This is a genomic window from Lacticaseibacillus mingshuiensis, assembly GCF_016861785.1.
GTDB lineage: Bacteria > Bacillota > Bacilli > Lactobacillales > Lactobacillaceae > Lacticaseibacillus > Lacticaseibacillus mingshuiensis.
In genome coordinates this window covers 1-57,671 of sequence record NZ_BOLS01000015.1, presented here as the reverse complement: position 1 = coordinate 57,671, position 57,671 = coordinate 1, and the positions used below count along the sequence as shown (strand labels likewise).

General features: G+C 56.8%; 54 protein-coding genes and 1 pseudogene (1 of these 55 running past the window's edge). 44 read left to right on the top strand and 11 right to left on the bottom strand.

From position 1 onward, the window contains the following. The 7 genes from JUE67_RS09860 to JUE67_RS09830 all read left to right on the top strand — a co-directional run. Positions 1-77, top strand: partial view of an SDR family NAD(P)-dependent oxidoreductase gene (locus JUE67_RS09860; protein WP_203626079.1) — the 3' portion only. 676 nt of this gene lie to the left of the window's left edge; only the last 77 of its 753 coding nucleotides appear in the window; its start codon lies off the left edge, out of view; the stop codon is at positions 75-77. Between the two features lie 119 nt (positions 78-196). Then, positions 197-559 (top strand): DUF1827 family protein, encoded by a 363-nt coding sequence (locus JUE67_RS09855; protein ID WP_203626078.1) that lies wholly within the window; start codon positions 197-199, stop codon positions 557-559. Positions 560-753: 194 nt separating this feature from the next. Beyond that, complete coding sequence (gene kimA / locus JUE67_RS09850; protein WP_203626077.1) at positions 754-2,583, top strand: potassium transporter KimA; 1,830 nt, start codon at positions 754-756, stop codon at positions 2,581-2,583. 20 nt (positions 2,584-2,603) lie between these two features. Continuing rightward, positions 2,604-2,813, top strand: a complete 210-nt coding sequence (locus JUE67_RS09845) for a hypothetical protein (RefSeq protein ID WP_203637140.1) — start codon at positions 2,604-2,606, stop codon at positions 2,811-2,813. After that, positions 2,794-5,364, top strand: a complete 2,571-nt coding sequence (gene mutS / locus JUE67_RS09840; protein ID WP_203626076.1) for a DNA mismatch repair protein MutS — start codon at positions 2,794-2,796, stop codon at positions 5,362-5,364. The genes JUE67_RS09845 and mutS overlap by 20 nt, the downstream gene beginning before the upstream one ends. Positions 5,365-5,368: 4 nt before the next feature. Continuing rightward, positions 5,369-7,438 (top strand): DNA mismatch repair endonuclease MutL, encoded by a 2,070-nt coding sequence (gene mutL / locus JUE67_RS09835; protein ID WP_203637139.1) that lies wholly within the window; start codon positions 5,369-5,371, stop codon positions 7,436-7,438. After that, positions 7,435-7,995 (top strand): Maf family protein, encoded by a 561-nt coding sequence (locus JUE67_RS09830; protein ID WP_203626074.1) that lies wholly within the window; start codon positions 7,435-7,437, stop codon positions 7,993-7,995. Before mutL ends, JUE67_RS09830 begins: the two co-directional genes overlap by 4 nt. 83 nt (positions 7,996-8,078) lie before the next feature. Here JUE67_RS09830 and JUE67_RS09825 read toward each other — a convergent pair whose 3' ends face one another. Further along, positions 8,079-8,657 carry a sugar O-acetyltransferase gene (locus JUE67_RS09825; protein ID WP_203626073.1) on the bottom strand — a complete coding sequence of 193 codons (579 nt, stop codon included), beginning with the start codon at positions 8,655-8,657 and terminating at the stop codon, positions 8,079-8,081. A gap of 698 nt (positions 8,658-9,355) precedes the next feature. Further along, positions 9,356-9,952: a TVP38/TMEM64 family protein gene (locus JUE67_RS09820; RefSeq protein WP_203626072.1), complete on the bottom strand. Its 597-nt coding sequence runs from the start codon at positions 9,950-9,952 to the stop codon at positions 9,356-9,358. A gap of 195 nt (positions 9,953-10,147) precedes the next feature. On the opposite strand from JUE67_RS09820, the gene ruvA reads away from it, so the two are divergent. From ruvA to trxA, 22 genes are all read left to right on the top strand, one after another. Beyond that, positions 10,148-10,729, top strand: coding sequence for a Holliday junction branch migration protein RuvA (ruvA, locus tag JUE67_RS09815; RefSeq protein ID WP_203626071.1), 582 nt, complete (start codon positions 10,148-10,150; stop codon positions 10,727-10,729). Positions 10,730-10,746: 17 nt separating this feature from the next. Then, entirely contained in the window at positions 10,747-11,751 is a 1,005-nt protein-coding gene (ruvB, locus tag JUE67_RS09810) for a Holliday junction branch migration DNA helicase RuvB (protein WP_203626070.1), read from the top strand. Between the two features lie 12 nt (positions 11,752-11,763). Further along, on the top strand, positions 11,764-12,801 hold the full coding sequence (queA, locus tag JUE67_RS09805) for a tRNA preQ1(34) S-adenosylmethionine ribosyltransferase-isomerase QueA (protein WP_125696602.1): 1,038 nt from the start codon (positions 11,764-11,766) through the stop codon (positions 12,799-12,801). A gap of 456 nt (positions 12,802-13,257) precedes the next feature. Further along, entirely contained in the window at positions 13,258-14,400 is a 1,143-nt protein-coding gene (gene tgt, locus JUE67_RS09800; protein WP_203637138.1) for a tRNA guanosine(34) transglycosylase Tgt, read from the top strand. A 111-nt stretch (positions 14,401-14,511) separates the two neighbouring features. Next, on the top strand, positions 14,512-14,907 hold the full coding sequence (gene yajC / locus JUE67_RS09795) for a preprotein translocase subunit YajC (protein WP_125696554.1): 396 nt from the start codon (positions 14,512-14,514) through the stop codon (positions 14,905-14,907). Positions 14,908-15,063: 156 nt separating this feature from the next. After that, positions 15,064-15,348 (top strand): hypothetical protein, encoded by a 285-nt coding sequence (locus JUE67_RS09790; RefSeq protein WP_203637137.1) that lies wholly within the window; start codon positions 15,064-15,066, stop codon positions 15,346-15,348. 43 nt (positions 15,349-15,391) lie between these two features. Beyond that, positions 15,392-18,004 (top strand): bifunctional acetaldehyde-CoA/alcohol dehydrogenase, encoded by a 2,613-nt coding sequence (adhE, locus tag JUE67_RS09785; protein ID WP_203626068.1) that lies wholly within the window; start codon positions 15,392-15,394, stop codon positions 18,002-18,004. A 334-nt stretch (positions 18,005-18,338) separates the two neighbouring features. Then, the gene (locus JUE67_RS09780) at positions 18,339-18,989 is read left to right on the top strand and encodes a metal-dependent transcriptional regulator (RefSeq protein ID WP_203626067.1); all 651 of its coding nucleotides are present in this window, start codon (positions 18,339-18,341) and stop codon (positions 18,987-18,989) included. A gap of 12 nt (positions 18,990-19,001) precedes the next feature. Next, complete coding sequence (gene zwf / locus JUE67_RS09775) at positions 19,002-20,483, top strand: glucose-6-phosphate dehydrogenase (RefSeq protein ID WP_203626066.1); 1,482 nt, start codon at positions 19,002-19,004, stop codon at positions 20,481-20,483. 86 nt (positions 20,484-20,569) lie between these two features. Beyond that, positions 20,570-21,673, top strand: a complete 1,104-nt coding sequence (gene dinB, locus JUE67_RS09770) for a DNA polymerase IV (RefSeq protein WP_203626065.1) — start codon at positions 20,570-20,572, stop codon at positions 21,671-21,673. Between the two features lie 208 nt (positions 21,674-21,881). Next, the gene (locus JUE67_RS09765) at positions 21,882-23,207 is read left to right on the top strand and encodes a DRTGG domain-containing protein (RefSeq protein WP_203626064.1); all 1,326 of its coding nucleotides are present in this window, start codon (positions 21,882-21,884) and stop codon (positions 23,205-23,207) included. Continuing rightward, positions 23,204-24,166, top strand: a complete 963-nt coding sequence (locus JUE67_RS09760) for a DHH family phosphoesterase (protein ID WP_203626063.1) — start codon at positions 23,204-23,206, stop codon at positions 24,164-24,166. The genes JUE67_RS09765 and JUE67_RS09760 overlap by 4 nt, the downstream gene beginning before the upstream one ends. Continuing rightward, positions 24,159-25,505, top strand: coding sequence for a DEAD/DEAH box helicase (locus tag JUE67_RS09755; RefSeq protein ID WP_203626062.1), 1,347 nt, complete (start codon positions 24,159-24,161; stop codon positions 25,503-25,505). Before JUE67_RS09760 ends, JUE67_RS09755 begins: the two co-directional genes overlap by 8 nt. A 32-nt stretch (positions 25,506-25,537) precedes the next feature. After that, on the top strand, positions 25,538-26,467 hold the full coding sequence (locus JUE67_RS09750; protein WP_203626061.1) for a hypothetical protein: 930 nt from the start codon (positions 25,538-25,540) through the stop codon (positions 26,465-26,467). Positions 26,468-27,024: 557 nt separating this feature from the next. Then, positions 27,025-29,664, top strand: a complete 2,640-nt coding sequence (gene alaS, locus JUE67_RS09745) for an alanine--tRNA ligase (RefSeq protein ID WP_203626060.1) — start codon at positions 27,025-27,027, stop codon at positions 29,662-29,664. 681 nt (positions 29,665-30,345) lie between these two features. Continuing rightward, positions 30,346-30,606, top strand: coding sequence for an IreB family regulatory phosphoprotein (locus JUE67_RS09740; protein ID WP_125696564.1), 261 nt, complete (start codon positions 30,346-30,348; stop codon positions 30,604-30,606). Next, positions 30,607-31,029 carry a Holliday junction resolvase RuvX gene (gene ruvX / locus JUE67_RS09735; protein WP_125696565.1) on the top strand — a complete coding sequence of 141 codons (423 nt, stop codon included), beginning with the start codon at positions 30,607-30,609 and terminating at the stop codon, positions 31,027-31,029. Between the two features lie 16 nt (positions 31,030-31,045). Then, a complete protein-coding gene (locus tag JUE67_RS09730) occupies positions 31,046-31,387 on the top strand; it encodes a DUF1292 domain-containing protein (RefSeq protein ID WP_125696566.1) in 342 nt (113 codons plus the stop codon). Between the two features lie 76 nt (positions 31,388-31,463). Continuing rightward, the gene (gene zapA / locus JUE67_RS09725) at positions 31,464-31,721 is read left to right on the top strand and encodes a cell division protein ZapA (protein WP_373300947.1); all 258 of its coding nucleotides are present in this window, start codon (positions 31,464-31,466) and stop codon (positions 31,719-31,721) included. A gap of 8 nt (positions 31,722-31,729) precedes the next feature. After that, a complete protein-coding gene (locus JUE67_RS09720) occupies positions 31,730-32,266 on the top strand; it encodes a CvpA family protein (RefSeq protein ID WP_203628516.1) in 537 nt (178 codons plus the stop codon). 210 nt (positions 32,267-32,476) lie between these two features. Continuing rightward, positions 32,477-34,828: an endonuclease MutS2 gene (locus JUE67_RS09715; protein ID WP_203637136.1), complete on the top strand. Its 2,352-nt coding sequence runs from the start codon at positions 32,477-32,479 to the stop codon at positions 34,826-34,828. 101 nt (positions 34,829-34,929) lie between these two features. Further along, a complete protein-coding gene (gene trxA, locus JUE67_RS09710; RefSeq protein WP_203628514.1) occupies positions 34,930-35,247 on the top strand; it encodes a thioredoxin in 318 nt (105 codons plus the stop codon). A gap of 70 nt (positions 35,248-35,317) precedes the next feature. Here the strand turns inward: trxA and JUE67_RS09705 are convergent, their stop codons facing one another. Continuing rightward, positions 35,318-35,791, bottom strand: coding sequence for a DUF2507 domain-containing protein (locus JUE67_RS09705; protein ID WP_203628513.1), 474 nt, complete (start codon positions 35,789-35,791; stop codon positions 35,318-35,320). 140 nt (positions 35,792-35,931) lie between these two features. On the opposite strand from JUE67_RS09705, the gene racE reads away from it, so the two are divergent. Next, positions 35,932-37,377 carry a glutamate racemase gene (gene racE, locus JUE67_RS09700; RefSeq protein WP_203628512.1) on the top strand — a complete coding sequence of 482 codons (1,446 nt, stop codon included), beginning with the start codon at positions 35,932-35,934 and terminating at the stop codon, positions 37,375-37,377. Further along, entirely contained in the window at positions 37,374-37,889 is a 516-nt protein-coding gene (locus tag JUE67_RS09695) for a metallophosphoesterase (RefSeq protein ID WP_203628511.1), read from the top strand. The genes racE and JUE67_RS09695 overlap by 4 nt, the downstream gene beginning before the upstream one ends. 81 nt (positions 37,890-37,970) lie before the next feature. On the opposite strand, the gene JUE67_RS09690 is transcribed toward JUE67_RS09695, so the two are convergent. Beyond that, positions 37,971-38,708 carry an MIP/aquaporin family protein gene (locus tag JUE67_RS09690; RefSeq protein WP_203628510.1) on the bottom strand — a complete coding sequence of 246 codons (738 nt, stop codon included), beginning with the start codon at positions 38,706-38,708 and terminating at the stop codon, positions 37,971-37,973. Between the two features lie 168 nt (positions 38,709-38,876). On the opposite strand from JUE67_RS09690, the gene cbpB reads away from it, so the two are divergent. Further along, positions 38,877-39,365: a cyclic-di-AMP-binding protein CbpB gene (gene cbpB, locus JUE67_RS09685; protein WP_203628509.1), complete on the top strand. Its 489-nt coding sequence runs from the start codon at positions 38,877-38,879 to the stop codon at positions 39,363-39,365. 345 nt (positions 39,366-39,710) lie between these two features. On the opposite strand, the gene JUE67_RS09680 is transcribed toward cbpB, so the two are convergent. Further along, positions 39,711-40,595 (bottom strand): DUF368 domain-containing protein, encoded by an 885-nt coding sequence (locus JUE67_RS09680; protein WP_203637135.1) that lies wholly within the window; start codon positions 40,593-40,595, stop codon positions 39,711-39,713. Between the two features lie 22 nt (positions 40,596-40,617). Then, entirely contained in the window at positions 40,618-41,469 is an 852-nt protein-coding gene (locus JUE67_RS09675) for a mechanosensitive ion channel family protein (RefSeq protein ID WP_225877961.1), read from the bottom strand. Between the two features lie 216 nt (positions 41,470-41,685). On the opposite strand from JUE67_RS09675, the gene JUE67_RS09670 reads away from it, so the two are divergent. Then, positions 41,686-42,132 carry a DUF948 domain-containing protein gene (locus JUE67_RS09670; RefSeq protein WP_125696577.1) on the top strand — a complete coding sequence of 149 codons (447 nt, stop codon included), beginning with the start codon at positions 41,686-41,688 and terminating at the stop codon, positions 42,130-42,132. Next, positions 42,122-42,613, top strand: coding sequence for a YtxH domain-containing protein (locus JUE67_RS09665; protein WP_203628507.1), 492 nt, complete (start codon positions 42,122-42,124; stop codon positions 42,611-42,613). Before JUE67_RS09670 ends, JUE67_RS09665 begins: the two co-directional genes overlap by 11 nt. Before the next feature lie 65 nt (positions 42,614-42,678). On the opposite strand, the gene JUE67_RS09660 is transcribed toward JUE67_RS09665, so the two are convergent. Further along, complete coding sequence (locus JUE67_RS09660) at positions 42,679-43,785, bottom strand: M24 family metallopeptidase (RefSeq protein WP_203628506.1); 1,107 nt, start codon at positions 43,783-43,785, stop codon at positions 42,679-42,681. Between the two features lie 221 nt (positions 43,786-44,006). Here JUE67_RS09660 and ccpA point away from each other — a divergent pair, with 221 nt between their 5' ends. Next, positions 44,007-45,008 carry a catabolite control protein A gene (gene ccpA, locus JUE67_RS09655; RefSeq protein ID WP_203628505.1) on the top strand — a complete coding sequence of 334 codons (1,002 nt, stop codon included), beginning with the start codon at positions 44,007-44,009 and terminating at the stop codon, positions 45,006-45,008. Between the two features lie 154 nt (positions 45,009-45,162). Here ccpA and JUE67_RS09650 read toward each other — a convergent pair whose 3' ends face one another. Continuing rightward, on the bottom strand, positions 45,163-47,862 hold the full coding sequence (locus JUE67_RS09650) for a transglycosylase domain-containing protein (RefSeq protein ID WP_203628504.1): 2,700 nt from the start codon (positions 47,860-47,862) through the stop codon (positions 45,163-45,165). Positions 47,863-48,006: 144 nt separating this feature from the next. On the opposite strand from JUE67_RS09650, the gene JUE67_RS09645 reads away from it, so the two are divergent. Then, positions 48,007-48,687, top strand: a complete 681-nt coding sequence (locus JUE67_RS09645; RefSeq protein ID WP_203628503.1) for a YjjG family noncanonical pyrimidine nucleotidase — start codon at positions 48,007-48,009, stop codon at positions 48,685-48,687. Positions 48,688-49,469: 782 nt separating this feature from the next. On the opposite strand, the gene JUE67_RS09640 is transcribed toward JUE67_RS09645, so the two are convergent. Both JUE67_RS09640 and pepV read right to left on the bottom strand, forming a co-directional pair. Next, positions 49,470-50,222, bottom strand: a complete 753-nt coding sequence (locus JUE67_RS09640; protein ID WP_203628502.1) for a biotin--[acetyl-CoA-carboxylase] ligase — start codon at positions 50,220-50,222, stop codon at positions 49,470-49,472. Positions 50,223-50,306: 84 nt separating this feature from the next. Then, positions 50,307-51,713 (bottom strand): dipeptidase PepV, encoded by a 1,407-nt coding sequence (pepV, locus tag JUE67_RS09635; RefSeq protein ID WP_203628501.1) that lies wholly within the window; start codon positions 51,711-51,713, stop codon positions 50,307-50,309. A 405-nt stretch (positions 51,714-52,118) separates the two neighbouring features. On the opposite strand from pepV, the gene JUE67_RS09630 reads away from it, so the two are divergent. The 8 genes from JUE67_RS09630 to JUE67_RS09595 all read left to right on the top strand — a co-directional run bounded on the left by JUE67_RS09630 (position 52,119) and on the right by JUE67_RS09595 (position 57,414). Next, entirely contained in the window at positions 52,119-52,436 is a 318-nt protein-coding gene (locus JUE67_RS09630; protein ID WP_203628500.1) for a hypothetical protein, read from the top strand. Positions 52,437-52,448: 12 nt separating this feature from the next. Further along, positions 52,449-53,516 (top strand): YibE/F family protein, encoded by a 1,068-nt coding sequence (locus JUE67_RS09625; RefSeq protein WP_203628499.1) that lies wholly within the window; start codon positions 52,449-52,451, stop codon positions 53,514-53,516. Continuing rightward, positions 53,513-54,244 carry a YibE/F family protein gene (locus JUE67_RS09620; RefSeq protein ID WP_203628498.1) on the top strand — a complete coding sequence of 244 codons (732 nt, stop codon included), beginning with the start codon at positions 53,513-53,515 and terminating at the stop codon, positions 54,242-54,244. The genes JUE67_RS09625 and JUE67_RS09620 overlap by 4 nt, the downstream gene beginning before the upstream one ends. Position 54,245: 1 nt before the next feature. Then, positions 54,246-54,854 carry a metallophosphoesterase gene (locus tag JUE67_RS09615; RefSeq protein WP_203628497.1) on the top strand — a complete coding sequence of 203 codons (609 nt, stop codon included), beginning with the start codon at positions 54,246-54,248 and terminating at the stop codon, positions 54,852-54,854. Between the two features lie 58 nt (positions 54,855-54,912). Then, a complete protein-coding gene (locus JUE67_RS09610; protein WP_203628496.1) occupies positions 54,913-55,149 on the top strand; it encodes a hypothetical protein in 237 nt (78 codons plus the stop codon). A 271-nt stretch (positions 55,150-55,420) separates the two neighbouring features. Continuing rightward, positions 55,421-56,005, top strand: a complete 585-nt coding sequence (locus JUE67_RS09605) for a YutD family protein (RefSeq protein WP_203628495.1) — start codon at positions 55,421-55,423, stop codon at positions 56,003-56,005. A 3-nt stretch (positions 56,006-56,008) separates the two neighbouring features. Beyond that, positions 56,009-56,785, top strand: a complete 777-nt coding sequence (locus tag JUE67_RS09600) for a TIGR01457 family HAD-type hydrolase (RefSeq protein WP_203628494.1) — start codon at positions 56,009-56,011, stop codon at positions 56,783-56,785. A gap of 2 nt (positions 56,786-56,787) precedes the next feature. Next, the gene (locus JUE67_RS09595; RefSeq protein ID WP_203628493.1) at positions 56,788-57,414 is read left to right on the top strand and encodes a TIGR01906 family membrane protein; all 627 of its coding nucleotides are present in this window, start codon (positions 56,788-56,790) and stop codon (positions 57,412-57,414) included. A gap of 71 nt (positions 57,415-57,485) precedes the next feature. Here the strand turns inward: JUE67_RS09595 and JUE67_RS09590 are convergent. Further along, a pseudogene (locus JUE67_RS09590) lies at positions 57,486-57,671 on the bottom strand (hypothetical protein); the annotation flags it as partial.

Below are 57,671 nucleotides of genomic sequence, written 5' to 3'. Positions count from 1 at the left end.
AGATCATCAAAATGACGCTGGATGACAGCGGCGCGACAGGGACCTTCACGGAAAACGCCGGGCCGCTGCCGTGGTGAACGCGTCGCCTCGGTGGCCCATCAGTTGGATGGTGGCGCCCGATGCTGGGCAAAATACTTGGCAACCATATATTTTGCCCGGCGCGCTATGATAAAATTAAATAAAGGAGCTGATCATTATGAAATTGGTTGAAAATCCGATTCGACTGAATGCAAGTCTGCATAAAATGCTGCCGTACACCGTGCGTTACCTTTATGGCAAAAGCGCAGTCAAAACTTTTCGGCTCTACACATTAGGGTCGGTCCATGTCCATTACATCGAAGGGTTCAAGTCGATCGATGTGGTGATGACCCACGAGAAGCGGAATATCCGCCAAGATGAGATCGATTTTGTGATCGGCAAATTGTTTTCCGACACTGAGACCGCGCAGCTGACGGTGAACCATGCGGCCAAGGATGAGATCGAGGGGCAGGTCCACCATAAGATCGGGGTGCATGACCTCGTGATCATCAGTCTGCCAGTCGCGCATTCGGCCGCCTGAGCACCTGTTGTAAAACAGCGTCGGCGTTGGCCGCATTTTGAATAGGCATGAAAGGGTCAAATGACAGTCGCAGGACCGCCATTTGGCCCGTTTTTGCGAAGATGTTTGGCTTTTATCACGGGCTGCGCTAGAATATCGTATGTTTGTTTACGAAATCTTAATCAACTCGCACATCGGGGAACGGAGTGTCATATATGTTGCATCTCAAACGATTTTTGGTGGGGAAGCCGCTAAAATCATCTGAAGAAGGCGGGCAAAAGCTCGGCAAATTCAAGGCGCTGGCCATGTTGTCATCAGACGCACTGTCGTCTGTGGCTTACGGCACCGAACAGATCGTCCTGGTCCTGACCACGCTGTCGGCCGCGGCGATCTGGTATTCACTGCCGATCGCGGCGTTTGTGTTGATCTTGCTGCTATCGCTCACATTGTCGTACCGCCAGATCATTCACGCTTATCCAAGCGGCGGCGGGGCGTATGTCGTCGCGAGCCAGAACCTCGGGCAAAATGCGGGGCTGGCGGCTGGCGGGTCGCTGTTGATCGACTACATGCTGACTGTGGCTGTTTCAACGTCGGCCGGCGCGGAGGCGATCACCTCGGCGATTCCGGCGTTGTATGGCCACCAGGTGCTGATCTCACTGGTGATCATCGTGATCTTGACGGCGATGAACCTGCGTGGGATGAGCGAGTCGGCGTCATTTTTGATGATTCCGGTTTACCTATTCGTGATCACCATCACGGCGATGATCGTTTGGGGGCTGATTCAGATCGCCACTGGGGCCATTCCATTCAAGGCAACGGCGGTCGTCGGCTCGGTCGTGCCGGGTATCTCGATGGCCCTGATCTTCCGCGCATTTTCCAGTGGGTCCAGTTCTTTGACTGGGGTCGAGGCGATCTCAAATGCGGTGCCGTTCTTCAAGAAACCGCGCTCGCATAATGCGGCGGCCACGCTGGCCATCATGGCGACGATTCTCGGCTTTTTCTTCGCCGGCATCACGTTCTTGAACTACTGGTACGGCATCGTGCCGGAAGCCAAGGTGACGGTTCTGTCGCAGGTCGCTAAGGTCACATTTGGCGGCACGGGCATCATGTATTATGTGATTCAGTTTGCCACAGCGCTGATTTTGGCCGTCGCCGCGAACACCGGCTTCTCGGCGTTTCCGGTGCTGGCCTTCAACATGGGCAAGGATAAATTCGTGCCGCACATGTTCATGGACCGCGGGGATCGCCTGGGCTATTCCAACGGGATCATGACGCTGGCTGTCGGGTCAGGGCTTTTGATCGCACTGTTCCAGGGCTCGACGGAACGCCTGATTCCGCTGTATGCGGTCGGCGTGTTCATTCCGTTCACGCTGTCGCAAACAGGGATGATTCGCCACTGGTGGCGCGAGCGCGGCAAGGGTTGGATCGGCCGGAGCCTTGCCAACTTTGCCGGGGCATTCATTTCCTTTGCGATTCTGGTGATTCTGTTCGTTTATCGCCTGCCAGACATCTGGCCGTTTTTCATCATCATGCCAGCGCTGGTGTTTGTCTTTTATAAAATTCATGATCATTACACCAAAGTTGCGGCCCAATTGCGGCTGCCAGCGGATACCGAGATTCACGAATACGCCGGCTCGACCGTCATTGTGTTGGTCGGCAATGTAACGCGGGTGACGCGTGGAGCGTTGAATTATGCGCAGACGATCGGCGATTATGTGATCGCGATGCATGTGTCGATGGATGAGAACCCGAACAAGGAACAGGAGACACAGGCGGAATTCAAGCGCGACTTCCCGGATGTCCGCTTCGTCGACGTCCATTCGTCCTACCGTTCCGTCGAACAACCGGTCATTCGCTTTGTCGACATTATTTCGAAAAATGCGGCCAAACGTGATTTCACGACCACGGTCTTGATTCCACAATTCGTGCCGAAGAAGCCTTGGCAAAATATTTTGCATAACCAGACCAATGTGCGGTTGCGGGCGGCGTTTGCCAGTCGCGAAAATGTCATCATCGCGACTTACAGTTACCACCTCAAGCAATAGTTTCAGCGGCCAGCCAAATAATGCGGCTGGCTTTTTTGATTCAGGGTGCGCAGGCCGAAGCCCAACTCGATTTTGCGGCGACTATCCGCCATATGTGCGGCAGGGCGTGTGGCATCCCCGCCATCCGTTTTTCCCCTAACCTGACCGCGCAGGGGGTTGCCATCAATGTTAGAATTGAACCAAAGCAGAATGTAAGGAGCGACGAGGGCGATGCCGCAAAAGACAAGTGAAACGCCGATGATGCAGCAATATCAGGCGATCAAAGATCAATATCCGGACGCGTTTTTGTTTTATCGCATCGGGGATTTCTATGAATTATTCAATGACGACGCGATCAAGGGCTCGCAGCTCCTGGAGCTGACGCTGACGGCGCGGAACAAAAGCGCAGACGACCCGATTCCGATGTGCGGGGTGCCGCATCACGCGGTGCAAAGTTATATCGACGTGCTGATCGACCACGGCTACAAGGTCGCCATTTGTGAGCAAATGGAGGATCCCAAAAAGGCGGTGGGGATGGTCAAGCGCGAGGTGATTCAACTGGTCACCCCGGGCACCACGATGGATGTCAAAGCCGGCGAAGCCAAAAGCAATAACTATCTGGCCGCGGTGGTGCCGGACAAGGGCCAATACGGATTTTCCTATGCAGATCTGTCGACCGGCGAGCTGAAAGTGGCGACGCTGACGTCGAAATTCACCTTGCAAAACGAGCTCGGCGCGTTGGGCAGTAAAGAGGTCGTGGTGCCGGAAGACCTGGCCGAAGACGATGCCAAGTTGCTTGGCGGCGGACGTCTGCTTTCCAAACAGCCCGCCAGCCAGCCGACTGCCGAGGCCAGCTATGTTAGCCAGGATCTGGCGGACCCGCTGGCCAAGGCGACGGCGGTCATGTTGATGCAATACCTGCTGGCGACGCAAAAGCGCAGCCTGGCCCACATTCAAAAGGCCGTTTTCTATCAGCCCGCGAATTATCTGGAAATGGATCAAGACGCCCGCACCAACTTGGACATTTTGAAAAACAGTCGCACGGGTCGCAAAGGCGACACGTTGCTGGCGATTCTTGATGCGACCAAAACGGCGATGGGCGGCCGGCTGCTCAAGCAGTGGCTCGAACGGCCGCTATTGGACCTCGGCCACATCACGGCTCGGCAAGATCAGGTGCAGACGCTTCTGAATCACTTTTTTGAGCGTAGCGAGTTGCAAGACCGGCTGACCAAAGTCTATGACCTGGAGCGGCTGGCCGGGCGGGTCGCGTATGGCAACGTCAATGGGCGCGATCTGATTCAGTTGCAGACGAGTCTGGATCAGGTGCCGGCGCTGCAAGATATTTTAGCGAAGCTGGATGATGGCAGCTTCAAAGACTTGCGGGCGGAATTGGATCCGGTGGCCGATGTGGCAGGGCTCATTCGCCGCGCGGTCGAGCCGGAGCCGCCGATCAGCATCACAGATGGCGGGGTGATCATGCGCGGCTACAATGCCCAGCTGGATCAATACCGCGACGCGATGCAAAACTCCAAGCAGTGGATCGCCGATCTTGAAGCGTCGGAACGCGAGGCAACGGGAATCCACAACCTGCGGATTCGCTACAACAAGGTCTTCGGCTACTATATCGAGGTGACCAATAGCAACCTCGCCAAGGTGCCGACCGACCGCTATGAGCGCAAACAGACGCTGACAAACGCCGAGCGGTTCATCACGCCGGCGCTGAAGGAAAAAGAGACGTTGATTCTGGAGGCGGAGGAAAAATCCACCGCGCTGGAATATGATCTGTTCCAGGAGATCCGCGAGCAGGTCAAGCTGCAGATCGGCCGGCTGCAAAAATTGGCGGCGCAACTGGCGAGCCTGGATGTGCTGCAGAGTTTTGCCGTGGTGGCTGAAGCGGAACATTATGTGCGGCCAGTGATGCATGCCGGCAGCCACACCGTTACGATTCACGGGGGCCGGCATCCGGTCGTCGAGCATGTGCTTGGCGCCCAGCAGTACATCCCCAACGATGTGATCATGGGCGACGACACGGATATGCTGTTGATCACCGGGCCCAACATGTCTGGGAAAAGCACGTACATGCGTCAGCTCGCCTTGATCGTGATCATGGCGCAGGCGGGGTCGTTTGTGCCTGCCGACGACGCGCAGCTACCTGTTTTCGACCAGATCTTCACCCGCATTGGCGCCGCCGATGATCTGGCGGCGGGCCAAAGTACGTTCATGGTCGAAATGATGGAGGCCAATGCCGCACTGGCCCATGCAACGGCGAGTTCGCTGGTGTTGTTCGATGAGATCGGCCGCGGCACCGCCACCTATGATGGGATGGCGCTGGCCCAGGCAATCATCGAGTACCTGCACGACCACGTCCACGCAAAAACACTGTTTTCCACGCATTATCATGAATTGACGGCGCTGTCGGACAGCTTGCCGAAGTTGCGCAATGTGCATGTCGGGGCCGTCGAGCAAAATGGCACCTTGGTGTTTTTGCACAAAATGCTGCCGGGGCCGGCCGACAAGTCGTATGGGATCCATGTCGCGAAGCTGGCGGGGCTTCCGGCGGATCTGTTGAGCCGGGCGGACACGATCTTGACGCATCTGGAAAGCAGCAGTGTCGACAAGGCCGCGCCGGTGCCGGAAACGAAGGAAGCCGAGGCGCAGCTCAGTTTGTTTGAGCCCGAGCCGGTGCGGCCGAAAAACGATCCGGTGATCAAGAAACTGACCGCGTTTGACCTTTTGGCGGCCACGCCGATGGACGCGATGAATTTGATCTATGACCTGCAAAAGCATTTAAAGAAGAAGTGATCTTATGGCCAAGATTCATCAATTATCAGCAACGCTCAGCAATCAGATCGCCGCTGGGGAAGTGATCGAGCGGCCCGCCAGCGTCGTTAAGGAGCTGGCGGAAAACGCGATCGACGCTCAGGCGACGCAGGTGGATATCACCGTCGAAGAGGCGGGATTGAAGCTGATCGAGATTCTGGATAACGGCATCGGCATCGAGGCAGAAGATGTGCCGACCGCCTTTTTGCGCCACGCGACGTCAAAGATCTTGACGACGCGCGACCTGTTCAATGTGCATTCGCTCGGCTTTCGCGGTGAGGCCTTAGCGTCGATCGCCGCGGTTGCCGATGTCACGATGACCACGGCGACGGACAATGGACTGGGCACCAAGGCGCATTTGCGCGGCGGGAAACTGCTGACGACGGAAGAGACGGCGAGTCGGCGCGGCACGCAGCTGATCGTGCGGGATCTCTTTTTCAACACGCCGGCCCGGCTGAAATATGTGAAGTCGCAAAACACGGAGCTGGCGCGCATCGTCGATATCGTCAACCGGCTTGCGATGGGCCATCCCGAAGTGGCGTTCACGCTTCGCCACAATGGCAAAATGGTCAGCCGCACCGCTGGCCATGGCGACCTGCAGCAGACGCTTGCGGGCATTTACGGTGTCTCGGCGGCAAAGTCGATGCTGTTTTTCGAAGGGGAAGACCTCGACTTCAAGGTCAGCGGGTATGTGTCGCTGCCCGACACCACGCGTGCCAGCCAGCAGTACATCTCCTTGATGATCAACGGCCGCTATATTCGCAACTACAAGCTGACGCATGCGGTGATCGATGGCTACGGCTCTAAATTGATGGTCGGGCGCTATCCGCTGGCGGTGATCGATATCGCGATGGATCCGCTGCTGGTGGATGTCAACGTCCATCCGACCAAGGCCGAGGTGCGCCTCAGCAAGGAGGACCAGCTCAGCGCGCTGATCAGTCAAAGCATTCGCGACCGCCTGGCCAAGGAAAATCTGATTCCGGATGCCTTGTCCAATCTGCGGGGGCGCGCGCCGGTGGATATGGATGCCTTGACCCGCGATCTGAATGCGGCCTCTGCGGTGCACGAACCGGCCGCGCGATGGGGGCAGGAGGCGGAGGCCGGGCAGACGCCAGGCACAAGCAATGGCGCCTCTAGTGAGTTGTCAACGGCGCCAGTGGCCACGCCTGGGCAGACCGCGCAGACCGCGCACCCGGTCCCGGACAACAGCGCCAAGGCTGAGGTTGACTCGACTGGCCAACCGGTCGAGTCGTCGTTTGGCCTGGGCATCGACGATTTGCCCAGCGCGCCGATCTTTGACCATCCGGAACGGTTGGCTGCCTGGGATGCGGCACTTGCGACGCGCACGCCAAGCCCGGCGCCGGTTGCGGCGTCTGCGGAAGACCTGGCTGGTGTTTCCGACGAGACTGCCCGGGAGGCCGCCCGCGTTGCCGGGGACACGCCGCGTTTTCCGACGCTGACGTATCTCGCGCAGGTCCATGGCACTTATCTGCTGGCTGAGGACGAAAGCGGTTTGTACATTTTGGATCAGCACGCCGCCCAGGAACGCGTGAACTACGAATTTTACCGGCAGGCGATCGGGGAGGTGGCTGCGGACCAGCAGGCGCTTTTGGTGCCGATCGTGCTGGATTACCCAGCCAGCGATGCGGCGCTGATCCGCGATCATTTCGACACGCTGGCCGCCGTCGGAATCCACCTGGAGGATTTTGGCCAAAACACGTTCATCATCCGCCAGCATCCCACCTGGTTCAAAGCGGGGCAGGAGGAGGAGACGATCAAGGAGATGATCGACTGGTTGCTGCGCGATGGCAAGCTCAGTGTCGCCGCGTTCCGCGAAAAAACGGCGATCATGATGAGCTGTAAGCGCGCGATCAAGGCCAATCATCATTTGGATCACCAACAGGCGCAGGCGCTTTTGACCAGGTTGCCGGATTGCGAAAATCCATTCAATTGCCCGCATGGTCGGCCAGTGCTGGTCCATTTTTCCAACCAAGACTTGGAGAAAATGTTCAAGCGCATTCAGGACAGTCACGTGTCCGGCGGGGCGGATCAATGATCGTCTTGGCCAGTCAGTCGCCGCGGCGCATCGAATTGCTGCACCGCCTGTTTCCGACGTTCACGCATGTCCCGGCGCCGATCAATGAACGGGCACTGCCGCTGTTGGCGCCGGCGCCTTATGTGCGTTCGCTGGCCCGGGCAAAAGGCGAGGCGGTCAGGGCATTGTACCCCGGGTCCCTGGTGATCGCGGCGGACACGATGGTGGTCGACGGCGATCGCCTGGTGGGCAAGCCCGCAAACGAGGCGGCCGCCAAGTCAATGCTCCAGGCGTTCAGTGGCCGCACGCATCACGTTTTGACCGGATTATTTGCGACTTACCGCGGTCAGACCGTCAGCGCGGTGGTCTCGACGGCCGTCACCTTTTGGCCGCTGACCGACCAGCAGCTCGAGCGCTATCTGGCGACGGGTGAGTACCGCGACAAGGCCGGCGCCTATGGCATTCAGGGGCAGGGGGCACTGCTGGTAAAAAAGATCGATGGCGATTTTTACAACGTGGTCGGGTTGCCGATCAGCACGCTCGCACGGCTGCTTGCCCAATTGCCGACAGGGTACTGACGCCGCGGTGTGCTTGAATCAAAATAGCCTCACCAGGTTCGCGTTGCGGTTTGCATGCGAAATGGTGAGGCTATTTTTGTGTGTTAGTTTTCTCTGGCGTTGTCCAAGTGGCGAATCACTTTCGCGGGCACGCCGACTGCGAGGCTATTGGCCGGAATGTCGCGGGTGACGACACTGCCGGCGCCGATCACGCAATTGTCGCCGATCGTCACGCCAGGCAGGACATTGACGTTGGTGGCGATCCAGACGTTGTTACCGATGGTGATGGGATGCGTGTACTCGAGCCCTTCGTTGCGCTGCTCGACATTCAGCGGGTGCTGCTCGGTGATGATGCAGACGTTTGGCGCGATGAAGACATTGTCGCCGATCGTGATCTTGCCGCTGTCCATCAGTTTGCCGTTGACGTTCATGTAGAAGTTATCGCCGACCGTCGTGTTCGAGCCATAGGTGGTGAAAAAAGGTTGCTCGATCACTGGCGTTTTGCCGACACCGCCGAGAATTTCGCGCAACTTGGCCTCACGTGCCGTCCGGTCCAGCGGGTAGATGTGGTTGTAATCGTAGACCTTCTTGATCGTTTCGTCGCGCTCTTCGACGAGCTCTGGCGCGTAAGGTTGGTAAAGGTGCTCGGTGAACGAGCGCGCCTTTTCAGTCATGTCAGACATACAATGCCTCCTCATTATTTACCAGCATCGTAGCATGTTCCTGGGATGCGGGACCATCGCCGCGCAAAAGTCGGCGATATCTTGATATAGGGGGATGGGCCAGGGTGAAAAAAGACACGTTGACGGGAAAACCGGTCAGCGTGTCTTTTTGGTAGGTGAACGGGTCGGGGCGCCGCTGTCCACCCCTAAGCGCCCCGCTACGCACCCTCAGTTGGGCTTCGGCCCGCATGGTGGGGATATCTAACTGTCTCGTGCACTCGGTGGCAAAAGACGCCACCAAGCACCCGAGCCAAGTTAGCTACCCCATCATCCCGCGGGCCTCCGCACCCTACAGTTGGGCTTCGCGGGGCAGGGGTGGGACATCTAGTCGTCCTGGTCGCCTGATGGCAAAATGCACCATCAACCGCCCAGGCCGCACTAGCTGTCCATCCCTAAGCGCCCCGCTGCGCACCCTCAGTTGGGCTTCGGCCCGCATGGTGGGGATATCTAACTGTCTCGTGCACTCGGTGGCAAAAGACGCCACCAAGCACCCGAGCCAAGTTAGCTACCCCACCATCCCGCGGGCCTCCGCACCCTACAGTTGGGCTTCGCGGGGCAGGCCTGAAGCATCTAGCTACCCTGCGCACTCGATGGCCAAGGACGCCATCAAGCGCACAGGCCACGCTGGCTGTTCAGCCCTAAACGCCCCGCTGCGCACCCTATCCAAACAATTTCATGAGCCATTGCGCGCCTGTCACGAGGGCCCATGAATAGGCGGCGATGGTGACGGGTTTGCCCAGCAGGATGATCCAGGTGAAGGTGCTGGTCTTCATTTTGGTCAATCCGGCAAGTAGGCACAGGACGTCATCCGGGGCGACTGGCAGGAAGATCGCCAGCGCAAAGAGGCGGTCGAACTGTTTCTGATTGGTGGTGTAGCCGATATATTTGTCGTATGTCTTTTCCGAGATCACATGCATGATGAACGGCTTGCCGTAATGGCGGGCGAGCAGAAAATTGATCATCGAGCCGATGCAGATGCCGAGGTAGTTATATAAAAAGCCGCTCCACGGGCCAAACAGGACCACGCCGGCCGCCAGTGAGACGCCGCCGGGAATCACTGGAATAACGACTTGGATGATCTGAATGACAATGAAGATCAGCGGTCCAAGCAGGCCACTGCCGTTGAGATAGGCCTGCAGATGCGGCAGGTCGGCAAAAACACCGAGCCGCCACCAATAGATCGTCAGGCCGATCGTGGCTAAAAGAACAAGCAGCGTTGTGACATTAAGCAGGCGTCTTGAAACTGTCGGGCTCATCGCCATCCCCCTTCCTCCGTTCTTTAATTTTAGCAGAGGGGGCCGGTCCTGCCTACTGATGGCGCTCGGGCGCGGGACCGATTTTTGGGTCGGAAAGGCGAACGATTTTGTCACATCGCGTCCGGCGTGCGGTAAAATGAAACGTGAATCTATGCTACAATAGACCGAAACTATGGACGGAAAAGAGAGGCGTGTATGTACGAGTATCTAACAGGCCGCGTCGCTGCGGTGACGCCTGCCTATGTCGTGCTGGATGTTGGCGGTGTCGGCTACCGATTGCTGTGCGCCGATCCCTATGATTTTCATGAAGGCGCGGTGGTCACGCTGTACGTGCAGTTGATCATCCGCGAAAATGATCAGACGCTGTACGGGTTTGCCACAGAAGAGGCCAAGCGCACCTTCAATCAGCTGTTGTCCGTGACCGGCATCGGCCCCAAGTCGGCGCTGGCGATCTTGGCCAATGTCGACGCGGCGGGGCTGGCGGCGGCGATCGCGCAAGGCGATGCCGCATTCTTGACGAAATTTCCAGGCGTGGGCAAAAAAACCGCCCAGCAGATCATTTTGGATCTGAAGGGCAAACTGGCCGTGCCGGCTGCGGCGAGCATTGCAGAGGCGCCCGACGACCTCGATCCGGCGCTGGCCGATGCATTGGCGGCGCTGGTGGCGCTCGGTTATCCGGAAAAAGCGGTGGCCAAGGTGCAGTCAAAGCTCGCGGCGGCCGATGCCCAAACGACCGATGCGTATCTGCGCGCCGGATTGAAATTGTTGAGTCAATAAGATGAAAGGAGCGCATGATGGCAGACGAACGGCTTATTTCGGATGAAGCGTCAGGCGATGATGAAACGATCGAGCGGACCCTGCGCCCTCAGCGCCTCGATGATTATATCGGCCAGTCCGCCATTAAAAAGCAGCTGGCGATCTACATCAAGGCCGCCAAAAAGCGTGAAGAGGCGATGGATCACGTGCTGCTTTACGGGCCGCCGGGGCTTGGGAAGACCACGCTGGCGATCGTCATCGCCAATGAGCTTGGCGCTGGAATTCGCACAACTTCTGGTCCGGCGATCGAAAAAGCCGGCGACTTGGTGGCGATGCTGAATGAATTGCAACCAGGCGACGTGCTTTTTATCGATGAGATTCACCGCTTGCCGAAGCCGATCGAAGAAATGCTGTATTCGGCGATGGAAGACTTTTATGTCGATATCGTGGTCGGGCAGGGTCCGACGGCGCATCCCGTGCATTTTCCGCTCCCGCCGTTCACGCTGATCGGCGCGACGACGCGGGCGGGGATGTTGTCGGCTCCTTTACGCGACCGGTTTGGCATCACGGGCCATATGGTCTATTATGCCCCGGAGGAATTGACGCAGATCGTGCAGCGGTCGGCCGGAATTTTCAACATGACGCTTCCGGAAGCCAGCGCCCTAGAATTGGCGCGCCGCTCCCGGGGGACGCCGCGTATCGCCAACCGCTTGCTCCGCCGAATTCGCGACTTCGCAGATGTGGCCGAGGCCGACGAGATCTCGGTCTCACTGGTCGATCACGCGCTGGATCAGCTTCAAGTCGACGGCTCCGGGCTCGATCAGATCGACCGCAAGCTGCTTTCGATCATGATTCGCGATTACGATGGCGGGCCGGTCGGGTTGAACACGATCGCCGCGAACATCGGTGAGGAAAGCGCGACGATCGAAGAGATGGTCGAACCTTATTTGATGCAGATCGGCTTTTTGAAACGCACGCCGCAGGGCCGCATGGTGACGCCTGCTAGTTATGAACATCTTGGGTTTCCCTACACTGAAAAATGATTGGAAGGATCTATTTTGCTTACCACTGAAGATTTTGATTATGATCTGCCCCAGGAACTGATCGCCCAGACGCCGCTCAAGCAGCGCGATGCCAGCCGGCTCTTGGTACTCAACGCTGACACGGGGGCCTACGAGGATAAACATTTTTATGACATCCTGGATTATATCCAGCCAGGCGACGCGATCGTGATGAACGATACCCGCGTGATGCCGGCGCGGCTGTATGGAGTCAAAAAAGAGACCGGCGCCCATATGGAAGTGCTGCTGCTTCACAACACGGAAGGTGACAACTGGGAAACGCTGATGAAGCCGGCGCGCAAAGCCCCAGTTGGCACGGAGATCGAATTTGGCGACGGCCTACTCAAGGGCACGGTCACCGAAGAGCTCGATCACGGCGGCCGAATGATTCGCTTCAGCTACGAGGGTATCTTCATGGAAGTCCTCGAGCAGCTGGGCGAAACGCCGCTTCCGCCATACATCAAGGAAAAATTGGAAGATCCTGAAATGTACCAGACCGTTTATGCCAAGGAAAGTGGCTCCGCTGCGGCGCCGACTGCTGGCTTGCACTGGACGCCGGAATTGCTGCAAAAGGTCCAGGACAAAGGGGCCAAGCTGGTTTATTTGACGCTTCATGTGGGTCTAGGGACATTCCGGCCTGTTTCTGAAGACAATATCGAGGACCACCAGATGCACAGCGAATTCTACCGTTTTTCCCAGGAAGCGGCGGATACGCTGAATGAGGTCAAGAAAAACGGTGGGCGGATCATTGCCACCGGCACCACGTCGATTCGCACGCTGGAGACGATCGGCACGAAGTATGATGGCGAGATCCACCCGGATTCTGGCTGGACCGATATTTTCATCAAGCCGGGCTATCAGTGGCGGCTGGTCGACGCGTTTATCACCAACTTCCATTTGCCAAAGTCCACGCTCGTGATGCTGGTCGCCAGCTTCACGGGCCGCGAAAATATTTTGAACGCGTATCATCACGCGATCGAAGAAAAGTACCGCTTCTTTAGTTTTGGCGACGCGATGTACATTCACCGCTAAAAGGAAGTGGGACAACTGTCGCGCTTGGGTCCGCCAGGTAAGCGTCTCAATCACCAGGTCCGAACTGTGGGCCAGGTGATTGGATATGAGCCCGTTAGACGCCTGCGTCTTACAGGCTCAATTGCGTAGCGCCTTAGTTGCTCGGACCCGGACATTTGGCCACGACACTGCAGTAACGTCAGTGCCTAAAAGGCGATCAGCTTTGTGGCCCACAAAAAAGGGAGCCGGGACAATTGTCTCAGCTCCTGGTGGAAAGGGCCCTGTGCGAAGTCGACTAAACTCGATTTTTTCTAACGCATCGCTGCGGGAAACATTTCGTGTCAGATCGTTCACTCTCAGGCGGCCGCCCATTCATCCAGCGGCAATGGCATTGTAAGTCCAACGGCCCCTTCCACTGTTTATTATAGTGGCTCAGCGGACGGGACTCAAACAACTCGTTTCAGCAAAGGAGTTTTTATGGAACCTGCGATCAAGTACCATCTCATACATCAAGACAAACACTCGGGCGCGCGGCTGGGCGAGATCATCACCCCGCACGGCACATTTCCGACCCCGATGTTTATGCCAGTGGGGACCCAGGCTTCGGTGAAGACCATGGCGCCGGAAGAACTGGATGAAATGGGGGCTGGCGTGATTTTGGCCAACACCTATCATCTCTGGCTGCGACCGGGGCCGGAGTTGGTCGAAGAGGCCGGCGGGTTGCACAAGTTCATGAACTGGAACAAGGGCATCCTCACCGATTCGGGCGGCTTTCAGGTCTTTTCGCTGGCGCACATGCGCGACATCACCGAAGAAGGCGTCAATTTCAAGAATCACATCGACGGCGCCAAGATGTTTTTGTCGCCGGAAAAAGCGATCGCGATCGAAAATGCGCTGGGGCCAGACATCATGATGAGTCTGGACGAATGCCCACCGTTTTTCGAAAGCTATGACTATGTGGCCAAAAGCGTCGCGCGGACGAGCCGCTGGGCGGAGCGCGGACTCAAGGCGCATAAAAATCCGGAGTGGCAGGCCCTTTTTGGCATCGTCCAAGGCGCCGGGTTCAAGAATCTGCGCCAGCAAAGCGCCAAGGATCTGGTCAGTCTGGATTTTCCAGGCTATTCGATCGGCGGCCTGTCTGTTGGGGAGTCCAAAGAGGAAATGAATCACGTCTTGGACTTCACGACACCATTGCTGCCGGAAACCAAGCCGCGCTATCTGATGGGCGTCGGTTCGCCTGATGCCCTGATCGATGGGGCGCTGCGCGGCATCGACATGTTCGATTGTGTCTTGCCGACGCGCATCGCTCGCCACGGGATGGTGATGACCAGCCGCGGCCGGCTTGTGATCAAAAATGGCAAGTACGCGCATGATTTTGGCCCGCTTGATCCGGATTGCGACTGCTACACGTGCCGCAATTATTCACGCGCTTATATTCGTCATTTGGTCCATGTGGGTGAGGCGTTTGGCATTCGGCTGACAACCTACCACAATCTGTATTTCCTGCTTCACCTGATGAAGCGCGTGCGGGCGGCGATCGCCGATGACGCGCTCCTTGATCTGCGCGAAGAGGTTTTTGAGAAGTACGGCTATGATCAGCCAAACGCCAAGGCGTTTTGACCGTTCACGACCGAAATCAGTCTCAAGCCCCTAGCGCAAGGCTGGTTATTCTGGTACAGTGGTCAATGAACAAATTTTGAAACGAGGTGCCTTACATTGGGAATCGGCGGTATGCTCATTACGATGGTCCTGCTGTTTGCATTCATGTATTTCTTCATGATGCGGCCGCAAAAGAAGCAGCAACAGCAGCACCAAGATATGCTTAACAACATGAAAAAAGGTGACAAGGTCGTGACGATCGGTGGTCTGCACGGCGTGGTCGATAGCATCGACCAGGACGCGAAAACCGTCGACCTTGATCTTGATGGCGTTTATCTCACATTTAACTTGACCGCGATTCGCACGGTCAACGGTGCGGCAAATGGCACGCCGGCTGCAGGCACTGCTGCGCCAGCCGCCAAAGACGACACACCGGCAAACGATGATTCCGCAGACACCCCTGCAGACGATGATCAGTCCGCAGCGGATGACAGCGAGACCAACGACGATAGCGAAAACAAAGACTGATCCTAGTCGCACAGAACGCACTGGCCAATTTGGCTGGTGCTTTTTTTGTGGAAGTGGGGCAAAGGCCGCTCTTGGGTCCGAGAGGTCAGTGCGCCAAGCGCCAGGTCCGAACTTTGGACCAGGTGATCGGCGCCTTAGCTGCTCGGACCCGGACATTTGGCCCACGACACTGCAGTCACAGTAGCGCACCATACAGGAACTTGGCCAAAACAAAAAGTCGCAGGCCCAGGTCTTTTTTTGAGCCGTCAACTAACAATTGTGGGGTCAGAGCCGAACGACGAGCGACCGATGAATGCGCTTCAAGCTCACCAACAAACAGATGAAAATAAAAATGAAAAGGTTGACACGGCGCGCTGCGTCGCTATCATCGAAATTTCCGTGAAAAAATTCACCAAAAATTGTTTACAAAATCACAAAGGCTGTGTATCATGTGTTTTGTGAAATGGTTAACAAAAATTCTTAAACAACTTGTGGAGGGATCCGGATGCTGAAAGACAGTAAGGCAGACACCACGCTCGACGTTAATGCAATGATCGATGAACTCGTGGCAAACGCCCAGGAAGCGCTCAAGATCATGAAGACCTTCGACCAAAAGAAGATCGACCATATCGTTCACCGCATGGCGATCGCAGGCCTTGACCATCATATGGAGTTGGCCAAGATGGCCGTTGAAGAAACGGGCCGTGGGGTCTATGAAGACAAGGCGATCAAAAACATGTTCGCCACTGAAGAGATCTGGCACTCGATCAAAGACGACAAGACCGTTGGCGTGATCAGTGAAGACAAACAGAAGAATATCATTCAGATCGCGGAACCGATCGGTGTGATCGCCGGGGTGACCCCAGTGACGAACCCGACCTCAACGACCATGTTCAAGTCTGAGATCGCGATCAAGACACGTAACCCGATCATCTTCTCATTCCACCCAGGCGCACAAAAGTCTTCCGCGCATGCCCTTGAAGTGATCCGCGACGAAGCCGTTAAAGCTGGTCTGCCAGCAGGCGCGTTGCAGTTCATTCCGGTTCCTTCCATCGAGGCGTGCCAAGCGCTGATGCATCATCCTGGCATCGCGACGATCTTGGCCACTGGCGGCCCTGGCATGGTCAAGTCCGCTTATTCCTCAGGCAAGCCAGCGCTGGGCGTTGGTGCCGGGAACGCGCCTGCTTACATCGAAGCGACGGCTGACATCAAACAGGCCGTTAATGACATCGTTTTGTCCAAGAGCTTTGATAACGGCATGGTCTGCGCCTCCGAGCAGGGCTGCATCGTCGATGACGCCATCTACGAACCAGTAAAGGCAGAATTCACGAAGCAGGGTGCCTATTTCGTTAAGCAAAAGGACATCAAGGCGCTGACTGACACGGTGATCGATCAAGATCGCATGGCCGTTAATCCGCGGATCGTTGGCCAAAGTGCTTGGCAGATCGCCAACTGGGCCGGCATCGATGTACCAAAGGACACACCGCTTCTGATCGCTGAACTGAAGGGTGTCGGCGACAAGTGGCCGCTGTCCCATGAAAAACTCAGCCCAGTTTTGGCCATGTTCAAAGCTGAAGGCCATGAAGATGCCTTCAAACTTTGCGAGACCATGCTCGACATCGGCGGCCTTGGCCATACCGCGATCATTCACACCGCGGACGAAGATCTGGCCTTGGATTACGCAGACAAGATGCAGGCATGCCGTGTCCTTGTTAACTCCCCGTCCACATTCGGTGGGATCGGTGATCTGTACAACGAAATGATCCCGTCTCTGACACTTGGCTGCGGCTCGTATGGTGGTAACTCAATTTCACATAACGTGGGGACGATCGACTTGCTGAATATCAAGACATTAGCGAAGCGCCGCAACAACATGCAATGGGTCAAATTGCCACCGAAGATCTACTTCGAACGCAACTCGGTCCGTTACCTGGAGAAGATGGACGGCCTCGACCGCGTCCTGATCGTCGGCGACCGTGGAATGGAAAAACTCGGGTATGTCCGCATCGTTGAAGATGTTTTGAAAAACCGGACCAACCCAGTCGATGTTCAGACCTTCCTCGATGTTGAACCAGATCCTTCCAGCAACACCGTTTACAAAGGCACGGCCATTGCAAAAGACTTCAAGCCGGATGCGATCGTTGCGATCGGCGGCGGCTCCGTCATGGATGCGGCCAAGGGCATCTGGCTGTTCTATGATGGCGATGGCGACTTCTTCGGCGCAAAGCAGAAGTTCTTGGATATCCGTAAGCGGACCTACAAGTTCCCGAAGCCGACCAAGTCCAAGCTCGTCTGCATCCCGACCACGTCTGGTACCGGTTCTGAAGTGACCCCATTTGCGGTCATCACAGACTCCGAGACTGGCATCAAGTACCCATTGGCTGATTATGCGCTGACCCCAGACGTTGCGCTGATCGATCCGCAGTTCATTGAAACGGTCCCGCCAAAGGTTGTTGCTGATACCGGCCTGGATGTCATCTGCCATGCCACCGAAAGCTTTGTGTCGACGATGGCCAGCTCCTACACCCGTGGTCTGTCGCTGCAGGCGTTGAAGCTCGCGTTTGACAACCTCGAATTGTCCTACAATGGCGACCTCGAAGCGAAGGCAAAGATGCATGACGCCTCGACGATCGCAGGGATGGCCTTTGCCAACGCGCTGCTGGGCATCAACCACAGTATCGCCCATAAGCTTGGCCAGACTTACCATCTGCCTCACGGACGTTGCATTGCGATCACCTTCCCGCATATCGTGCGTTATAACGCCAAGACCCCGAAGAAGCGTGCTGTATGGTCCAAGTACAACTACTTCCGCGCGGATGAAGATTACGCAGAGATCGCCCGTTACCTCGGCCTCAAGGGCAACACGACGGCTGAACTTGTTGGAGCCTTTGCACAAGCCTACATCGATCTGGCGCACCGCGTCGGCGTGAAGATGAGCTTGAAGGATCAGGGCATCAGCAAGGAAGACGTGCTGAAGAATGTCGATCGTATCGCAGAACTTGCCTACGAAGACAACTGCACGGTCACCAACCCTGTTGAACCTTTGATCGCGGACATGAAGCAGATCGTGCTCGATGAGTACGAAGGCACCGAGTCCAGCCCATCCGTTCACAACTAATTTGCAGTCATGCTAGCCAAAAAGTTCAGGTCGCCAAGCGACTTGGACTTTTTGTTTGCTGGCGGGGACACAAGGGTCACGGCAAGCCCCTTCTTGAAAAATACGGTGTCGGCGCACCCACGCCCCCATCACCTGATCGCACAGGCGGTTCCTGCCACGCTGGATTATCAGAATTGTGATGAACACGCCTAGGTAAAAGGCGTGTTTTTTTGCCTGAGTTCATGCATCGAACATCCCGCGCACGCGGCTGAGCGTGCGGTAAAAGGCGTGTTTTTTTGCCTGAGTTCATGCATAATAGAGAGGACACATCACGGACAAAAAGTAAGGGTAGATAATGACACCAAATAAAGAAGATTATTTAAAAATGATTTTTGAACTCGGCGGCGACACGGCGCTGATCTCCAACAAACAGATCGTCAGCGGACTTGATGTTTCCGCCGCCAGTGTCAGTGAGATGATCGCGAAGCTGGTCGAGCAGCACTATGTGACCCACACGCCGTATCAGGGCATCAAACTGACGGCAAGCGGCCAGAAAAATGCCGCGCTATTAGTGCGCAATCATCGTCTCTGGGAAGTCTTTTTGGTGCAGTCACTGGGCTACCCCGTGGATGCCATTCACCAGGAGGCGGAAAAACTGGAACACGCGACGACGCCGGAAATGGCGCTGCGCCTGTCCAAAATGCTGGGGGATCCGCAATATTGTCCCCATGGCGGCGTGATTCCGGATGGCGATGGCCATTATTTTGACCAGAGCCGGGTCCCACTAGCCAGCCTTGAAGTTGGGCAAAAGGGCCACATCGAGCGAGTCGTCGACGAAGCGGCGCTGATCGATTATATTTTCGGCCTCGGCCTGCACATTGAGGATCATTTCACGGTGGTGGCCAAGACGGACGACACGATCAGTCTGCAACAGGCGCGCACTGGCAAAACACTGCCGATCGAATTGAAACGTGCCAATCATATTTTTGTGGATCTCGCGATCTAAAGAGGAGCGAACATGACAGAAACACACGCAGTCATTATTTTGTTTGGCGGCTCGGGCGACTTGGCCCGCCGTAAGCTGTATCCCGCGTTGTTTGGTCTGTACAAACGTGGTATCTTGCATGATCATTTTGCAGTGATCGGCACCGCCCGGCGGCCCTGGACCGATGAGCATTACCGGGACATTATTTGCGGCGCGCTGGAAGACGACTCCGATTACACGCTGGCGCTGGCCCGCGCGTTTGCCTCGCATTTTTACTACCAGTCGCACGATGTCACGGACGCGGCGCATTATGTGACGCTCAAGGACCTGGCGCAAAAACTGGATGATCAGTATGAGGCGGCGGGCAACCGACTGTTTTACATGGCGATGGCGCCGAATTTCTTCTCCACGATCGCCGAGCACATCAAGTCCGAGGCGCTGCTGGCCCCGAATGGCTTCAACCGGCTGGTGATCGAAAAACCGTTTGGCCATGATTTTGCCAGCGCCAAGGCCTTGAACGACTCGATCACGGCGACGTTCCACGAAGAGCAGATCTACCGCATCGACCATTACCTCGGCAAGGAAATGACCCAGGCACTGCTGGCGCTGCGGTTCGCCAACCCGATGTTCGAGGCGATCTGGAACAAGGACTATATTCAGGACATGCAGATCACGTTGGCCGAGGCGGTCGGTGTCGAGACCCGGGCTGGTTATTATGAAACAGCCGGCGCGTTGCGTGATATGGTGCAAAATCATGTCATGCAGCTGCTGGGCTTTTTGACCATGGCCAAACCGGCGGCGATGACCCCGGAAGCGATTCATGAGGTCAAGCGCGAGGCGTTCGAGCAGCTGCATCTTTACACCGAAGAAGAGGCGGCGGCGAATTTTGTCCGCGCACAATACGGAGCGGCGACGATCGCCGGCACGAACATCAAGGCTTATCGCGATGAAGATGGTGTGGCGCCGGATTCGCTGACCGAGACGTTTGTCGCAGGCAAAATTCTGACCGACCAGCCTGCATTGGCCGGGGTGCCGATCTATGTGCGCACAGGCAAGCGCCTGACGCGCAAATCGACCCAGATCACAGTCACCTTCAAACCGGTCGGCACCGGCCTGTTTGGGGAGGATGCCAAGGCGTCGGCGCTGACGATCTATATCGAGCCGACGGAAGGCTTCACGCTGCAGATCAATGGCAAAACGATCGGCCAAGCGCAAAGTTTGATGCCGGAAGAGTTGCATTATCAGCATGACGCTCAAGTGACGGCGCGCGCGCCGGAAGCCTATGAGCGCCTGATCGAAAATGCGCTGGAAGGCGATCAAACGAACTTCACCAACTGGCATGAATTGGCGCAGACCTGGCGTTTTGTTGACGTCATCGAAAGTGCTTGGCGCAAAGACAATACGATGTTGACGTACACACCGGGGTCGATGGGGCCACGCGAAGCCAGCCAGCTCCTGGCACAAACGGGGTCCAGCTGGTACTGGCAGCCGACGCGCATTCAAATGGCAGATTAACGCGCTGCTTTCATCTGTTTCTATTGAATCAAAACGGTCGGTGGCAGCGGTGCCCCGGCTTTTTTTCGCGGGAAGGAGGACGCACCATGGCGCTATTTGAATTGCCGATGCGCAACGACACCCAGCGGCGGATCTTACATGTCGACATGGATGCGTTCTACGCTTCGATCGAGATGCGTGACGCGCCGGCGTTGCGTCGCCGCGCGCTGGTGATCGCGCATGATCCGCGCACCACTGGCGGAAAAGGGGTCGTCACGACCGCCAATTACGTCGCCCGGCAGTATGGGGTCCATTCCGCGATGCCTGCAAATGAGGCGCTGCGGCTGGTGCCAAAACACTTGCTGACGTTCAAGAATCCGGATTTCACCAAGTACCGCGCGGTGTCGCATCAGATTCACGATATTTTTCGCCAAGTGACGGACTTGATGGAGCCCGTTGCGTTGGATGAAGCGTACCTGGATATCACCGCCAATCACGATTTTCCCAGCAAGGTCGCCTTGGCGCTGTGGCTGCAAGACCAAATACGCGAAGCGACCCAGTTGACCTGCTCATTTGGCCTGTCGTACAACAAGTTTTTGGCCAAGGAGGCGTCGGAATACAACAAACCCCGCGGCCGAACCGTGATCATGCCCGCCCAGGCCCAACCGTTTTTGGACGCCTTGCCGATCGCGGCCTTTCGCGGCGTTGGGAAAAAGACGTTGCCGAAACTTGAAGCGATGGGCGCGATCGATGGGGCGCATCTGCGGGCTTTTTCGCAAAGTGAGTTGATCGACGCCTTTGGTAAATTCGGCTTTGGCCTGTATCAACACGTTCGCGGCATCGATCTGCGGCCAGTCGAACGGCGCGTCGCCAAATCCATCGGCAAGGAAGAGACTTACCGCACGTTTTTGACCACGGAAACACAGGTCCGCGAGCGGTTAGAGGCGCTGGCCGCCATGGTGGAAGACGCCTTGGCGCGACACCAAATGCATGGCAAAGTCGTGGTGCTCAAAGTGCGCGACAGCGAGTTTGAGACGCAAACAAGGCGGCGGACCCTCGATCATTTCATCGCGGATCGCCAGCAGCTCTTCGACCAGGCTTGGTCCTTGTGGCAAGAGCGCGCCGAACGTCCAGCCGGCGTCCGGCTGCTCGGGATCACCATGACAGGCCTGGAGCCGGCGCAGTACGAGAATCTGGACCTGGACGTGTGAGGAAAGTTCCAAAAGTGAGCCGCATGACCGCGTTCTTGACGAGTATGAAGCTACTTGAGAGCCCCTACTTCGGCCGCCAGCCGATTTCTGGCTGGAGCCCACCCAGTTTTTTCCTCAGACGAAACACAAACCCACACAGACCCGCGTGCTCAAAGGCGCACAGCCGTATGGTATACTGAAGCGGAATACAGTGAAGCGAGGCAGCGCTATGGCGACGAAACACGAACAGATTCTCAACTACATCATGAACTTGGCAGTCGGCACGAAGATCTCCGTGCGCCGCATCGCCAGGCGCGAAAAAGTCAGCGAAGGCACGGCTTATCGCGCGATCAAGGAAGCGGAAAACACCGGCCTCGTCTCGACCATCGAGCGCGTCGGGACCATTCGCATCGAGCAAAAACCGATCAACAACATCGACTCACTGACATTCAAGGTCCTCGTCACCCTGATCGACGCGCGCGTGTTGGGCGGATCGGCCGGCTTGAAAAAGAAACTGGATAAATTTGTCATCGGCGCGATGACGCCAGACGAAATGTTGCGCTACATCACGAAGAATTCCCTGGTGATCATCGGGAATCGTGAAGATGCCCAGCGCCTCGCGCTTCAAAATGGGGCGGCGGTCCTGATCACCGGTGGGTTCATGACCTCCGATGCCGTGATCAAGCTTGCCAACCGATTTGAATTGCCTGTTTTGCAGACGAGCCACGATACTTTCACCGTCGCGACCATGATCAACCGCGCGCTGTCCGACCAGGCGATCAAGCAGGATATCATGACGGTGGCCTCGCTATACACCCCGCTGAAGGACACGAAGATCGCGCATCCGGATCAGACCGTGGCCGATTTTGCCGCGCTGCGCGGCGACCGCGGTGATTTTGTCTTGCCGATCATCACGACAAGCGGCCGGCTCGTTGGCATTGTGACGCCCCGTGAGATCGCAGGGAAAAAACAGACAACACCGCTTGAACGCGTGATGCTCAAGGACCCGCAAACCGTGAAGCCCTATCTGTCGGTGACGACGGTGGGCCACACGATGCAGGGCAATGGTGAAAATGTGATGCCGGTGGTCGATGACTCCTGGCAACTCCTCGGTATCGTGACGCGCAGCGCTGTTTTTGCCAGCTTGGCCGAACTTGGCCACAACAGCCAGGACAAAACAACGATCGCAGATTCCGTGATCGCTCAGCTCACCACAGTCGGTGCGCCGGAAGATCAACCGGCCAGATTTGCGCTGCACACGACGCCGATGATGACCAACGCGCTGGGCACCTTGAGTTTTGGCGTGCTCAGCGAGGCGGTCAACTCATGCGTGACGAAATTTCTGAACGCGACTGGCCGGCGCAACGTGCTGATCGAACAATTGTCGCTGACGACTTTTCGGCCGATTCAACTCGAGTCGATCGTCAACATCGCCGTCACGCCGCTTGAGCTCACCAAGCATGAGGGCACCCTCGATATCGACCTCCAAACAGATGGTTTGCCAGTCGCAAAGGCCATCGTGACCTGTCAATTACTAGAAAGGAACCAGAAATGATTCAGCAAGAGATCTTAAGCGAGATTCAAAAATACGATACGATCATCATCCATCGCCACATCAATCCGGATCCGGATGCACTCGGCAGCCAGATCGGCTTGGCCGAGATCTTGCGGGCCAGTTTTCCGGCGAAACACATCTATCAAGTCGGGAGTGAAGTGGGGGACCTCGCCTGGTTTGGCCAGGAGCAGGTGATCGCCGATGACCTGTACCAAGACGCGCTGGTGATCGTCACAGATACCGCGGATACGCCGCGGGTGTCGGATGACCGCTTCACGACGGGGAAAATGCTGATCAAGATCGATCACCATCCCAACGACGATCCGTATGCCAAGATCAACTGGGTCGACAACGATGCCAGTTCAGCGTCCGAGCTGATCTTTGATCTGGTCGCCGCCAGCGATGGCCTTCTGACAGTCAACGCAGCCGCCGCGCGGATGCTGTATGGCGGCATCGTCGGCGATACCGGCCGCTTCCTGTACAACAACACGACGCCGCATACGTTCCAAGTCGCAGCGGAGCTGATCAAGCAGGATTTCGATCCGGCCAAGGTCAACAATCAGATGAATTCTCTGACGCTGGCCCAAGCACGCCTGCAGAGCTATGTTTTCGATCATCTGACGGTGACCCCAGCCGGTGCGGCCAGTGTGGTCATCCCGCAAACGACGATTCAAGGCTTGGGGCTTGCGGATGATGAAGTGTCCGCGGCAGTCGGCACGCCTGGCCGCTTGGCGGAAGTCCAGTCATGGCTGGAGTTCGTTGAGAAAAAAGACGGCACCTACCGCGTCCATTTGCGCTCGAAAGGCCCGATCATCAACGAATTGGCTAAGGCGCACAACGGCGGTGGCCACCCATTGGCATCCGGCGCGAACGCCCAGGACCAAGCGGAGATCGATGAGATGATCGCCGCCTTGGCTGCGTTGGTCGAGACTTACCAGAAAGCAGGACAAAATGGCTAATCAATTTGCGCAGTACACCTTGCGTCCCGAAGTGCTTCAGGGCCTGGACGCAATGAAGATCACCACGCCGACGCCGATTCAGGCCAAGGTCATTCCAGCCGTTTTGCGCGGCGAAAGCATCATCGGCCAAAGTCAGACCGGCTCAGGTAAGACGCATGCCTTTTTGGTGCCGATCTTGTCGCACATCGATGTGGCCAAGGATGAGGTCCAGGCTGTGATCACCGCGCCGTCACGGGAACTGGCGACTCAGCTTTTCACCGTCGCCGAGCAGCTCAGCCAATTCATGCCGGGCCTGCGCATTCAGAATTATGTCGGCGGCACGGACAAGCAAAAACAGATCGACAAATTACATCATCAACAGCCCCATTTGGTCATTGGCACACCAGGCCGCGTCTTGGACTTAATGCAAAATGGGGCGCTGGCGGCGTACACGGCGCAAGTCTTTGTTGTCGATGAAGCCGACATGACCCTGGATATGGGCTTTTTAGGCGATGTGGACAAGATCGCGTCGACTTTCCCAGCTGGCCTGCAGATGTTGGTCTTTTCCGCCACGATTCCGCAAAAGCTCCAGCCATTTTTGAAAAAATACATGGCGAATCCCACCACGATCATGATCAAACCGCAGTCTGTGATCGCCGATACCGTCGAAAATCTGTTGATCGCGTCCAAGGGGCGGGATAAAAATCAGCTGCTGTATCAGCTCCTGACCATGGGCGAGCCGTTCCTCGCGCTGATCTTCGCGAACACGAAGACATCGGTGGATGCGATTCATCACTACCTCACCGAGCAAGGCCTCAAAGTGGCGAAGATCCATGGCGGGCTGCCACCGCGTGAACGCAAGCGCGTGATGAAGGAAGTCGTTGACCAGAAGTTCCAATACGTGGTGGCGACGGATCTGGCCGCCCGCGGCATCGATATCGAAGGTGTGTCGCTGGTGATCAACGCGGAGCTGCCAAAGGACAACGAGTTCTTCGTTCATCGTGTGGGGCGGACCGGGCGCAATGGCCTTTCGGGTACCGCGATCACCTTGTATGAACCCGGTCAAGAAGCGCAGATCGCCGAATTGGAGCATCTCGGGATTCATTTTGCCCCAAAGCAGGTCAAGGATGGCCGCATCGTCGATAGTTATGATCGTGATCGGCGTCGCAGCCGCAAGCCGCAAGCCGATACGCGATCGGGCCGCATCAAGGGCATGGCAGCCAAGGCCGCGAAGACCAAGATGCCAGGCTACAAGAAGAAGATCAAGAAAGCCGCGGACAAAGAGGCTTGGTTCAATCGCCGGGTTGAAAAACGTGACGCGGCTCGCACCGCGCGGAAGCAAAACAAGAAGGAATACTGACCGTTTCGTCAACGTGTGAAAGCAGGAAAAGGATGGCAAGCCAGGATCTTTTGATGGACAATTGGCGGCTTTTGCCGGATGACCGGCGCCGCTTTATCTTTGAACAACTCACGCGGTATTTTCTCAGCCCGCTTTTGGCAGTTGATGCGTTGGTGCCGGTGAGCGTCAGCTATTTTGGCCAGGGGCTGCAGACCTTCGACGCCTTGATCGGTGGCGAGTGGTTGCGGTTCGTGCCGGGTCAGCGCCACGTCAAGCTCGGCATCGAAACGCCACTGCCAACTGAGCTTGCCGGGTTGGCTGAGTCGCTGGGTCTTTCCAGCCGGGAGATGCGTGATCAGCTCAGTGCGCCTGCCGTGGTGGACTTGCCGCCGATGCTGGTCGCGCGTCGCAGTGTGGCCAGCGATGAGGAAGTGATCGGCCAGGTCAATTTGACCACGCAGGTTTTTCGGGGCAATCATTTTGCCTATGTGCCGTACAAGCCCACTGTGCTGTCACTGATCGAGCCGCGGACCACATCGCTGGATCCCGCGGCCCAAGAACCTTGGCCGGCGGTATTGACTGCGGGGCAGGTGGTGCTTCGATTGGCCAGCAGCCATCATTATCAAGTTGCGCTCAAGCATCGCTGGACTAAGGCGGCGCTGGTCAAACAACTCGGCGGCTTTGGGTTTGCGTTGCCGACAGCTCGGGACTATGAATGGTTGCTGGGCGGCGGCTTTTCACAGCTGTTTGCCTGGGGCAACGCGGTGCCGGAAACGGTGCCAGCGTATCTGCCAAACCGGTTTGGCCTGACCTTCCCAACGCAGCGGCCAAGCGCCGAATTGACGCAAGGCGAGGAGGTCGCAGCGGTGCCTTATCAAAAGGGGGACTCGCTGTTGAAATTGTCCCCATTTTATCGGGCGGCGGTGGAACAGCCGTTTGAAGCGCAGCGGTACCGGAAATTGGTGCGGATCGAGCTGAATTAGTGAGCGACTGCCGAGGCCAGTCCGCGGGGCTGCTCACCCCTAAACGCTCGGCTCCGCACCCTTTGCAGTTGGGCTCCGGCCCGCATGGTCGAGGTATCTAGTTGTCTTGTGCACTCGGTGGCAAGGCGCGCCACCAAGCACCCAAGCCAAACTAGCTACTCGACCATCCCGCGGGCCTGCGCACCCTAGTTGGGCTTTGCCGAGCAGGGGTGGGACATCTAGTCGTCCTGGTCGCCCGATGGCAAAAGACGCCATCAACCGCCCAGGCCGCACTAGCTGCTCACCCCAAAACGTTCGGCTCCGCACCCTTTCTTGTTTGACACTCGCTGTCTCTCTTCGTATAATGAGCCATTGTTAGGATATGTGTTCGAGTTGGCTGACCATCCAGAAAATGCGGCATTGCTGAGAGCCGTGTGGTCCATGTCGAGCATGCTCCCTGATCATCAAGTGAATACATCAATGAAGTGGTAAACGATCAACATCGTTGCAAACAAGGTGGTACCGCGCGCAAGCGTCCTTGAATATGCAGCGGTGTTTTTATTTTGGGAGGAAAACAGATGAAAGAATTATCGAGCAGCCAAGTGCGCCAGATGTTCTTGGATTTTTTCAAGGAAAAAGGGCATGACGTTGAGCCTTCAGCCAGCCTGATTCCAGTGGATGATCCGACCCTTTTGTGGATCAACTCTGGCGTGGCGACGCTGAAAAAGTATTTTGATGGCTCCGTGGTCCCGAAGAACCCGCGGATCACAAATGCGCAGAAATCCATTCGGACCAATGATATCGAAAACGTCGGCAAGACCGCTCGCCACCTGACATTTTTCGAGATGCTGGGGAATTTTTCCGTTGGGGATTATTTTAAAAAGGAAGTGATTCCTTGGGCGTGGGAATTGCTGACGAGTCCCAAATGGTTCGCGCTTGATCCAGAGAAACTGTATGTGACAGTCTACCCGAAGGACCAAGATGCCAAAGCCTTGTGGGAAAAGACTGGCGTGCCGGCGTCGCATATCTTTGAGGTTGAAGACAACTTCTGGGATATCGGCGAAGGGCCATCGGGTCCGGATACGGAGATCTTTTTTGACCGCGGCCAGCAGTATAACAACGTGGCCGATGACGATCCGGAGAATCATCCAGGCGGGGAAAACGAGCGCTACCTGGAGATCTGGAACATCGTCTTTTCCCAATACAATCATTTGCCGGATGGCCGCTATGTCGATCAGCCGCATAAAAACATTGATACTGGGATGGGCCTTGAGCGTGTCGTTTCGGTCATGCAGCATACTGCCACCAACTTCGAGACGGATCTGTTCATGCCGCTGATCAAGTACACGGAAACGCTCAGCGACCACCGCACATATGGCGCCGACAAGCATGACGATGTGGCGTTCAAGATCATCGCCGACCACGCGCGCACTGTCACGTTTGCAATCGGGGATGGCGCGTTGCCATCAAATGAAGGCCGTGGCTATGTCCTGCGCCGGCTGATTCGCCGCGCGGCAGTCAATGGCCGCCGTCTCGGCATTCAAGGCGAATTCCTCTACCAGCTCGTACCTGTCGTTGGTAACATCATGCAGAGCTATTACCCAGAGATCCTGCGCAATCAGGAATTCATCCAGAAGGTCATTCGCTCTGAGGAAAAACGGTTCGCGGAGACCCTTGATGCAGGTCTGAGCCTGCTCAACAAGAGCATCGCGGATCTGCAGGCAACTGGTGAAACCGTCATTCCAGGCGCGACCGCCTTCAAGCTGTTTGATACCTTTGGCTTCCCAGTCGAATTGACCAAGGAGATCGCCGGCGATCAGGGCATCGATGTTGATATGAAGGGCTACGAAGCGAACATGACGGCGCAGCGCGAACGCGCCCGGGCCGCACGTGGCGATCAGCAGTCCATGGGCAGCCAGGACAAGACGCTGATGGCAATCAAGTCCGAAAGTCAGTTTACCGGCTGGACGGATCTTGAAGATCAGGCAACGTTGACGGACCTCATCCAAGACGATGCTGAAAAGACGCGGGTCGAGGCCGGTACTGCGCAATTGATTTTTGACCAGACGCCATTTTATGCAGAAATGGGTGGCCAGGTCGCGGATACTGGGGTGGTCGAGGACGAAGATGGCGCGGTGGTCGCAAAGGTCACTGATGTGCAGCATGCGCCAAATGGCCAGAACTTGCATACCGTCGAAGTCGAAAACACGCTCGAAAAAGGCGCGACGTACTTCCTGAAGGTCGATACGGAACGCCGGCGCAAGGTCTCGATGAACCATACCGCGACGCATTTGCTGGATCAAGCGCTGCGCCAAGTCCTCGGCGAGCATACGCATCAGGCAGGTTCCCTGGTCGAGCCGACCTATCTGCGTTTTGACTTCACGAACTTCGGTCAGGTCACCAGCGAGCAACTTCGCCAGGTGGAAGCGATCGTCAATGAGCAGATCTGGCGTCAGCTCCCGATCACTTGGGAAGAGATGCCAATCGAAGAGGCGAAGAAGCAAGGCGCGATCGCGATGTTTGGCGATAAGTACGGCAAGACGGTGCGCGTTGTGACCATCGGCGATTTCAACCGTGAATTCGATGGCGGAACGCATCCCGTTAATACCGCGGCGCTTGGCCTGTTCAAGATCACCGGCGAATCCGGGATCGGCGCTGGCGTTCGGCGCATCGAAGCCGTGACCTCCAAGGAAGCCTATGAGTATCTGACCCAGCAGGAAGACCTGCTGGCAGAGACGGCGGCGAACCTGAAGAGCGACCAGGTGAAAAATGTGCCGCATAAAGTCGAGCAGTTGCAGGCCGACCTTAAAGCCAGCCAAAAGACCGTCGAAGGCTTGCAGGCAAAATTAGCCAGTCAAGCAGCTGGCGACGTGTTCGGCAATGTCCAAGAAGCCGGCGACTTCACGCTGGTCGCGGCCAAGGTCAATGTGGCCGGGATGAACGAATTGCGGCAATTGGGCGACCAGTGGCGCGATAAGGCCGTCTCTGATGTGTTGGTCCTGGCAACGGCAAGCGACGATAAAGTCAGCCTGCTCGTTGGGGCCAGCAAGGACGCCATCCAGCGCGGCGTCAAAGCCGGCGATCTGATCAAGGCCATTGCCCCGGCGATCGGCGGCGGTGGCGGCGGTCGCCCAGACATGGCCCAAGCTGGCGGGAAAAATCCGGCCGGCATTCAAGACGCACTGAAGCTGGCGGCGGAGACGCTAGCGGCGAAGTAGGGCGTTGAGGAGGTGGGGACATCTAACTGTCTCGTGCACTCGAGGCGAAGTGCGCCTCAAGCACGCGACCCAAGTTAGCTACCCCACCATCCCGCGGGCCTCCGCACAGTAGTTGGGCTTCGCGCGGCAGGTCTGAGGCATCTAGTACGGCCTGGTCACGCATGGCTAAGTGCGCCACACGCGCCCAGGCCGTACTAGCCGCTCAGACCTAAACGCTCGGCTTCGCACCCTGGTCAAGTTGGGCTTCGGCCCGCATGGTGGGGACATCTAACTGTCTCGTGCACTCGAGGCGAAGTGCGCCTCAAGCACCCGAGCCAAGTTAGCTGCCCCACCATCCCGCGGGCCTCCGCACCCTGGTCAAGTTGGGCTCCGCCGAGCAGGGGTGGGACATGTAGTTGCTCTAGTCGCTCGATGGCTAAGTGCGCCATCAATCGCCCAGGGCAAACTACCTGCCCACCCCTAAACGCTCGGCTCCGCACCCTGGTCAAGTTGGGCTTCGGCCCGCATGGTGGGGACATCTAACTGTCTCGTGCACTCGAGGCGAAGTGCGCCTCAAGCACCCGAGCCAAGTTAGCTACCCCACCATCCCGCGGGCCTCCGCACCCTGGTCTTACATGTTTGTACTTTTTGCCTTTTTCAAGTAAAATAGGCAATGAATTGGACAGAATAGAGGTGTTAAGAATGAGCACATTGGATCAAACCGTCCACTTTGATTTTAAGGATAACAACCCGAAGAATGTTCACGAAACGCTGGAGACGGTCTACAAGTCGCTTGAGGAGAAAGGATATAACCCGATCAACCAGATCGTGGGGTACCTGATCTCCGGAGACCCGGCCTATATCCCGCGGTATAACGACGCGCGAAGCTTGATTCGCAAACACGAACGCGACGAGATCATTGAAGAGCTCGTTCGCAACTATCTCGGCAAGGAGAAAGACTAGATGCGTTTGATGGGCCTAGATGTCGGTTCACGGACTGTCGGTGTCGCGATCAGCGACCCATTTGGCTGGACCGCACAGGGACTCGAGATCATCCGAATCAATGAAGATAAAGGCGACTTTGGGTTGCCACGCGTTCAGGAGCTGGTCGCTCAGTATGAGGTGACCGGCTTTGTTGTGGGGCTACCCAAAAACATGAACAACACGCTGGGTCCGCGGGCTGAAAAATCCCAGGAGTATGGGGCCAAGCTTGAGCAACTGTTCGGCTTACCGGTCGTTTTTTCAGATGAGCGACTCACCACCGTTGAGGCCTCGCGGATGTTGATCGAAGAGGCAGACGCGTCGCGGAAACGGCAAAAACAGGTGATCGACAAGCTTGCGGCACAAATGATTCTGCAAAATTATCTCGATCAACACAGTCATTGACCTCAGGAGGGCAATCATGGCAGATAACAACGAACACCTCACCCCAGGCGGCGACGATCAGCTGATCACGCTGGTCGACGAAAAAGGGAACGAAGAATTATACCAAGTGCTTTTCACCTTCGACTCGGAAGATTATGGCAAGAGCTATGTGCTGTTGTTCCCGCAAAGCGCGGCTGACGATGAGGAAGTTGAGATTCAGGCCTTTTCCTTCACGCCGGATGAAAATGGGGATGCGTCGCAAGGCGACCTCTTCCCGATCGAAGACGACGATGAATGGGCGATGGTCGAAGAGGTCCTGAACACCTTCCTTGATGATGAGGATGACGATTCGGACGACTCAGACGACACAAACGAATAAGACTTGCACAAAGCCAGCACCCCCAGTCGGGATGCTGGCTTTTCGTTACCCTGATTTCATGGTAAAATCAATCAGTATGACATTTCAAGGAGGCAGTCAGGTGGGCGAACAGAAAAGACGTTACAAAGCCGTTATCGGCAACCACACTTATACGATCATCGGCGCGGCCACTCCGGAGCATTTTGCGGCGACGACCCAGCTTCTCAATGCCCAACTCGCCCAGATCAAGGCCCTGTCCCCAGCAATGAGTGACGAACAGGCGGCGATTCTGCTGGCGTTCAACGCCGTTTCCGACGTGATCAAGCAGCAGGAAGCCCAAGAACAGGCAGAGTAGGAGCGCGTATGTTGACTTTTTTGATCCTCCTGACGCTGCTGTATTTTTTCTACGCCGGTGCGCGGCGGGGCATGTGGCTTCAATTGGTCCATGTCGCGGGGTACCTGGTCAGCTTTTTGGCGGCCTGGGCGCTGTGCAAACCACTGGGCCAGACCATTAGCCTGTTTGTGCCGTATCCCTCGGCAACGGAACAGAGCCGCTTTGTATTTTTCTCAAATAAAGTGGGATTGACGCTGGACGACGCATTTTATCGCGGCGTCGCGTTCATCCTGATTCTGATGATCGGGTGGCTGATCACGCGGTATTTGGCGCTGTGGGTCCATGATCTCAGCTATAGCGGCCATGACGCGGCGCTCAGGCTTTTTGGCGGCGGGGTGCTGAACCTGGTGATCGGCTATCTGTTTATTTTTCTGGTGATCTATCTGGCGGCGCTGGTGCCGGTCTCCGGTATTCAGTCGTTGCTGGCGGATTCTTTTGCGGCTAAGATGATCATTCACACCCCGCTGTTGGAGCAAATGATCACCAATCTCTGGATCATCGCCTAAGAAACTGGGACAAAACGCTGTTTTGTCCCAGTTCCTGTATAGTCCACTGATACTACTGCAGTGTCGTGGGCCAAATGTCCGGGTCCGAGCAGCTAAGGCGCCAATCACCCGGTCCAGAGTGCGGACCTGGCGCTTGGAACACTTACCTGTCGGACCCAAAATCGATATTTGTCCCACTTCTTTTTTTGACTAGGGCAAGGAGCGACAAACATGAACAATAAGATCTTAAAAACACTCGAATTTGACCGCATTCAAGGCGCGCTGAGCCAGCTGGTCGTGACAGCCAGCGGCAGCGCCCAGGTGGCCAAATTGACGCCGAGCACGGATGCAGCCGAGGTTCAGGAGTGGCTGGACGAAACGGCGGACGGCGCCAGTATTTTACGACTGCAAGGGGGCATCCCCGTTGCGCAACTGGAAAATATCGGGCCAGCCCTGAAGCGCGTCAAGATCGGCGCGGTGCTCAATGGCACAGAACTGGCCAGCATCACCCGCGTCTTGCGGACCGTCAGCCGCGTCGATCAGTTTCTGGAGGACCTAAAGGAAAAACTCGACCTGCGCCGGGTCTATGACCTGCAGAATCAGTTGACTGTGCTGCCCGCTCTTGAGCGCCGGCTCTACACGGCGATCGATGAGGAAGGCAACGTGACCGACGAAGCCAGTCCGGAGCTGCACGGCATCCGCGCGCAGATCAAGCGGCTGGAAAGCGACATTCGCAGCCGGATGGATCAATACACCCGTGGCAATTCAGCGAAAATGCTCAGCGATCCGCTGGTGACGATTCGCGATGACCGGTATGTGATTCCGGTCAAGGCGGAGTACCGCCATCAATTCGGCGGCGTGGTCCATGACCAAAGCGCCACCGGCCAGACGCTTTTCATTGAACCGCAAGCCGTGGTCGATATGAATAACCGACTGCGGGAAACCACCATCAAGGAGCAACAGGAGATCGCCCGCATTTTGGCCGATCTGTCTAATGCGGTGGCGCCTTATGTGGATGCGCTGGCCGCGGATGAAGCGGTGGTGGGCCATTTTGATTTCATCAATGCCAAGGCAAAATACGCCCGCGACCTCAAGGCGAACGAACCGCAAGTCTCCGCGGCCAATCACGTAGATCTGCTGGCGGCGCGGCATCCGCTCCTCGACCGGCGCAAGGTGGTGCCAAACCGCATCACGCTCGGCGAGGACTATCAGGCGATCGTGGTCACCGGGCCAAACACCGGGGGCAAGACGATCACGCTGAAAACGCTGGGCCTGCTCCAACTGATGGGCCAGGCGGGGTTGTTTGTCCCAGCCGAGGAAAATAGTGTGATCGGGGTCTTTTCCAATGTCTTTGCCGATATTGGGGATGAACAGTCGATCGAGCAAAACCTCTCGACTTTTTCCGGGCATATGGCGAATATCGTGACGATCCTGCAGGCGCTCGACCAACGCGCGCTGGTGCTGTTCGATGAGCTTGGCGCGGGCACCGATCCTCAGGAAGGGGCGGCGCTGGCGATCGCCATTTTGGATGAAGTGGGCGCAAGTGGCGCCGAGGTCGTGGCGACAACGCATTATCCGGAGTTGAAGCTGTATGGCTACAACACGCCGGGCACGATCAACGCCTCGATGGAGTTCGACTCGGACACGCTTCAGCCGACCTACCGCCTGTTGATCGGGGTGCCAGGGCGCTCCAATGCCTTCGACATCTCGCGCCGGCTAGGGCTGGACGGCAGTGTCGTCGACCGGGCGAAGGCGCTGATCGCCGATGACAGCCACGACCTGAACAACATGATCGCGGATCTGGAAAGTCAGCGCAAAGCTGCCGAGATCGAATACACCGAGACCCGCCGCCAGTTGGAGGACGCGCAGGCGCTGCATGATCAGCTGCAAAGCGCCTTTGACACCTTCACCCGCGAGCGGGATCAGCAGTTGGACAAGGCCAAGGACCAAGCCAATGCGCTGGTTGAAAAGGCGCAGGAAAAGGCCGACAAGATCATCAAGGACTTGCGGGCCATGCAGCTGGCGCATCCAGGCACCATCAAAGAAGATCAGCTGATCGCCGCAAAGTCCGGCCTCAATGCGCTCCATCAGGACAAGGCGGTCCGCCAGAATAAAGTGCTGCGCCGTGAAAAAGCGAAGCAAGCGCTGCATGTCGGCGATGCGGTCCGTGTTTTGTCCTATCAAAACGATGGGGTGCTGCTCGAGCAGGTGGATGCCGACCACTGGGATGTGCAAATGGGCGTGATTCGCATGAAGCTGCCAACCGCCGATCTGGAAAAGGCGCAGGCAGAGGCGGCGCCCAAACGGCGAATCGCCACCGTGTCAGGCGGGGCAAGCGGGCCGTCGACAACGCTGGATCTGCGCGGCAAGCGCTACGAAGAGGCGATGACCGAGCTCGACCGGTACATCGATGCGGCGCTGCTAGCCAATTATCAGCAGGTCACGATCATTCACGGGCTCGGTACAGGCGCGATTCGCAACGGGGTCACGCAGTACTTGCGCCGCAACAAGCAGGTCAAGAAATTCGGCTTTGCCCCGCAAAATGCCGGTGGGTCAGGCGCGACCATTGTACAGTTCAAATGAAATGTTACATTGCACTCAATTGATTGGCTTTTTCGCGGGCAACGCGGTATAATTTAGTTACAAAAAGTAAGACGTCAGTGACATCATAGCGGAGGGATATTATGGTTCAGGTAGTCACAGATCAGGATTTTAAGCAGGAAACAGATACTGGCGTTGTTTTGACCGATTTTTGGGCAACATGGTGCGGCCCCTGCAAAATGCAGAGTCCGGTGATCGACGCGCTTGAGGGCAGTCGCAGCGACGTCAAGTTCACCAAGATGGATGTCGACCAGAACCCAGACACCCCACAGTCCTTTGGCATCATGGCCATTCCGACCTTGATCGTCAAAAAAGACGGTGAAGTTGTCGAAAAGCTGGTCGGCTATCACACCAAGGATCAGTTGATCCAAGTGCTCGATAAGTACACCAAAGAAGCGTAAGCAAAAGGTCCTGAGCTTGGCACCCATCATAGGGTCAGGCTCAGGGCCTTTTTTGCGCCGACCAACGCGGTTAAGTCAGCGAATAAAACGTCTTGGCGATCGGCTGCGGCGTGGTGGGGTCAAGGGCGACGGTCACCGTGACCTGCTTGAGCTTCGGGTCGCTTTCCGCATTCGCCTCGACCACGATGCCCATCACTTGCTGGAGACTTTGAGCCAAGAAGCCGGCTTCAAAGCGAAAGTCCGGCGTGGAAAAATGCTTCAGCCGCGTCTCAACGATGGTGCCGCTGAGCAGATACGTGCGACTTTTCCGCTTGGCCGCCGCTGCCTTGAGGTCTCCGAGGCCGAGGCGGGTGAACAATTCCGGCAGGGCCTCTTCTTCGACGGGCAGGCGTCGCGCCATTGCCCGGCCAGCCCAGTAGGCGATCATGGTGTCTTCATCGCCCAGCAATTCTGGCAGGAGCAAGTCCCGTAACATCAGTTGGCCGAACAACGGTGATTCGGCAGGCAGGTTCAATAATTCTGGATAACTAGCTTGATTTGGCATGACGCGCTCCTTGATCGACCGATTTCCTTTCCAGTATACCGCAATCCCGCCGCGGAAAAATAGGCTGGCAGACGCTGTCGCTTGAATTTTGGCCGAATATTCGCCACAATGGAGTTTACGAATGGAAGAGAGGCAACAGCATGAATACGCAACCGATCGGATTTATCGATTCTGGCGTCGGCGGGTTGACGGTGGTCAAAGAGGCACTGCGCCAACTTCCCGGCGAAAACATTATTTTCTTGGGCGACCAGGCGCGGTTGCCCTATGGCCCGCGTGACCCCAAGCAGGTCCGCGCCTTTACCTGGCAGATGGTCAACTTCTTGCTGACAAAACAGATCAAGATGCTGGTCGTGGCCTGTAATACGGCGACCGCGGCAGCCTTGCCTGATCTGCGCGCCAACTTGGCGATTCCCGTGATCGGGGTCATTGTGCCCGGCAGTCGGGCCGCGATTCGCGAGACGAAAAACGGGCGCATCGGCGTGATCGGCACAGAAGGCACGGTCAAAAGCGGGGCTTATGCGAAAACGATTCACCAAAAATCCGCGCAGATGCAGGTGACGAGTTTGGCCGCCCCAAAGTTTGTGCCGCTGGTCGAAAGCAACGAGATGCAGTCGGCCGTGGCCAAACGCGTCGTGGCCGAGACCCTGCTGCCACTCGAGGCTTTGGGGTTGGATACGCTGGTGCTTGGGTGCACGCATTACCCGCTGCTTCGGCCGCTGATTCAGCAGGTGATGGGCCCAACCGTGACCTTGATCGATTCTGGCGCGGAAACGGTCAGCGAGGTCTCGACGTTGCTGGATTATTTTGACATCGCTAACGACCAGCCGAATCCGACCCCGCAACGCGATTTTTATACCACCGGCAACGCCGACATGTTCGATGTGATCGCGTCGGAATGGCTCGGCTTGCACATCGCCGCGACCCGGGTGACCATCACCGATCAGCCGACGACACACAAGGCGGCCGCGACGCCAACGACCATCGTTGTCGCCTCCAAGAACCCCGGCAAGGTGAAGGAGATCGCCGCGATGTTTGCTAAGCTCGGGGTGCAGGTGAAAAGCCTGAACGATTTTCCCCCGCTGCCGACCGTTGCCGAAAGCGGGCGCACCTTTGAGGAAAACGCACGGCTCAAGGCGGATGGCTATGCCAAAATGCTTGAGCTGCCTGTTTTGGCGGATGACTCTGGGCTTTGCGTGGCGGCGCTGGATGGCGCACCGGGCGTCTTTTCCGCCCGCTATGCTGGCCGGGGCCACAATGATGCGGCCAATAATGCCAAATTGATCGCCGACCTCGCCGAGGTACCCCAAGATCAGCGGCAGGCGCGGTTTGTCAGCACCTTGGTTCTCGCCCGGCCGAATGGCCCGGCGCGTGACTTGGTCGTGGAAGGCCACATCGACGGCCAGATCGTCGGCGTGCCGGCTGGCGACAATGGATTTGGCTACGATCCATACTTTTTTGTCCCGAGCATCGGCAAGACGTTAGCTGAGCTGACCGCCGATGAGAAAAATCAGATCAGTCATCGCGGCAATGCCCTGCGCGCGCTTGAAAGCCGGTGGCAGACCTGGTTCAAGGAGGATGCCCAATGAAACTAGTTGCCGTCAGTGATACCCATGGGGATAAGGCGATTCTCGAAGCCATCTTGGCGCAGCAGGCGGATGCCGACCTGTTTCTGTATGCCGGGGACTCCGAGCTACCAGCGGATGATTCCATGTTTGCCCGTTATCAGGCGGTGCGGGGAAACATGGACTTTGATTCCGCGTTTCCACTGACCCGCACCCTGCAACTCGGCGACCTGACCGTGTTTTTGACGCATGGGCACCGCTTCGGCGTCAATTGGACGATGGACCAGCTCTTGGCAGCGGGGCAGGCCGTTCATGCCGGCTTGATCATTTTTGGCCACACCCATCAGCTCGGCGGGGAAAAACACGAAGGCGTCGTGCTGCTCAATCCGGGCAGCATCAGCCAGCCGCGGGGCGAATTCATGCCACTGGGCGGGACTTACGCCGTGGTGGAAACAACACCAACGCAGCTCAAGCTGGCCTACCACTTGCGCGATGGGCAGCCGGTCGCCAAGTTGACCCGCGTGTTTGAGCGGTGAGCTGGACGGTCCGAAATTCTGGGTAAAAAATATGGCACTAGGACCTATTGTCCCGGTGCCATTTTTGTGTTGCGGTTGGCGTTAATGCGTCATGAAGACGGTCTTGTAAAGCAGTATCGCACAGATCGCCGCGGCGATCGGCGCCACCACCGGGACCCATGCGTAGCCCCAATCCGAGCTGCCCTTGTGCTTGAGCGGCAGCAGTTGATGTAGCAGGCGGGGCGCCAGGTCACGGGCAGGATTTAGCGCCGGTCCTGTTGGTCCCCCGAAGCTGGCGACCAGCGTGGCAACAAGGAAACCCAGCGCCATGTGGGCAGTTCCCAGATTGTTTTGGAAAAATGGCGCCTTGGTGATGCCCAGTGCCCCGAAAAAGAGAATGAAGGAGCCGATAAATTCGTTGATGAAGCCGTTGAGCTTGCTCTTGGTGGCATTGATCGTGCTGAAGGTGCCCAGGATGTGCTGGGTGTTCGTGGTCAGGTCGTAATGCGGCTTGTAGGCGGCCACCACCGCCAGCTGGCCAACCATCGCCCCGGCAAATTGCACCAAAAGGTAAGGCAGGACTTCGCGCCACGGGAACATCCCCGCCACGGCGAGCCCGAGGGTGAATGCCGGGTTGATGTGGTTGCCGGAGATCCCGCCGATGATCATCGCTGGAATCATCACCCCAGCGCCGTACCCAACGGCGATCAGCATCCAGTCAGAGCCGTTGCCTTTTGTCCCTTTCAGATCCACGTTGGCCACTGAGCCGTTGCCCAGCGCCACCATGATCGCGGTGCCGATAAACTCTGCCGCCAAGCGGACGGTCAGATCATATGTCATGTTGATGCCCCCAAAAGATAGTCGTGTTTTTGACAAGTAGTTTCAGTCTATCAACTTATAAGCAGGGTGACAATTACTTTTTGCATTCGTGTAAAGGTTTTGGCCGGCGGATGATTTCACAAGCGCTTTCCGCTATCATAGAAGACGTACCGAAAAGGAGACAATTCAATGATCAATCAAGCCATTGACCAAATGATGATCGCAAACCGCAAGCACTTCATGATCCCCGGCGAAGTTGTTGCCAGCGTCGCCGAGGACAACAAGCTGCGCCACGCGTTTCTGGTGTTGACCAAGGTGCGCTACGCCAAGATTCCGGTCCTGGACAACGCCGACCATTTCAAGGGGCTCCTGAGCCTGTCCATGATCACGGAGACCATGCTGGGGATGGACGATGTGAGCCTGACGTCGCTGGACACCATGTGCGTCAAGGATGTCATGCAAACCGATGTCCACACGGTCGAAGATCCCTATGATCTGGAAACCGTGCTGCACCTGTTGGTCGACGATGCGTTCTTGCCTGTTGTCCAGGCAGATGGCACCTTCACCGGCATCGTGACCCGGCGCGAAGTCATGAAAGGCGTCAACTACATCGGCCACAATCTGGATGATTTTTATGATGTGACACCGAAAACCACGGGGTCCATCATCAGTAGGTAGGCTGCCAACGCAATGCAGCAAGAAAAAAGGGAGTCAAGACTGTGAGGCCTTGGCTCCCTTTGTGTTTGGCAACGCGCCCATCTGGCGGGCCGGCACACCGTCAACTTGGGTTTCGCGCGGCAGGTCTGAGACATTTAGCTGGTCCTGGCGTGTATGGCTAGGGACGCCATACACGCCAGGACCAAGCTAACTGCTCAGACCTGATCGCCGCGCTACGCACCGTCAACTTGGGTTTCGGCCCGCATGGTGGAAGCGCCCAGGTGTCTCGCTCACTCGAGGGCTTAGCGCGCCCTCAAGCAAGCGAGACAACCTAGCCGTTCCACCATCCCGCGGGCCTTCACACCGTTATTCTGGTTTATCCAACACGAGTGTTGCGGCAATGCCCACGCCGGCGCTGATCAGGCACAGTGCGATGGGGGCCAGCCAGCCGCTTGGCCAGTGTGGGGTGAGCCCGGTCTGGATGAGAATCACGACGGCGGCCAGCACGACGCCACAAACTGCGTAGTAGACTTGGCCTTCAAAGCGGTGCAACAGCGACCGCATGAGTTTGGCGATCGCAAGCAGCCCGATCAAGGCGCCGACCATAAATGGAATCAGCAAGGCGCTGCTTTGAAGGGCGGTGCCCATCGCCGCCCAGTTGCCCCGCAGTAACGCACGGGCGGCATCGCCAAGCTGGCTGACGGCGTTGTAGACCGTGCCGTACTGGTTGATCACCATCAACATGATCGCGCCAGACACCCCGGGAATGGCCATCAGCGACACGGAAAACAGCCCTGCGAAGGCCATCATGCCAGCATCCTGAATGCGACTCAGGCGGGCGATGGTCACGAGCTCGGTCGAACTCGCGCCGCCAAGTTGAGCCAGGCCATAGATCACGCCGAAACCCAAGACTGTGAGCAGCAGATACTGCGGCCGCCAGCGGACCAGGGCCATTTTTCGCCGGATGAATGGGGCGGCGCCGAGCATCAGCCCGATGAAAAAGGCATAGCTGGCAAGGGGCCAACGGGCGGTGACGACCAGTGTCAGCTTCGTCGAAAGCAGCACGCCAAGCACGGCGCCAGCTGCGATCGGCAACAGAAACAGGAGATGGCGGCGCGGCTCTCGGCGCAGCTCGCTGACTGCTTCGATCAGTTGATCATACAGGCCAACCACCACGGCGAAAATACTGCCGGATAAGCCGGGAATGACCAGCGCGACGCCGATCAAGATGCCTTTGATAAAGTTGAGCATAGGACCTCCAATGGTGGGGGAGTTAGCGAAGGGTCAACGGTGGGGTGGCCAGCGTGATGCCTGCTTCGGCAAGGGCCTGCACATAGGCGGCCAAGAATTTCCGCTGGACATTGAGCTGCTCGCCATTTTGCGCATGCATGCGCACCTGGTAGACCAGCCCGCCGTGAGGACTGGTGGTCAGGCCCAAGACGTCTGGGCCATCGGTGACGGTCGGGGTGTCTTTGACGAGTTTTTCATTGACCGCTGCCACCACCTCGCCGACTTTTTTCAGATCGGTATCCGGGGCAAGGGGCAGCTGGATCAAGACCAGCATCTGGTTGCGCGAGAGGTTGGAGACGACGGAGATGTTGCGGTTGGGGATGTAATTGATCGTCCCGTCTGCGCTTTGCACGATGGTGGTGCGCAGACCGACCGAGCTGACGGTGCCGCTGATCGCGCCGAGGGTGACCTGATCGCCGACATCGAATTGGCCTTCAAGAATAATGAAAAAGCCGGTCACGACATCGGCGACGAAGCCCTGTGCCCCAAGGCCGAGCGCGATGCCCACGATACCGGCCCCAGCCAGCAGGGTGCCAACGGGGATGCCGAGGACGGAGAGAATCGCGTAGCAGTAGAAAAACAGCACGATATATGAAAGGGCATTGATCGACAGCACCCTGATCGTATCCACGCGGGTACTGGCGTTGGTCGCCTTGGCTTGGTAAGCTTTGAAGCCGCGGGCGATCACCGCCTTGCCGACGCGCTCGATCAGCCAAAAAAGTAAGCTGAAGAAGATCAACTCACCGATGATCAAGAGGGCGTGATCGAGCATCGCGTCCCAGTCGATCTTGTCAAAATACCGCGTCAAGACATTGCCACTGACTACTTTTTTCAATGCAACCGCTCCTTTGTTAACCTCCAGTGTACCAAATCCGCCGGCGTCTGCCTAGAATGGGCCGGCTTGGCAGATCGCGGCGCCGGTGCCTGGAAGCTTGTGAACCTTCGCTCAACTTCAATTGAAACGCGCTCTTATTGATGATATTCTTAATGTACGTGGCCGTGTAAGCGGACCAAAACCGGCAGAGGCCGGCGTGAACTGAGGAGGGGTTGCATGTCAGGAGCAGAAGTTGCCGGCTTGATCGCGGCAATCGCATTTTTGATCATCGCCTGCGCGATCGCGCTCATCGCCATTCGAATTGGTGGGGTGACGCGGGAAATTAAGGATACTGTGGCAGAAGTCAATAAGTCACTTGATGCGATCAACGCAGAAGTCGGCCCATTGACGCATGAGGTCGAAGCCCTGCTGACCAAGTCGAACACATTGCTCAATGATGTGAACGGTAAGGTCGCGGCGATCGATCCTGTTTTCACCGCGATCGGCGAATTGGGCGAAAGTGTGTCGGATCTGAATACGTCGACCCGCAACCTCGCGTCCAAAGTGACCAATGGGGCCAAGGAAAGCGGCAAAGTGGCCGTTGCCGCAAAGGTCAGCAAGAAGGCTTTGTCGTTGTTAAAGAAGAAACCAGCAGATCAGGAGGCAGTTACAAATGGCAAATAAGGGACACTTTTTCTTAGGTTTTGTTTTTGGCGCCGCAAGCGCTCTTGCAGCGACGTATCTGTTGACCCCGCAGACCAGCGATGAACTCAAGGCAAAATTCGCCGAGAAGAAAGAGGCACTTGCTGATCGCGCCGCCGATTATTATGACTATGCAAAAGATGCAACGACTGAATGGCGTGATTCCGCGACCAGTTTTGTCGGCGACATGAAGGAAAAGGCCAAGAAGAAGCAGACGGAAGGCCTTGCCGATTACGATGGCGCGACCCAGGCGCTGAAGGACGAATTGACCGACACACCTGATGCGCCGGCCAGCGATGACTTCGACGATATCGTGCTGGATGGCAAGAGCGCCTTTGCCCAGGCGAAGGATGACTTCACGGCCGAAGCAGATGCGGCTGAGGCGACCGACGAAAGCGCCGACCCGACCGAGCCAGCAGAGGACGACACGCCAGCCGCCGACCGATCCGAGACGCAAGACTAATTTTTTTCGAACAATCAAAAAAGACGTCGCAACCTGCGGCGTCTTTTTGTGTCTTCTGGATCGTGTTACAGGCCATACACGGTATAGTCTTTTGGCGTGTGGGTGAATGGCTCGCAGCCAGTTGCCGTGACATGGACGCAATCCTCGATGCGCACGCCGGCGACGCCTGGAATGTAGATGCCCGGTTCAATGGAGAAGCACATGCCGGGCTGCAGTTCCATGTCATTGCCGGCCATGATCGACGGAAATTCATGCGTCGACATGCCGATACCGTGGCCGAGGCGATGGTTGAAGTACTCGCCGTAACCCGCTTTGGTGATCACGTCGCGCGCGATCTTGTCCAGCGCGGCCGCGGTCAGCCCTGGCCGCACCGCAGACTGAGCCGTCAGTTGCGCTTCCAAGCAGACCTTGTAGATCTCCTTGGCCTTTGGTGCGACCGGGCCGCCGAACGCCACGGTCCGGGTCGCATCACTCATGTAGCCGTGGTTGTTGGTGCCAAGGTCAAACAACACGAGATCGCCAGGCGCGACCTTGGTGGCAACGGGGCCGCCATGCGGGTCTGCGGCATCCTGGCCGGCCTGCACGATGGTGTCAAAGGACATGTGCATCACGCCTTCCTTCATCATCGCGTATTCGATCTCAGCGACGATCTGTTGCTCGGTGATGCCAGTGCGCAGCGCCGCAAAGCCGGCCTGGAACGCGCGGTCGGCTTGCTGGCCAGCTTCGGTCATCAGGGCGATTTCTTCCGGCGACTTGATCAACTTGAGCTGTTCAATGAAGCGGGAGGCATCTGCCGGGAAGGTCGCCTGCGGAAAATGGCGGGTCATCGCTTCATATTTCAAGACAGACAGGGCGTCTTTTTCCACGCCCCACCGCAGCGGCGACGCGTCGCGCTTTTTGATCTCGGCCGCGATCAAGGCAAACGGGTCCTCGTGGTCGAGGTAACCACTGACGGCATAGGGCCAGCCGACTTTTTTGACCCCTTCGATCGACAGGGCAGGCACGAACAGGAACGGTTCCGCGTCTGGAAAAACAAACAGCGCGGTGATGCGCTCTTCCGGATCGCTGTCGAACCCGGTGAAATAGTTGATGTTGGTCGGATCGGTGATGTAAGCCAACGAGAGATGCTGGGCGTTGACCCATGCCACTAAGTCCGTGAGATGTTGATTCATGACGACTCCTCCTGCATAAATGCGCTGATGCGCGAACTTTATAAAGAATTATATCATAAAGCGCGTCCTCAACTTGAATGGCTTTCTGAAAAGCCCTTGTGAAAATTTCTGTGAAAAATTCAGTAAACCGCTTGCATTGCTATTCCGCTTTTGTTACAGTGAACTGGAAATGAACGCAACCGTTTTTAAGCAAAAGTTCGCGCAATTAAGGAGCAATCAACATGGAAAAACAAACCATCACCATTTATGACGTGGCACGCGAGGCAAATGTCTCAATGGCCACCGTATCACGCGTTGTCAACGGCAATCCAAATGTGAAGCCCGCGACCCGCAAAAAGGTCCTTGAGGTGATCGACAAACTCGACTATCGCCCGAACGCGGTTGCGCGTGGCCTGGCCTCCAAGAAAACCACCACGGTTGGCGTCATCATTCCCGATGTCACCAATATGTTCTTCTCCAGCCTGGCCCGAGGCATCGACGATGTTGCGACCATGTACAAGTACAACATCATTTTGGCCAACTCGGATGAAAACAGCCAAAAAGAGGTCCAGGTGCTGAACACCTTGTTGGCCAAGCAGGTCGATGGTCTGATCTACATGGGCAACGATATCTCTGACAACATTCGTCAGGAATTCTCGCGTAGCAAGACCCCAATCGTGCTGGCAGGTTCCGTTGACCCAGACGAACAGGTCGGCTCCGTCAACATCGATTACGTGGCGGCAGTGGAAGCGGCGACGACCCAGCTGATCAAGTCCGGCAGCACCCAGGTCGCACTGGTCACGGGGTCCTTGGCCCAGCCGATCAATGGGCAATACCGCCTTCAAGGTTACAAGCAGGCATTGGCCAAGGCTGGTCTGGCTTATGACGAATCGTTGGTTTTTGAGAGTGAATACAGCTATCATGCCGGCCTTGCGCTGTTCCCGCAACTGCAAAAGAGTGGCGCCACCGCGGCGATCGTCGGCGACGACGAATTGGCTGTGGGCTTGCTTGACGCGGCGCTTGATGCAGGCGTGAAGGTCCCAGAAGAATTTGAGATCATCACCTCTAACAACACCAAGCTGACCGAAATGGCCCGCCCGCAGCTGACCTCGATCGACCAGCCGCTGTATGATATCGGCGCGGTTGCGATGCGTCTGCTCACCAAGATGATGAACAAGGAAGATATCGACGCCAAGACGATTCGCCTGGGCTTTGACATCACGACCCGGCAGTCGACAAAGTAACCACACGCGTCATTAGATCCGTCCTAGGCTTTGGCCCTGGGAGGGGTCTTTTTTTGTCGGGTCGCCGCGACCCACGGGATGGGCGAACGCAAAAAAAACTGAGACGCTTTGTGGCTCGCGTCTCAGCTTTTCATTGTGGGTGAGGGGCCTGGGCTCAATCCTTGCTGCCGGTCCCTGTTTCGGTGTTGCCTTGTTGACTCTGCGTGCGACCGGTATCCGTGCGCTCACTGCTGGTCGTCGCCTGGCTGGAGGAACTGCTTGCGGCGGATGAGGTAGTCGCCGCGGTGTCCGCCTTGTCCTCGGTGCTCGGCGTTTCCTTCTCGTCGGTGTCGTCTTCTTCGTCGTCCTTGTCCGCGTCTTCTTCCTTCTTTTTCTCGGTGGTCGAAGCGCTGGTGGTCGATTTCTTAACCGTCGCGCGTTTGTTGCCCTTGGAGACAACGCCGTAGCCATTGTTGGCGCCAGTCAGATGCTGCCAGAATAGCTTGTAATCCTCGTCGTTGCCGCCGATCGCAAAATTCGCCGTGCTCTTGCTTGGCTCCCAGTCGTTGTACAGGCTGGTCAACGTGTTGGCGGAAAGCTTATAAGTCGTGCCATCGAACGACACATCGGCTGCGGGCAGTCCGGTGTAGGCGTTGACCTTCACGGATTTGACAGTCGAAGGGCGGGCCATGCTATCGGTGAGCTTGAAGCTCTGCGGAATTTTCGCATAGATCGCATTGGCCAGCGCCGCCCAGAAGTTGATGTTGTACTGGCTGGCATTGGTGCTCAGCGTGTGCGCCGTGCCGTTGTTGTTGTCATAGCCGATCCACGACGCCAGCGTGACGCCTGGTGTGGAGCCGACAAACCAGAGATCCTTGTAGTCGTTTGACGTCCCTGTTTTGCCAAAAACATTGGTGTCGTTGAAATTCAGTTGCCAAGACAAGGTGGCGGCGGTCCCGGTGCTGACCACGTTATGCATCATCTGTTGCATGATGTACGCGGTGGCCTTGCTGAAGACCGGCGTCGCTTTCGGCTTCTTATGCTGGTAGATCACCTTGCCCAGCGGATCCACGATCTTGTCGATCACATACGCATCGACATGGGTGCCGCCACGCGCGAAGGTGGAAAATGCGCTGGCATTTTCCTGGACAGTGAGGCCGTAATCCGACCCACCCAAGGCCAGCCCCAGCGTCTGGTAATCGCGGTCGGTCAAGGTGGTGATGCCCATCGCGTCCATGTACTTCTTCACGCTGACGGTTTGGCGCACCTTGTCGTACAGATGGACGGCGGGCACGTTATACGACCACTTGAGCGCCTCGGTGGCGGACAGGAAGCGGTTTTGAATCGTGTTGCCGTAATCGGTGACCGAATAATTGACGAAGTTGTTTGGAAAATCGGCGAGCATCGTCTCGGAGCCGATCAGCTTATTTTCAATTGCCGGGCCGTAGACCAACAGGGGCTTGATCGACGAACCTGGGGAGCGGGTGGTGTAAATATGGTTCAACTCGCCGGATACCCCGCCGATGAACCCCAGCACCGCGCCGGTGTCGTTGTCCAGCAGAATTGAGCCGTTTTGGACCGGTTCGGTGATGGTCGTTGGCTCGCCAGTCTTCGGGTCGGTCTCGGTCGAGGTGTAGGTCTGGCCAAAACTATTTTTGTTGTTGGCCAAAACGGTCTGCATCGTATCGTAAACGGTCTTGTTCAGCGTAGAAGTGACCTGATAGCCTTTTGTCGTCAACAGTTCTTCAGCTTGGGCCTCATAGGTCTGGGCCAAGGCGGAATTCTTGTTGTAGTCACTTTCGCTGTGGCCATCCGTCTGCGCGAGCTGCTTGGCCAGCACCTCGATCGCCTGATCATAGACCATGTTGTAGACGTAACTGTATTTTTGGGTCGCGCTGTTGGCACTTTGTTGCGGCAGAAAATCTTTTTTCAGATCATAGGCCTTGGCGTCGGTGTATTGCTTTTTGGTGATCGAGCCGGCGCGATACATCCGAAACAGCACTGTTTTCTGACGATCGAGACCATACGCGAGTTCCTTAGCGGGTTTCAGCGAGCCTGTGATCGTGTATGGGGTATAAACAGAGGGACTTTGCGGCAAGCCGGCGATATACGCGGCTTGCGGCAGGGTCAAATGCGCGGCATCGACGCCGAACAAGCCCTTGGCGGCGGTCTGCACGCCGGCGATGTTTTGACCCTTGTTGTTGCGGCCAAGTGTCGCAATGTTCAGGTATTCCTGTAGAATCTCCTGCTTGGAGAAATAGTGATTCAGGCGCAGGGCATACATGATCTCGATGGCCTTGCGCTTGAAGGTGGTCTCATTGCTAAGGTACTGCATTTTCACCACCTGCTGGGTCAGCGTCGAGCCACCGGTCTGGCTGCCGATGCCGGTGACCTCGGAGACTAACGCCCGGACCAGCGCCTTGGGAACGACACCGGAATGTTGATAGAAGTTTTCATCTTCAGTCGCAATGATCGCTTTTTGGACCCAAGGCGACATTTTGTCGATGCTGACGGTGTCGCGGATCAGGTCACTTTTCACATGGCTGATCTCAACGTTTTTCGCCCAGTAAAGCGTCGTTGAGGCGCTGACGTTGTTGAGCGTCTTCGTCATCGCCGCCTTGGTCGGGACCGGCGTCTGGTCGATGATCGAGGCAAAATAGCCAGCGAGTAGCCCACCGGCAAAGCAGCCCCCGATGAAGAGGGCGCCGATGAAATAGTAGGCCAGTGACTTGACCGTTTGGATCGTGATGTCCGCATACAGCGGCCATGTTTTTCGTGAAAAAGGCGGTAGGGATTGCGGCTGCCGCCGGGTCTTTTCCGACAGCCCTGCGACACGACGCTGCCACCAGGTCTGATTGGATCGTTTACGTTTCATGGATGGCTCCGATCTTAAATCAAAAGGGACATGATGTTGCTCTATTATACCGTAAAAACAAAGCCGCCGGGAGTTTTCCTGGCAGGCCTTGTGGAACGCCCATGCGCCGGCTATATTAAAACTAAGAACAATGGAGGAAACGCGATGTATCGGACGATTTTATTTGATGTGGATGACACCATCTTGGATTTCAAGGCAGGGGAGCTGAAATGTCTCGCCCAGACTTTTCACGACTTCGACTTGCCGTACACGCCGGTGATCGAGCAGCGCTATCTTACGGTCAATGCGAGTCTGTGGGCGGCTTATGAGCGCGGCGAGATCAAGCGCAGCGAGATCTTCACCACCCGCTTCACGAAGGTATTTGCGCAGTTCCACTTGGCTGCGGACGGTATTCAGGCGGAAAAACACTATCACCGCTTGCTTGACCAAGAGGCGATCATTGGCCCGCGGGTGGCGGAGACGCTGGATGCGCTCAGCGATTATCAGCTGTATATCGTCTCAAACGGTATCGAGACCGTGCAGCGCGAGCGCTTGGCCAAGGCTGGCCTGCAGGATCATTTTCAGGACATCTTTGTCTCGGACACGATTGGATCGCCCAAACCGACCATGGCTTTTTTCAACTATGTGGCCGCCCGCATTCCGCGTTTTGACCCCACCCAGACGCTGATCGTGGGGGATTCGCTGACCTCGGATATTCAAGGCGGGCGCAATGCGCATATCGATAGCGTGTGGTTCAACCCTGCGCTTTTGCCAAATCGAACCGCGATCACGCCTGTGTATCAGATCAGCGACTTCACGGACCTCACGCGCATTGCGGCGCAGTGACGGGGAGTGGGGAGCGCACACGGTAGACAAAAAAATCGGCCAACTGACAGCGAGAAATCTGCGTCGGTTGGCCGATTTTTGGTTGGTTTTGAAAAAGGTCAGAAGCGGAAAAGAGATTTGGGCCTTGCGTATCGTCCTATTTGTCGATGTGCACAAAGATTCGTCCAAGTTTTTGTGCATGTTTAGATTTTTTGGCGATTCTCACTTTTTTGAAAAAAGATCAGAATCGAAAATGAATATTTGGGGGGCTAGGTACAACAAACACACCGGTCGACGTGTCTTTTCAGGCATTGCCAGTGTGTTTGCGTGATTATTAGATTAGGATACTGCGGGCGCCTTGCTTGTGGGCTTGGCGCGATCAGATTTCAACGGCGACAGCGTGATCAAAGGTCGATACTTACTGCCGGACAACGGTGCGACTGAGGAACCGTCGCGCTGGTAGAACGGGTAGAACGGGTAGAACGATGGATCTGTGAAACACCCACTCACCTAATTTATGACACCACTGACTCGGATGCCCTTCATAGCAGCTACTCTAGGTTTGCTCGAGGAATCCCTCCCCGCTGGGTCCGCCTGTCTCGGGGAAATCAGTTCGTGTGGCCACACCGAACACCCTTCCACTGTGCAATTACTATAGCACCGTGAAAACGGTTTTGTCAACTTTATTTGCCGGCAATATAAACGCAAAATATGCGCGTCACAATGGGGTTTTAATAGATGTCCTGTCAACCACCGATATATTTATTTTAAATAACTAAAGCTTTGCCTTGACGGCTAGCAGATCACCCGAGTCGCAAGGTGCCATCCGCAAAACTGCGAAGGCCCTGCGCGGTCGTCAGCAGCAGTTGCCCGTCATCCGCAAACCCCGTCAAAACGCCCGCCGTTTGAACGGTTCCCGTGGTTAAGATCACTTGGCGGCCGACCCATGCCGCGCGCTTGCGGTAGGCTGGGAGAATCGCGGCGTCGGGCTGATTGAGATTGGCCAGCGCTGCCAGCCAATTTGCGGCGAGAATCGGGCGCAGATCAGACGCGGGTAACGCGGTGAAGAGGCTTCCGGCAGGCACGGTGCTTTCCGGCTGTGTGGCCAGTGGGGCGAGGTTGATGCCGACGCCTAGCACGACGGTGGGCGTCGGCGCCGGAACGAGCTGCGCCAAAATGCCGGCGATCTTGGCGTCGTCGAGCAGCACGTCATTGACCCATTTGAGGCGCGGCGTTTGGCCGGTCATCGCTGTGATCGTCTGACACAGCGCAACGCCAGCCGCCGGGGTCAACTGTGTCGGGGCGGGCTGCCAATCCGCCAGGGGAATCGTGACAGTCAGATACAGACCACTTTTTTTCGGCGAGAGAAAATTGTGCCCGCTGCGCCCGATGCCGGCTGTTTGCCCATTGGCGGTCAGGACAAATGGCGCAAGGCGGCCGCTTGCCAGCAGGGCGGCGGCCACTTGGTTGGTGGAGCCAACTGTCTCATAGGTCAAGATCGGTAAGGTTTTGAGATGGGGCGGAAGGGCCGCCGTCACTTGGTGTGCAGAAAACATGAGGCCTCTTTTCTCAGCGCGAAGCTGAATGTAAAAACCACCCGCACCGGAGTTCACCGGACGGGTGGCAGGGACGGTCAGCGGCTATTTGACGAGCCGGCTGATCGCTTCGGCATAGATCGCCACGGCTTTGATGATGTCTTTGACCGGCATGTATTCGTTGGCCTGGTGCATCACGTTCTCCTGGCCTTCCATTTGCGCGCCGAATGCCACGCCACGCTTGATGATCCGGCCATAGGTGCCACCGCCGATCACTTGCTCATGGCCTGGCTTGCCAGTCTGCTCGGTGTAGACCGCAAGCAACGTCTGAACCAGCGGATCGTCGCCGGCCACATAATGCGGCGGCTGGGCATGGCCGTTGATCGTCACTTCCACGTCGTCTGGCGCCAGCGCGGTCTCGATCTGGTCGCGGATCTTGTCGGCGTCCGTGCCTTGCGGATAGCGCACGTTGATGGCGATGGTCTGCGGGCCGTCCTGGGTAAAATTGAACAGATCAGGACTCGCGGTCAGCTCACCCATGACTTTGTCCGTGTAGTTGATGCCCAGCCGTGACCCGCGCGAATCGCTGTGCATCTTCGTGGCGATCGCCGTCAGATACGTTTTGCCCGCTGGATCGAACGGGTATGGGGCCAAAAATGTGGCCAGGAAGGTGGCGGCGTTGATGCCGTCTTTTGGCTCCTGGGCATGTGCCCCTTTGCCGGTCATGGTGATGGTCAAGCCACCGGCAACCGGCTGGGTGTTGACGGTCACATTTTGGGCCGCGGCAAATTGCGCCAGTTCGTGCTCGAAGGTGCCAGGCAGGGTGCCGCTGATCGTCGCGGTCGCCTCTTGGGGCACCATGTTCACGCGAACGCCGGCTTCAAACCGGTTCAAGGTCATGCTGGTCGGCGCTGGGGCCTGTTTGGCAAACGAAACAAGGAAGGTCGCAATGCCTTTTTCGCCATTAATGATCGGAAATTCGGCATCTGGCGAAAAGCCGAAGTCTGGGGCCGGTTCTGTTTCCAGGTAGCGGTTGATGCCGACCCATTCCGATTCCTCATCGGTGCCAATAATGAAATGAATTTTCTTATTCACAGGCAGGCCGAGGTCCTTGATCATCTTCAAGGCATAATAAGCCGCGATGCTCGGGCCTTTGTCATCCGAGGAACCACGCGCGTAGAGCTTGCCGTCCTTGATCTCCGGCGCGAACGGATCGGTCTGCCACCCTGGTCCGGCTGGCACGACATCCATGTGACCGAACAGCCCGAAGATCTCATCGCCGTCGCCATATTCAATGCGGCCAGCCACGTTATCGACGTTGAGGGTCTTGAACCCGTCGCGTTGGCCAAGCGCCAGCATCTGCTTGAGCGCCTCGGCCGGGCCAGGGCCCAGCGGTGCAGTGTCCGTCTTGTGTTCGACATCGCGGACAGAGTCGATCTTCAGCAAGGTGAATAAGTCGCGTAATAGATCATCTTGGTAACCTTCTGCTTCTTTTTGCCAATCAATGGTCATATGACATCCCGCTTTCTGTGGTTGATTAGTTTAACCATATCATATCGGGCCAAGCCGCGCCTAGCGAAAACGCTTGGAAGGAGGGAGGATGCACCGTGATCCTGAAAATGGGGCGCGAGCGTCCGATCATGCGTCCTCAGAGTCCGCGGAAGCAGAGGCTGGCTGGCTACAATTGGCTTTGGGAATCGGCCGGCCAGCGGGTTTCTCTTTTTAAATAGAAGAGATCGGCAAATTTGTGAGCCGTTGCCTGTTGGGGGCAATCGGTGCCTGTTTTTTCCAGTCGGCCAACTGGTGTAAGATAAAGACGCAAGCTTGAAGGACACGCGGCGATCAGGGACGATCGCCGCGCGGTAAGCAGAAATAGCGAGTTGCGGCGGTCATGCCGCGATGAAAGGAGCGCTGATCATGGCAGAACAAGAACATCAGACGTTTGATCTGATTCAGGAGATCACGTTGAATGATGGCACCCGTTACTATGAGCTCGGCAACATCATGATGAATGGCCGCGCGGAAAAAGCGGCGATCAAGGGGCTGATCAAGCAGGTTCGTATTTTACAGCTGAACATCCCGCATTCTAATCCGGTTCAGATCTACGAAAATTACGTCAACGACACGTATGAGTTTCCGCCGTTTGAGCTGACGACTTGGGAGGTCTGGGCCAAGCCTGAAGGAAAGATCAAGGACGCCTTTGACGAGATCTTGAAGCAAAATCATATCGGCTAACGGAGGGGCGCCATGCGCAAACAATGGCTCAAGTGGCTACTGCCCGTCTTGGCCTTTCTCGTCGCCTTCGGATTAGGCCGGCTGGATAGTCGCTTGTATCGCCAGCCGATCGGTCAGGTGATCGCGGTGAAGACGGTGAAAAGCGTCAAGACGGTCGATAATTTTGATAATCAAGATCGCACCACCACGCAGGAAGCGACGGTGCGCTTTTTGAATACCAGCCGGCGCGGGCAGACCACGACGATCACCAATCAATTTACGTATAGCGGCACGGTCGACAGTCCGCTGCGGCGCGGGACCCAAGTGTTTTTGACCAAGAGCAGCGGCCCTTGGCGATTGTCCAATTTCAAGCGGGATGCGATCGTCTTGGCATTGGCTGCCTTCACCTTGGCGTTGCTGATGCTGATCGTGCGCAAGCGCCTCTGGTTCATCAGTGCCAGCATTGCGGTGAACGCTATCTTGTTCACGTTGGCAACGCATATTCAAACGGATGCCAGTCGGCCGCTGGTGTGGGTCCTGTTCAGTGGCTTGGCGATCGTGTTTGCAGTGGTGACGGCCTTGTTTGTGGTCGGCTGGCGGCCTGTTTGCGCGGTGGTGGTCGGCGGTACGGTCGGCGCAACGGCGCTGGCAGTGGGCTTGGGCTATGCGATCTTTGCGCTGACGGGGTATCGGGACCTGCATCTTGAAGCGGTCAAATATGTAACGCAATCGCCGCAGCTGCTGTTTTTCATCCAGATCGTGATCGGGTCGCTGGGCGCTGTGCTCGATGAATGCAGCGACATCGCGATCTCGATCATGCAACTAGATGGGTCGGGCAAAAAACGCTTCAACGCGGGGATGGCGATCGGGCGCAATGTGATGGGGCCACTGATCACCGTGTTGTTCATGATCTTTATCGCCGAGACCTTTGCGGAGGCCGTATTATGGCTACGCAATGGCAATGCGATCGATCAGACCATCAGCTGGGTGATGGGGCTCGGATTTGCGCAATCCTTGATCTCAGGCTTTGGCATCGTCATCGCGATTCCGCTGACGTCCTTACTTGCGACGTTAGCCGGAAAAAAGGAGGTGGCGGCATGACGACCCTTTCTGCACTAGCCTTGACGCTGCTGGTTTTGATGCTGGCGGTGGGCGGCAAACAGGGCCTCAGCGATGCGTTCGCGCTATTGCTGAATGCTGGGCTGATGATCTTGGCCGTGATCTTGATCGCTGGTGGCTTTGCACCGCTGGCCGTGGCGGCGGTGATCGGGCTGATCGTGCTAGCGGTGACGATCTTTTTATCCACCACGGATATGAATGTCGCGGGGCCGGCGTTTGTGGCCTCGCTGTTGGTAATGACAGGGGTGATCGCGGTGGTCGTGGTCGGCGTGCTGTTCAGTCACACAGGCGGCTTTGGCGCTGAGGATACCGAGGACCTGGAAGGCTTTTCGCTGACGGTCGGCGTCTCTTTTCAGCAAGTCTTGATCGCCACGGGCTTGCTGTCGACGCTGGGTGCGATCGCCGAGGCAGCGACTGCGGTTGCAGCGGGTCTGATCGAGCTTGGAGATGACGCCACCGCGGCCGGCCGGCAAGATATCGCCCAGGCGATCATTGGGACGGCGCTTAATACGCTGTTCTTCGGCTTTTTCGGCGGCTTTTCCGCCCTGTTCATTTGGTTTGCCAAACTGCGCTATCCTTTTTGGGAGGTCCTCAACGACCAGATCTTTGCCGGTGAGCTGATTCAGGTTCTGTTTTCAGTGATCGCGGTGGCGGCGACAGTGCCAATGACGATGTGGGTGGTTGGCCGGCGTCACAGAGAGGAGGGCTAGTATGAATTTTTTCATTGCGGACACGCATTTTTTCCACACCGATCTGCTCGGCCAAAATGATTTTGCGCCGCGCTTGTTTGACTCAGTCGAGGCGATGGATGAGGCGCTGATCGCGGCGTGGAATGCGCGCGTCGATGATAACGATGTCGTCTATCACCTCGGCGACATTGCGATGAACCCTGAAGCCATGCCCAGCGAAGGCGAAGTTGCGGCGCTTCTGGCGCGGCTGAATGGGCGCATCGTGTTCATTAAGGGCAATCACGATTACAACAGCCGCTTCAAGTACTTGGCGGCGCATGATCCCGGTTGGCATGGGCAGCCGCGTTACCAGTTCCACGAGGTCGGCACGATCATCAAAGATGACCACACGCAGTTCATCATGACGCATTATCCACTAATGCTCGGCATCACGAGCCAGACCCTGAACCTCCATGGTCACATTCACCACAGCATGGTGCCGCTCGCCGAAAACATCAACGTTGGGGTCGATGCGCCGGAGCGTGACTTACTTGTCACGCCACCGGCATGGGGGAGCCCCTTGAACGCTTCCGAGATTAATGAGATCAGCACGGCCAAAAGACGTTTACTGGCAAAAATGAAAGAAAAATAATATTCACATTGATTTCTCATCTTATTCCCGTTACACTGTTCCTAACGGGGGTAGGGAAATGGAAACGCAGGATCAAACAAAATTGCAGCAGTTGCGCCGCGATGTGCTTGCGGCTTGTCCGCATGAGGCGGCGGCTCGCATCAATGCCTTGCTGGTGCTGGGCTTTCGCAAGATCGCCGCGGGCAACTTTTCGTCCGATTATTTTCAGTTCAGCTTTTGGCCACAGCTTTCGCCGTATCTCAGCGAGCCGGATCAGCCTGCGTTAGCCGCACGTTTCCGTGAATGGATCGTGTGAGGCGGCCGGCTGGTCCGGTTTTTTGGTGTGGGAGAAGGGGTGCGCACAACGGTTGGGCGCAGCGGGCCGTCGCCCCTATTCCAGTCGGGCGCCGACCCGCATGGTGGAAACATCTAGGCAGCTCATGCACTCGGTGGCTAGGAGCGCCACCAAGCACCTGATCCGACCTAGCTGTTCCACCATCCCGCGGGCCGTCGCACCCTTCCGAATATTTGCGCGATTCGTGCTGCTTCGTTACAATAACTTGGAGTGTCGCGAAAGGAGACCATCGATGGCAGAACAAAAAAATAGCCGCTCACTGAGCGACCAGATCGAGCAGGCGACCGCGCCTGGTGAGCCATTGCGGGTGGTGCAACTGGCGCCGGACCTGATCACGATCGACCAGCGGCGCTACCGCATTGAAGTCGATCACAAGCAAGCCTTTGATCGCGAACGCCTCAGCGAGCGGTATAACGAGATTCTCGATAAATACGATTACGTCGTCGGCGACTGGGGTTACGATCAGTTGCGGCTCCGCGGGTTTTACCGGGCGGACGACCCGCGTGCGCCCAAAGATCAGTTGATCTCAACGCTCGAGGATTACCTCTATGAATATTGCAACTTTGGCTGTGCCTATTTCGTGCTGGCCAGGCTCGATGCGCCGGCTGTGAAGCCGCCGCGGCGCCGCACACGAGGCTCACGCGCCGGCAAAAATGGTGCTGAGACCCGCGACACGCGGCCGGCCAAACCCTACACGGAGCAAAAGGTGCATGCTGTCGACCCGAAAGGCAAGCAAGTTCAAAGTCGCGGCGGTGGCCATCACCGGCGGTTCACCATTCGCCAGCGCGACGATCAAGACGGAAAGAAGCAGGACTGATAAGTGACATATAAAGGCTACATGATCGATCTAGACGGCACCGTGTATCGCGGCCGGGAGCGAATTCCCGAGGCGCGAGATTTCATCTTGCGTCTGCAGGCAAAACAGCTCCCGTTTCTTTTTCTCACCAATAATACGACCAAATCGCCGCAAGATGTTTGCAAAAACCTGGCGACCAACCACGATATTTTTGCGGAACCCAGCCAGGTCTACACGCCATCGTTGGCCACGGCGGCCTGGATCCAGGAGCAAAATGGCGGGGATGCCCGAGGCAAGTCGGTGTATGTGATCGGGGAGCTCGGGTTGAAGCAGGCGCTGCTGGATATTGGGCTGACCTTCAATGAGGTCGATCCCGATTATGTGGTGGTCGGGCTGGATTATGACGTCACGTACCATAAATTTGAGCTTGCGACATTGGCCATTCAGCGCGGGGCATTTTTCATCGGGACAAACGCGGATACCAATCTGCCAAACGAACGCGGGCATGTGCCAGGCGCCGGGTCTGTGATCGCCTTGGTTGAACGGGCGACGCAGCAAAAGGCTTTTTATATCGGCAAACCCGAGGCGATCATCATGCGCCAGGGGTTGCGCCGGATGCAGTTGAACAAAGAAGACGTGGTGATGGTCGGCGACAATTATCACACGGATATCATGGCGGGCATCAACGCGGGCATCGATACCTTGTTGGTGTACACCGGCATCTCGACCAAGGCGGAAGTCGCCGAGGAAAAAGTACAACCGACGCATCAGATCGATTCGCTGGCGGACTGGGAGGTCTGAGCATGACACGTCTTTGGCCGTGGAAGCTGGGGAGTTGGCTGGCGGTGATCAGCGGGGCGGTGGTGTTGACGCTTCTTTTGTCGTTTCCGCTGTACGCCGTTTTCATGCAGGTGGATGATCTACCGGCGATCGCGGCCATGCCGGCGGGACAGCTTTTTCGCAATTATGCGATCTTGATGTTGTATCTTTGTGTGCCCGGGGTCAGCCCGTTGCGTCTGCCCGATTTTCCAGTTTCGGCCAGCGGCGCGCAGCATTTTGCCGATGTGAAAAATTTGTTTCTGCTTGCCCTTGTGATCTTTATTTTGACCCTGCCTGCGCTGGTCCATTTTCTGCGGCGACTCAGCCAGACCCATGAGCGCTGGCGCCTGGTGCGCGGGGCGCAGGTCGGGGCGGTGGTGCCGATCGTGATGTTGGGGCTGATGGCTGTGAATTTCGATACGGTCTTCATCACGTTTCACAAATTATTGTTCCGCAACGACGACTGGCTGTTTGATCCGGCCACCGATCCGATCATCAATGTGTTGCCTGAGGATTTCTTTGCGGCCTGTTTTGGGCTGGCGCTCCTGCTGTTTGAGGCGGCGATGATCTGGGCGATCTGGCGGGGCCGCAAAGACGCCCGGCGCAATTGAGCGTATGCGCACAAGAAAAAATAGCACCCGCAACCTCATGTTGAGAGCTTGCGGGTGCTTTTGTATGCCGGTCATTCGGCTGTGGGTTTACGGTTGCGCAGCGCGGTGATCAGGACTGGGACGAGCGAAATGGCGATGATGCCAATGACGACTAGGGAAAAATGAGCCTTCACGAATGGTTGGTTGCCGAAGAAAAAGCCGGCGACGCAGCACATGGTCACCCAGAGGAAGCCACCGAGAAGATTGTAGTGGATGAA

Excerpts from the sequence above, each read along its gene's own strand:
- JUE67_RS09855 (WP_203626078.1), top strand. The coding sequence starts at position 197 with ATGAAATTGGTTGAAAATCCGATTCGACTGAATGCAAGTCTGCATAAA.
- kimA (WP_203626077.1), top strand. The coding sequence starts at position 754 with ATGTTGCATCTCAAACGATTTTTGGTGGGGAAGCCGCTAAAATCATCT.
- JUE67_RS09845 (WP_203637140.1), top strand. The coding sequence starts at position 2,604 with ATGCGGCTGGCTTTTTTGATTCAGGGTGCGCAGGCCGAAGCCCAACTC.
- mutS (WP_203626076.1), top strand. The coding sequence starts at position 2,794 with ATGCCGCAAAAGACAAGTGAAACGCCGATGATGCAGCAATATCAGGCG.
- mutL (WP_203637139.1), top strand. The coding sequence starts at position 5,369 with ATGGCCAAGATTCATCAATTATCAGCAACGCTCAGCAATCAGATCGCC.
- JUE67_RS09830 (WP_203626074.1), top strand. The coding sequence starts at position 7,435 with ATGATCGTCTTGGCCAGTCAGTCGCCGCGGCGCATCGAATTGCTGCAC.
- JUE67_RS09825 (WP_203626073.1), bottom strand. The coding sequence starts at position 8,657 with ATGTCTGACATGACTGAAAAGGCGCGCTCGTTCACCGAGCACCTTTAC.
- JUE67_RS09820 (WP_203626072.1), bottom strand. The coding sequence starts at position 9,952 with ATGAGCCCGACAGTTTCAAGACGCCTGCTTAATGTCACAACGCTGCTT.
- ruvA (WP_203626071.1), top strand. The coding sequence starts at position 10,148 with ATGTACGAGTATCTAACAGGCCGCGTCGCTGCGGTGACGCCTGCCTAT.
- ruvB (WP_203626070.1), top strand. The coding sequence starts at position 10,747 with ATGGCAGACGAACGGCTTATTTCGGATGAAGCGTCAGGCGATGATGAA.
- tgt (WP_203637138.1), top strand. The coding sequence starts at position 13,258 with ATGGAACCTGCGATCAAGTACCATCTCATACATCAAGACAAACACTCG.
- yajC (WP_125696554.1), top strand. The coding sequence starts at position 14,512 with ATGCTCATTACGATGGTCCTGCTGTTTGCATTCATGTATTTCTTCATG.
- adhE (WP_203626068.1), top strand. The coding sequence starts at position 15,392 with ATGCTGAAAGACAGTAAGGCAGACACCACGCTCGACGTTAATGCAATG.
- JUE67_RS09780 (WP_203626067.1), top strand. The coding sequence starts at position 18,339 with ATGACACCAAATAAAGAAGATTATTTAAAAATGATTTTTGAACTCGGC.
- zwf (WP_203626066.1), top strand. The coding sequence starts at position 19,002 with ATGACAGAAACACACGCAGTCATTATTTTGTTTGGCGGCTCGGGCGAC.
- dinB (WP_203626065.1), top strand. The coding sequence starts at position 20,570 with ATGGCGCTATTTGAATTGCCGATGCGCAACGACACCCAGCGGCGGATC.
- JUE67_RS09765 (WP_203626064.1), top strand. The coding sequence starts at position 21,882 with ATGGCGACGAAACACGAACAGATTCTCAACTACATCATGAACTTGGCA.
- JUE67_RS09760 (WP_203626063.1), top strand. The coding sequence starts at position 23,204 with ATGATTCAGCAAGAGATCTTAAGCGAGATTCAAAAATACGATACGATC.
- JUE67_RS09755 (WP_203626062.1), top strand. The coding sequence starts at position 24,159 with ATGGCTAATCAATTTGCGCAGTACACCTTGCGTCCCGAAGTGCTTCAG.
- JUE67_RS09750 (WP_203626061.1), top strand. The coding sequence starts at position 25,538 with ATGGCAAGCCAGGATCTTTTGATGGACAATTGGCGGCTTTTGCCGGAT.
- alaS (WP_203626060.1), top strand. The coding sequence starts at position 27,025 with ATGAAAGAATTATCGAGCAGCCAAGTGCGCCAGATGTTCTTGGATTTT.
- JUE67_RS09740 (WP_125696564.1), top strand. The coding sequence starts at position 30,346 with ATGAGCACATTGGATCAAACCGTCCACTTTGATTTTAAGGATAACAAC.
- ruvX (WP_125696565.1), top strand. The coding sequence starts at position 30,607 with ATGCGTTTGATGGGCCTAGATGTCGGTTCACGGACTGTCGGTGTCGCG.
- JUE67_RS09730 (WP_125696566.1), top strand. The coding sequence starts at position 31,046 with ATGGCAGATAACAACGAACACCTCACCCCAGGCGGCGACGATCAGCTG.
- zapA (WP_373300947.1), top strand. The coding sequence starts at position 31,464 with ATGACATTTCAAGGAGGCAGTCAGGTGGGCGAACAGAAAAGACGTTAC.
- JUE67_RS09720 (WP_203628516.1), top strand. The coding sequence starts at position 31,730 with ATGTTGACTTTTTTGATCCTCCTGACGCTGCTGTATTTTTTCTACGCC.
- JUE67_RS09715 (WP_203637136.1), top strand. The coding sequence starts at position 32,477 with ATGAACAATAAGATCTTAAAAACACTCGAATTTGACCGCATTCAAGGC.
- trxA (WP_203628514.1), top strand. The coding sequence starts at position 34,930 with ATGGTTCAGGTAGTCACAGATCAGGATTTTAAGCAGGAAACAGATACT.
- JUE67_RS09705 (WP_203628513.1), bottom strand. The coding sequence starts at position 35,791 with ATGCCAAATCAAGCTAGTTATCCAGAATTATTGAACCTGCCTGCCGAA.
- racE (WP_203628512.1), top strand. The coding sequence starts at position 35,932 with ATGAATACGCAACCGATCGGATTTATCGATTCTGGCGTCGGCGGGTTG.
- JUE67_RS09695 (WP_203628511.1), top strand. The coding sequence starts at position 37,374 with ATGAAACTAGTTGCCGTCAGTGATACCCATGGGGATAAGGCGATTCTC.
- JUE67_RS09690 (WP_203628510.1), bottom strand. The coding sequence starts at position 38,708 with ATGACATATGATCTGACCGTCCGCTTGGCGGCAGAGTTTATCGGCACC.
- cbpB (WP_203628509.1), top strand. The coding sequence starts at position 38,877 with ATGATCAATCAAGCCATTGACCAAATGATGATCGCAAACCGCAAGCAC.
- JUE67_RS09680 (WP_203637135.1), bottom strand. The coding sequence starts at position 40,595 with ATGCTCAACTTTATCAAAGGCATCTTGATCGGCGTCGCGCTGGTCATT.
- JUE67_RS09670 (WP_125696577.1), top strand. The coding sequence starts at position 41,686 with ATGTCAGGAGCAGAAGTTGCCGGCTTGATCGCGGCAATCGCATTTTTG.
- JUE67_RS09665 (WP_203628507.1), top strand. The coding sequence starts at position 42,122 with ATGGCAAATAAGGGACACTTTTTCTTAGGTTTTGTTTTTGGCGCCGCA.
- JUE67_RS09660 (WP_203628506.1), bottom strand. The coding sequence starts at position 43,785 with ATGAATCAACATCTCACGGACTTAGTGGCATGGGTCAACGCCCAGCAT.
- ccpA (WP_203628505.1), top strand. The coding sequence starts at position 44,007 with ATGGAAAAACAAACCATCACCATTTATGACGTGGCACGCGAGGCAAAT.
- JUE67_RS09650 (WP_203628504.1), bottom strand. The coding sequence starts at position 47,862 with ATGAAACGTAAACGATCCAATCAGACCTGGTGGCAGCGTCGTGTCGCA.
- JUE67_RS09645 (WP_203628503.1), top strand. The coding sequence starts at position 48,007 with ATGTATCGGACGATTTTATTTGATGTGGATGACACCATCTTGGATTTC.
- JUE67_RS09640 (WP_203628502.1), bottom strand. The coding sequence starts at position 50,222 with ATGTTTTCTGCACACCAAGTGACGGCGGCCCTTCCGCCCCATCTCAAA.
- pepV (WP_203628501.1), bottom strand. The coding sequence starts at position 51,713 with ATGACCATTGATTGGCAAAAAGAAGCAGAAGGTTACCAAGATGATCTA.
- JUE67_RS09630 (WP_203628500.1), top strand. The coding sequence starts at position 52,119 with ATGGCAGAACAAGAACATCAGACGTTTGATCTGATTCAGGAGATCACG.
- JUE67_RS09625 (WP_203628499.1), top strand. The coding sequence starts at position 52,449 with ATGCGCAAACAATGGCTCAAGTGGCTACTGCCCGTCTTGGCCTTTCTC.
- JUE67_RS09620 (WP_203628498.1), top strand. The coding sequence starts at position 53,513 with ATGACGACCCTTTCTGCACTAGCCTTGACGCTGCTGGTTTTGATGCTG.
- JUE67_RS09615 (WP_203628497.1), top strand. The coding sequence starts at position 54,246 with ATGAATTTTTTCATTGCGGACACGCATTTTTTCCACACCGATCTGCTC.
- JUE67_RS09610 (WP_203628496.1), top strand. The coding sequence starts at position 54,913 with ATGGAAACGCAGGATCAAACAAAATTGCAGCAGTTGCGCCGCGATGTG.
- JUE67_RS09605 (WP_203628495.1), top strand. The coding sequence starts at position 55,421 with ATGGCAGAACAAAAAAATAGCCGCTCACTGAGCGACCAGATCGAGCAG.
- JUE67_RS09595 (WP_203628493.1), top strand. The coding sequence starts at position 56,788 with ATGACACGTCTTTGGCCGTGGAAGCTGGGGAGTTGGCTGGCGGTGATC.